The sequence below is a fragment of the Sphingorhabdus sp. genome, assembly GCF_044239045.1.
Taxonomy (GTDB): Bacteria; Pseudomonadota; Alphaproteobacteria; order Sphingomonadales; family Sphingomonadaceae; genus Sphingorhabdus_B.
Map to the genome: position 1 here is coordinate 55,861 of NZ_JBIICD010000007.1, position 54,549 is coordinate 110,409.

Below are 54,549 nucleotides of genomic sequence, written 5' to 3' on the forward strand. Positions count from 1 at the left end.
CCGCCTCCACACGGGCGAGGCCATGGGCGATGGCATAATCAATCGCTTGATAATAACAGAGTTCAAAATGCAAAAAGGGAACTTCATTGGTGCATCCCCAATAGCGGCCATATAGGCAATCGGGCCCGACAAAGTTGAGTGCGCCAGCAATTGGTCGGTCAGCGTCAAACGCCAGAAACAAGACGATGCTGTCACGCATAGTGTCGCCGATGATGTCGAAAAACGCTCGGGTCAGATAGGGCGTGCCCCATTTGCGCGTGCCAGTATCCTGATAGAATATCCAGAACGCATCCCAATGTTCGGGCGCGATATCCGCACCAGAAATTTGTTCTATGCGGACGGCCTCTTGCGCACCTGCACGTTCCTTGCGGATGGCCTTGCGTTTACGCGACGATAAGGCACCCAGAAACCCTTCAAAATCGGTATAGTCCCGGTTCTGCCAATGAAATTGCGCACCGACCCGCGTCAACCATCCTGCCGCGCGAAATTGTGCCAGCTCGGCTTCCTCCACAAAAGTCGCATGTGCGGAAGACAGGCCATTCTGGTCCACCACTGCTTCCGCCGCCCGCAAGATCGGCAAAGCCATCGCCGGATCACGCACTAACAATCGCGGCCCCGGCACGGGCGAAAATGGCGCGGCGATCTGCAACTTGGGATAATATTGCCCGCCAGCCCGATGAAACGCATCCGCCCAATGTTGGTCGAACACATATTCGCCTTGGCTATGTGTCTTGAGATAAGCTGGAAGCGCCGCCACCGGAACGCCACCCGCATCACGAATGACGACTGGCGCTGGCGACCATCCCGTGCCCGGACCAACGCTTCCCGATTGCTCAAGCGCCGACAGAAACGCATGACTGACAAACGGATTGCCGCGCGGGTTCAGCGCATCCCACTGGTCCGCGGAAATCTCGCTGACTTTGCTTAAGAGTTCGGCGGTGACGCCGTCGGTCATTAAGCCGCGCGGACCTTCACAACGCAGTCGATTTCGACCGTTGCATCGCGTGGCAATACAGGCACGGAGACGGCGGCACGTGCATGCTTGCCTGCGTCGCCGAATACTGCTTCCATCAGGTCCGATGCGCCGTTTGCGGCCTCAGGTTGATCGGTGAAATCAGGGGTCGAGGCTACAAATACGCCAAGCTTGACGATCCGTTCCACGCGGTCGAGGTCGCCGCCGAGGGCTGCTTTCATCTGCGCAATGAGCATGACTGCGCACGCTTTGGCAGCTGCCTTTCCATCTTCAAGGCTACGCGTATCGCCGACTTTGCCAGTGACAACCTTGCCATCGACAAACGGTAACTGCCCCGAAATGAACAGCATGCCGTTCGCTTCGACAGCAGGCACATAAGACGCGACCGGCGCGGCAGGCGCAGGGAGAGTAATACCGAGTTCGGCCAATTTTGCTTCTATCATGATGCTACCTTTTCCAATGTGGGCGCTGGCGCATTCGCAACCAGCCGCTCCCTAATCCAAACTTCCGCGTCGGCCCAGCGGTCTAGCCGTGCATGCGCTGATTGCGAAGGTTTCACGCGATCCCACAGCAAAGGCTCACCGACAAAATGCAAACGCCATACATCGGGGTGCTGTTCGCCAACGGACTCATGCTGGTGCCCGAGATCGTCGACGAATACAGCAACGCTTGGCCGATATTCTTCGAGAATCCGTCCAAGCGCCTCACCTTTGCCACCCTGGTTACAATAGACTGGCGCGTCGATGCCTACGGCCTTCAACTGCTCGGTCCGCGGTCCTGCACGGTGATCAAGCAAATTGGTGAGGATAACGACATCGGCATGCTCACGTAAGCGGTTGATACTTTCTACCGCGCCATCAATTGCCTGTTGCCGGTGCATTTCGGTATCGAAAAATCCGTTAAGCAAATCCCAAACCTGACCGCGCTCGACAATATTGCCATCATGCTTGTGGCGCAGTGCCTCACCCCAGTCACCATGGACGAGGTCGAAATGGATATGGTGTGCGTCATCAAGCCAGTCGCGAAAAGGGACGATCATGTGCAACAACACTTCATCGCAATCCGAAATCAGCAATGGCCGAGGACCAATAACGCTCATGCTTCCAACTCCTGCCGTGCGTGCACCAATAAGGAGGGTGAGACACCAATGACCGCCGCGCACGCGATAAGGTCAGGCTCATACGCCTCCAAAAACGACAAGATCGCCGCCTGAGTACTCCGGTCCATAACGCTGCCGCGTAAACCCTCGGGTGTGAGGCCAGTGAGCGACAATAATCGCTCCGCTCGTGATTCTTCCATCAACGCCCAAGCCAATGCCTGGAACGCCATAGCCGATGCGTCTGACGTGTCGTTTGTTTCATGCATGGCCATCGCTTAAGCCAAGGCATGGCTGAACGCAAAGCGGGAAAAGGTCTGTATGGATAAAAAGGTGATGACCTTTAGGGCAGCAGTGTTGCGGTCGATAGCAGAAATCAGGCAATCATGTTGCCAGAATCAAAAAGGGCGCCCGAAGCGCCCTGATCGATCAAAGTTCAAGCAGCGCGTTGGCTTACTTGATTTTGGCTTCCTTGAACTCGACATGCTTGCGCACGACGGGGTCATATTTGCGGAACGTCATCTTTTCCGTGATGTTACGCGGATTTTTCTTGGTCACGTAGAAGAAGCCCGTGTCAGCAGTGCTGAGCAGCTTGATCTTGATCGTGGCTGGCTTCGCCATGGCCCATTCCTTTTGTTCAAATAATTTCGTAAAAAACTGCGGAGCAAAAAGCTGCGCCGTTCACAGACGGCGGCCAATGCGGATTCGCAAGTGAAAAGTCAAGTCCATAAGCTAGAATGCCGCATGGCAGCATTCCGGTAATACACCACAACCTTATGCGGAACGCGTTCAGCTAGCCACAGACCCCATATGTTGGAAATTGACCTCGTCATTCCTATATATAAAGTTCCCCCCAATATAGGAGAAGTGCGATGGAATCTGGCGACAATAGCAAAAAGGCGTTGGCCGAAGCGTTAAACGCCCTACTGGCCGATTATTACGCGCTATATCTGAAAACCAAGAATTTTCACTGGCATATCACTGGACCGAATTTTCGCGAATATCATCTGCTGTTTGACGAACAAGCGACAGAGCTGATCGCGACGACCGATCTTGTGGCCGAACGCGTGCGCAAATTGGGTCAGTATACACTGACCTCGATCGGTTCGATCGCCGCAACACAGCGGATTAAGGACCATGATTCGACGTCGACCGATGCAGCAATGATGCTGAAGGAACTGCACGCGGACAATGAAACGCTGATCACAGCGTTAAAGGCCGCCAAGGATTTTGCCGACGAGGCGGGTGACAATGCCACCGACGGGCTACTTGACGATTGGACCGACCAAGCCGAGCAACGCGCTTGGTTTCTGGCAGCCACGATAGGTAACGCATAAGAACATATAAAAAAGGGCGGGAGAAGCCTATTGCTTCACCCGCCCTTTTTGAAATTCAGAACAGCACTTATTCGGACAGCGCGCTCAAGTTTGTTGCAGAATATTTGCCACGACGGTCGATTTCGATGTCGAAGGACAAACGGTCGCCCTGAGTCACTTGCCCCATGCCCGAACGCTCAAGCGCCGAAATATGTACAAAGACATCTTCGCCGCCATCGTCACGCTGTACGAAACCAAAACCCTTCATGTCATTGAAGAACTTCACGGTACCGTTGGCCCGTTCGCCAGTCGATTCGCGCTGCGGACCACGTGCGGCCGAGTCGCGATCACCGCCACGGAAGCCGCCGCGATCATCACCGCGCGGTCCACGGTCACGGTCAAACGCTGGACGGTCAGGGCGCGGAGCGCGTTCGCTGACGGGCATAGGTTCACCGTCGATCACGAGATCGGTCGCCGACACTTTACCACCACGTTCCACCAGTTGGAATTCTAGCGGCTGGCCCTCGGCAAGGCCGGCCAAGCCAGCTTGCTCGACAGCGCTGATATGCACGAAGACGTCGTCGGGACGATCATCTACCTGAATGAAGCCAAAGCCTTTTTGACCATTGAAAAACTTGACGATTCCTTTGCCGGAACCAATGACTTGCGCGGGCATTGGTGGGCCACCAGGGCCACGGCGCGGGGCACCAAAGCCACCTCCACCTCCACCGCCGCCGCCATTACCGCCGCCGCCAAATCCACCGCCGCCTGAACGGCCGCCACCAAAATCACTTTGATAGGGGGATGGCGCGCGATAGCCATCGTAGCTTTCATCACCGAAACCGTCTCTTTTGTCCCGGCCCTTGCCAGCACGCTTGCGATCAAAACCCATAACTTCTTGCTTGCCTTCTCATCGCCCTAAACCACTATGTTATGCAGTCGAGGGCGACTGTACTGCACGTCACAAGCGTAACCGTTGGTGATTACGCGACACACTTCTATATCGTAATAAAATGTGACGCGATAGCAAATATTGTTGGCGAAATTCGCTGTGTCGTAACTGTACTTTCATTTGCCTTGGACGGCACTGTCAGGCAAGGGGCAAGCATGAGCGTTTATTTGCATGAAGAAGACCTGCCCGCAGGCGTACTGGCCGAGGGTCCTGTGGCCGTTGACACTGAAACCATGGGGTTGATTACCCCACGCGACCGGCTTTGCCTGTTGCAGATTTCCGATGGCCGCGGGGACGAACATCTGATCCGCTTTAGCCGGGACAGCGATTATAAAGCGCCTAATTTGCGTGCCGTTCTTGCCGATCCTGCACGCCTCAAATTGTTTCATTATGCCCGATTCGATCTGGCCGCGATTTCGCATTATTTGAATGTTGTCGCGACGCCGTTGTTCTGTACGAAAATCGCCTCACGCCTGACCCGGACATATACGGATCGCCATGGTTTGAAAGAATTGGTTAAGGAAATACTGTCGACCGACATTTCCAAACAGCAGCAATCCAGTGATTGGGGTGGCCCCGTGCTATCCGAAGCACAAAAGGATTATGCCGCAAGCGATGTTCGCTATCTTCACCGCCTGCATGCCGAATTTGTTATCCGCCTAGAACGCGAAGGCCGCACCGCCTTGGCGCAGGCATGTTTTGACTTTCTGCCGCACCGCGCAGACCTTGATCTTGCGGGCTGGCCAGAAATAGACATATTCGGGCACAGTTAAGGTTCGATCTGGTTAAGCATCGATCATGTCCGCACAAGCCGATCTTGAACGCACACAAAGGCAACGCTGGGCTATGCCAGACGGGCAGCACGATCGCCTGATCCGCGCGCTACGCGTTGTGTTGCCCATCGTCATTGGCCTGTTGGTAGCGCTGCTGGCATTCAGCCCCTTTACCGGCAAACAGGAATTGAGCTTCGTTCTGAACAAGGATGAAGTAGACCTGTCGCGCGAACGGCTGCGCGTCGTCGAGGCATTGTATCGCGGCGATGACAGCAAAGGCCGCCCTTTTTCCTTGCGCGCAGGAAGCGCTGTGCAAAAAACGTCTGCCGACCCTGTGTTGGACATGACATCATTATCGGGCCGGATAATGTTGAATGACGGACCAGCGTCCATCGTTGCGCAGCACGGCGTTTATAACCTTAACAAAGAAACGATGCGCGTGAATGGCCCCTTGGCTTTTGAATCGGCAGGCTATGACATGGTCGCCAGCAATGTGGAGCTATCGTTGAAAGATCGTTCGATGCAAAGCTTTGGTCCTGTTAGCGGCCGGACAAAAGTTGGCACCTTCCACGCGGAACGCCTGCGCGCCGACCTCGACACGCGTATTGTACGACTGGATGGCGGCGTTCGTTTGCGTATCGATCAGAATGCGATTAAGTGAGCGGGCAATGACTATTCGTTCTCTCTCCCTTGGCATGTGCGCCGCGATTGCTGGCATGGGCATGCTGTCCTCGGCTTCGACGGCGCAAAGTATTCGCAATCATGATAGCAACGCCCCTGTCGATTTTTCGGCAGCTTCTATGGAGTTGCAAGACCGCGCAGACCGAGTGGTGTTGTCTGGTGGCGTGACGGCAATGCAGGCAGGGCTTACGCTGAAGGCAAATCGCGTGACCGCAGCCTATTCCAGCAATAACGGCGTTGATGTGAACCGCCTGGATGCCACCGGCGGCGTCATGATCTCTAAGGATGACCTGCGCGCAACCAGCAGCTCTGCCATTTATGATCTGGATTCCAGCCTAATCACGCTGATCGGCAATGTGAACCTTGTGCAAGGCAATAATCGCCTCACTGGCGGACGTTTGATCATTGATCTGAACTCAGGACGCTCAACAATCAACGGAGGCGGGGCGGCTAATACAACACATTCGGGTGGCCGCGTCACTGGCACCTTCAGCGTGCCGCAACGCAAAAAGTAGGTTTGGGCTAACGCTGAAAAAGCTGAAACTGTAAACAATCCAACGAAGCATGAATCATGCCAATTGCAAAATGCTTCGCTATTCAATAGATATTATATATAAATCAAAAGCATCATTGCGGGCGAAGATTGAAAATGGAAAGCATAATGGCAACCCCACCTGCTGCTGATGCAACTACCGATGCGGGTATGCAATCAGGGCTAGGCGTTGTGTCCATCGCCAAAAGCTATGACAAGCGGGCCGTTTTGACCGATGTTTCGCTGTCCGTGGCAAAGGGCGAAGTAGTTGGTCTGCTGGGGCCCAATGGTGCGGGTAAGACGACCTGTTTTTACTCAATCATGGGGCTGGTTAAACCCGATAGCGGCCGCATTACGCTGGATGGCGCGGACATCACCACGCTGCCAATGTATCGCCGTGCCATTTTGGGGCTTGGCTATCTACCCCAGGAAACGTCCATTTTTCGCGGGATGACTGTTGAGCAGAATATCAGCGCGGTTCTCGAAATGTCGGAACCCGACCCAGAATCGCGCGGCGAGCGGTTGGAAAAACTGCTGGACGAATTTGGCCTGACCCGTTTGCGTAGCGCGCCTGCCATGGCCTTGTCCGGCGGCGAGCGGCGGCGGTGCGAAATCGCCCGCGCACTGGCCGCAAACCCGTCGATCATGCTGCTCGACGAACCCTTTGCCGGCATTGACCCGATTTCGATCTCCGACATTCGCGATCTTGTGAAGGAACTCAAGACACGTGGAATTGGTGTGCTGATCACCGACCATAATGTTCGTGAAACACTGGATATCGTTGACCGTGCGTGCATCATTTACGGCGGGCAGGTCCTATTTGCCGGATCACCAGAGGCGTTGGTCGCCGATCCCAATGTCCGCCGCCTATATTTGGGCGAAAGCTTTGCAATGTAATGTGGAGGAAATGACGGAAACCTAACGTCATGACATTAGCTCCGCGCCTCGACCTTCGCCAAAGCCAGTCGCTGGTCATGACGCCGCAGCTTCAACAAGCAATAAAGCTGCTCGCGCTTTCGTCGCTCGAAATAGAGGCCTTCATCGCCGAAGAGGTCGAACGCAACCCGTTGCTTGATGCGGGCGGCAGCGATTCCATATCCGACATCCCGCTTGATGAGTTAACAAGCGCCACGATTGCCGAGAGCAATGAACGTGGCAGTGACGAGATATTAAGCAATGACAGCCATGCCGCTTCCGACGCGCTTGACGTCGATTTCAGCGCAGAGACCTTCCACCATGATGCGCCATCCGACAGCGTGGGCGGCGCAGACGGAATGCTTGGCCTATCGGGCAACGCCATGTCCAGCAGCGGCTTTGACGGCGACGGCCCTGATTTCGAAAGCTTTGCCGCACGCGACGTTAATTTGCGCGAACATTTAATGGCACAGGCGGGTGCAAGCCTTTCGGGTCGCCAGCTTTTTCTCGTTCAACAGATTATCGAACATATTGAACCCACAGGCTATGTGGGTGAGGATTTGCTGGCAATGGCGCAGAGGCTTGGCGTGCGCTTAGCCGAAGCAGAAGCTGCGCTGTCCGAGCTTCAACGCTTTGATCCCACCGGGATTGGCGCACGCAATCTTGCCGAGTGTCTTGCGCTTCAGGCCAAGGATGCGGACCGCTATGACCCATGCATGGCAAGGCTGATCGACAATCTCGATTTGGTGGCCAGGGGTGCTTTTGACCAGCTGAAGCGGATATGCCGCGTCGATGACGAAGATTTACGCGATATGTTAATGGAACTGCGCGGCTATGATCCAAAGCCGGGGTGCCGTTTCGAAAGCGAGGAAAGTATGGCGGTGACACCGGATATCTATGTGACACCAATTGGCGATGGTTGGTCGATTGAATTGAACAGCGCCAACCTGCCCCGCTTGCTAATCAACCGTAACTATGTGGCCGAGCTTGGGCAGGACAAAGCGACCAAGGCGTGGCTCAGCGATTGCATGGCGGATGCCAATTGGTTGATTAAGGCCATGGACCAACGGCAACGTACTATTGTCAAGGTCGCGACCGAAATCGTGAAGCAGCAAGAGGGGTTTTTCCGGCGCGGTGTTGCGCACTTACGGCCCCTGACACTGCGCCAGGTCGCCGATGCGATTGAGATGCATGAATCGACCGTTAGCCGAGTGACGAGTAACAAATATCTGCACTGCGGACGCGGGCTTTTTGACCTCAAATATTTCTTTTCGTCAGGCGTTCAGTCGGCCGATGGCGAAGGCGCATCTGCCGAAGCGGTCAAAAGCCATATCAATTCGCTAATTGAAGCCGAGAGTGATAAAATCCTGTCGGACGATACTCTGGTTGAACTGCTGACGGCAAAGGGCTTTGACATTGCCCGCCGGACAGTCGCCAAATATCGTGAAGCCATGGGCATTGGTTCGTCGGTGCAGCGTCGTCGGCAAAAGAAAATGGGCCGTTAATCAGCCCGCGGCAGTATCGCCGCTCTGCGCTGCGCGTTTCGCCATTATGTTTTCTGCAAGCACATGATCGCTAAGCTTGTCGACATCTATGGCAGCAACGGGGTCGGTTAAGGAAACCAATTTAGCTTTTAGACCAAGCCGTTTCCCAGCCTTCGCCATAGCCTGATTCAAACCGATGGATCGGGTAAGCGCACGCGCCGCCAAAAGCAGACCAAAATGCAGGAACAGCCGCCACGCCTTTTTTCGGTCTTGCTCGGCATCGACCCATAAATCGAGCGCCAGCGATGATTTTTGAGACATCAGCCCAAAAAGATTGGCGCCGGACCAAGCTCCGTCTGAAAAGCGAAGCCAAGTGCGCTGCGCATCCGGAAACTTCTTCAACATATTTTGCCGTTCAACCATCGCGACCGCAAGATCCCCATCCGCATTGCGTATAAATTCGTCGATCATTTCCACGGTCAACAAGGGATGGTCCGCTGTGGTCACCAATAATGGCGCAGAAAACCCCAGTGTCTCGGCCTGCGCTTTGATGCTCAATGAAATGCTGTTCTGGCTTTCCACCAAAATGGCGCCGCCAGCGGCGTCAACGGCAGGGCGCAAATGCTCTATTTCTTGCGACAATATAACGATTTTACCGATGTGCGGTGATACATGGAGCGTGCGGACAACGTGGTAAATCATCGGCGCGCCGCAGACTGGGACTAAGGCCTTGCGTTCAAGGCCAAAATGCTGGGCAAGCATATCAGGGCCGGGCCGCTGTCCAGCAAGAACGATGCAGGTCCATTGCGCTTGCAAACAGCTTCTCCTAAACGCATCAAAATCGGGGCTAACGTCAACTTTCGTGGCGTACCTTCAGGTGGGGCTTGGCGACCAAATATGAATATTGCAATATATGATCTCGACAAAACCATTACGCGCCGTCCGACCTTCACGCGTTTTCTGCTGTATTACGCAAGGCGGACAGCGCCCTTTCGGCTAGCCTTGCTGCCAATTTGGATAATGGCGATGGTCGGGTACAAGCTTCGCCTATATGGACGCAAACCACTGAAACAATTTGGTGTACGTATGTTCATGGGGCGAGAAATCAGCCCTGCAAACTTGTCCGAAATTACCGCATCCTTTGCGGACAATGTGTTCAACCAAGGCCTTCAACCAGGAGCAATCGCGCGCTTGCATGCCGATCGTGCGCGCGGCGCAATGCTTGTTTTGGCAACGGCTGCACCGGAATTTTACGCCAAATTAATCGGCAACCTTGCGGATTTTCACGCCGTAATTGCCACGCGCCATATCCTGACACCAGATGGCGCGCTCACCCACGAAATAGAAGGCGAAAATTGTTATGCTGGCGAAAAATTACGCCGGATCGAAGAATGGCTTTCGCAGCAAGCCATTGACCGCAAGGATGCGCACATCATCTTTTACTCCGACGATATCAGCGACAGCCCGACGCTAAACTTCGCTGATGAAGGTTACGCGGTAAATCCGTCCAAAAAATTTGCAGAAGCTGCGGCAAGGGCGAATTGGGGCCGTCTGGATTTTCGCCATGCAGAAGGCATTTCCAACAGGCCATAGGCCCCGGCCTAAGCAGGAACTATGGTGTTCAAGCCTTCGACAAAATGGCTGATGGCTTCAGCGCCGCGTTCGGACGCGGGCCGTGGGTCGCTTTGATCGGCGGTATACGCCATGCGCTGCTCTTGAGCTGTGCGATATTGCAGCGCAATCTCCGCATGATCCGGCAATAACGGTAGTAACTGCTTGGCAGAGCGCGCAACCGGGCCATTATTCCAGAAATCATATTCTGGCATCGCCCCGGGCGATGGCGCGCTATGCGTATCAATGAAAAAACATGCACGCGGGCGATAAAGAAATTCATAAACCTGGCTTGAAACATCGCCAATATAGACGTCGGCTGATAGCGTGTAGCTCATGTCAAACAAACGCGCGCTGTCGACATCAATCCGGATATTGGGCGCGTCATAATATTTCGGATCGATATCCGGCCTTTTACGCGTCACGCGATATTCAGGCGAGATATGCACTTTTTTGAAAAATAGCATCACATGCGGAGCAAAGATCAGGTTAAACCGGTCCGCATTCTGGTAAAAATATTCCAATATATCGGCACCATGGTCGAACCAGCTCGACATATGCGGGTCAAAATGAGGATTATATAAAAAAGTCGGATTGTCGTTGTCGAAGAATTTTTCTGCTGTACGCCCCTGCAAAATATCGAATTTGGCGTATCCGATAATGCGGCAACGTTCTGGCGTGGAAACGCCTGCTTCCACCATCTGGTCCACGACCTTTTGTCCGCTAACTATCAAGAGATCAAAGTTCCGGAATGCAGGATGGACAGATACATTCCGGTCTCCCGACCCGTGGGGTACACAGACAAAGGCAGGGCAATGATCCTTGCCGTGAAATTTGGTCCAATGGCGCTTTAAGGTAAGGCACGTCCGTTCGGTCGACACGATGGCTAAGGATTTTCTTAAAATCGCATTATGCCAATATAGGCGAAGGATGCGGTGGACGGGTAAGAGCCTGTTCAGGCCTTTAGTAAGCGCCCTGAGCATTTCGGGTAGTGCCAGCGATTGCCACTCCAACGCAGCAATCTGTTCGGGCGACAACAGTTTCTGCACCTCTTTCATGATTGTCTCACTGCCGAATGCAATGACCGCACGCACCCCGTTGGCCTGAAGCGCAAACGCACCTGCAATGCCCGCCAGATGCGCCACCTGATGACCCGCATCATGATTGAACAGGAATATTACAGGGGCGCTACCGGTTACGTCGGGCCGTTTTTGGTGTGGCTTCATAAACATGGAGTGCCGATATCGTTTGCGGCAAATTATGGCAACCAATCTACCAAAGACAAAGCGCATTTAAACGAGCGCACCGCACGAACCGCAAGCGTTTTAGATACGAAAAGCTGAGCAGCTCACATCTGAGTGCGGAGCATCTTTTTTAGCCAGCACTTAATGACATGACTTTGATTAGGAGGCGAAGTGCACTAGTCCCCCATTTGATTGGGAGCGTCCGTTTGATGGCAGAGCAGAAACAGGGAAGTGGACGTCGCATATTGCGATCTGGTGCCTGGCTTTTTCTGCCGAAAACATTGTCGGCTGTTCTCAGCCTCATTTATCTTGCCGTTTCCACACAGACGCTGGGTGCCGCGGACTTCGGCAAATTCATGCTCATTTTCAGCTTTGCCCAGCTTATCGCGGGTTTTACATCATTCCAAACTTGGCAAATCCTTATCCGTTACGGCACAAATTTGGTGCATGACGGGGCGCAAGCAAAATTGGCGGAATTGACGTGGTTCTGTATAATTCTTGATCTGATTGGCGCCGCGTTGGCGCTGGTCTTAGCCATATTCGGCGCGTGGGTGCTTGCCGCCAATCAGGGCTGGGAAGATAAAGAGGCAATCGCCGTCATCGTCTTTACGACATTGCTCGTACTGTCATCGCGCTCAACGCCAACGGGGCTATTGCGGATTAGCGACCGTTTTGGCGATGCGGCGGTACCGGACATGCTTGTCCCCATTATCCGCCTTTTGGGTACCGGCATATTGGTATTGACGCAACCAACGGTATGGGGGTTTCTAGCGATCTGGCTGCTGTCGGAATTTGTACCGACCATCTTCGTTTGGATAAATGTCTTGCGGCGTCTTAAACTGCCGTTGCGGTGGAGCAATTTGCCCCGTCTGAGCAGTTTCCAGAGCCGCTTTCCTGGCATCGGCAAATTCGCTTTGTGGTCAAACGCTGGCTCAAGCTTTAAGCTGACCAGCCAGCAAATGGTTGCGGTCATTGTCGGTGTCTATGTCGGCGCCGCTGCCGCTGGGTTTTTCCGGCTTGGTTATCAATTGGGTCAGGTTTTTGCGCGTATTGGCGATGCCATTTCCATGGCCTTGTTCACTGAATATGCACGGGTCGCCCACATAGGCGGTTCAAAGGATGCAGGCATCTTGTTGAGCAAGATGATGAAGGTTTCAGGCGTGGCGGCAATGCTTGTGCTGGCTATTGTCGGTTTGGCAGGAAAGCCCATCATCGTTTGGCTATTCGGCGTAGAATTTGTCGCCGCTTATCCGCTGGTGATGATTTTGGGTACCGCAGCAGCGGTGCAATTTGCGACATTGGGGTTAGAGCCTGCACTGCTGACTGCTGGAAAGGCTGGCCGCGTTATGTTGTGCAGCTTAGCCGGAGCCATTATCGTTGCAATTCTTCTCGTCTGGCTATTGCCGATATACGGCGAAGTTGGTGCGGCTTTTGCTATGCTTGCCGCGGCCACCGTCAACGCGGGTTTGTTAATCATTTCATATCGCCAAAAGATCCTTGGCCAAAAAATAAACGCCGTACTCTAACCAGGACTATGCGCTTTTATGAAGTTCACAACATCCGATACAACGGGCGCCTTTTGACGGAACGGACGCGCGACAGCCATGATGATATCGGCGTGGTCGACGTCGGGATAAATCCTTAACTGCTGCTGCCCGCCCAGCGCTTGGATTGCCTCGGATAGAATTTTGCTGTTGCGGGGCTTCACGACGGTGTCCTTATCGCCTGTTAACAGCAGCAGTGGCGGCGCATCGCCGCGTGCATAAGTGATCGGCTGCGTTTCCTTCAGATCAGGCCACTGTCCTAAGGCAAATTTTGACGAATCGGTCGTCAGCGGCAGGAAATCATAAGGCCCGGCAAGGCCTATCACGCCTTTGATTACATCCGGCGCGAGATTGTTCGCAGCCAACCATTGCGGGTCAAGCGCCGTCATCATGGCGATATGGGCGCCAGCACTATGCCCCATTACGAAGATACGGTCGGCGTCGCCATCATATTTGACAATATTGGCATGGACCCAAGCAATCGCCGATGCTGTATCTTGAACAAAGGCTGGAAAGCGCACGCTTGGTGCCTTGCGATAATCGGCAATGACCGTGACAAAGCCACGTGCGGCAAAGGCGCGACCCAAAAAGCCGTAGCCCTCGCGCTCGCCATCGTGCCACGAACCGCCATGGAAAAAGATCAGCACCGCAGAACCGCTATCGGCGTTTTGCTTGGGCAGGTAAATATCAAGCTTCTGTCGCGCGCCGTCACCATAGGCAATGCTTGTCAGCGGGGCTTGGCGATACTCCACAAGGCCCGGTGCAACCCGGTCTGCCAAATCGAGCTTTTGTGGATCGGTCTTGCTCCAGAACCATATACCAGAAGCAACCAAGGCGAGGACGAGAACGAAAACGATATATTTGATCATCTAAGATATGTGCCAATGAAATCGCCAGCCCACAATTAAAAAAGGCGGCCCCGTCGGAGCCGCCTTTTCATGTAGGTCGCCTAGTTTATCATGCGCGTCGCCGTAAAGTTTAGCACTACAAAAATCATAATCCCACCAGAGGAGGGATCAAAAAGGACTTAGACCAACATCCTCGCTTGCTTAACCCTTTGGTTCAACGCATTCTAATTCAAGCGTTGATTGATGGGGGTAAAGTGTGTCCGAGATAGTCACAGCAGTCCAACGAGGCAGTCAAGTCTATGTCTATGGCGCCGGACAGCGACAGCTGTGCTCAGTATTTGCGGGCACTGGGCCGAATGACGGACTGAAAGGATATACATCCAGCACAGTTAGCGTTCGAAGAGGCAGCCACATTTACGTTTACGATAATAAGGGTCGCCAGATTTCTAGCGTGTTCGCGGGAAGATAAGTTCAGGTTTTACAAAATCCCGATGCGGGAGGATGGAGGTTTTGTGGACGAATTACCAACCAGATTTATATCGTCATTTGTAGTCGAATTCATAAGTGATTTCATGCAATTCTGCGTTGAAAAATATGGATTTTCAACTGAAGAAATTAGCATTATTTGCGTAGTTACGACCGAAAGCACTCGGGAAATTCGGCATGACGGTTATTTGTTAAAAACCTATGGTGCTGAAGGTCCCGCAATTCCGGATGAGTTCCGATTTCCGGTCAGCGTTCAGTTCGTTTGTCGACGGTTGGGCATGCGGCGAGAAACAACACGGCGAAAACTTGAAGACTTAGCAAATAGAGGTTTTTTGAAAAAAATTAAGGGTGGATACACGCTACCCGCACAAACGGACGCCGCTGATTACACTAAGGATTTGCGGGACTTTTTGGTATCCAAAGTCCGCGGTCTTCAGAATTATATAGAAAAAATACCAACGTAATTTCTCTATCAATCGATTGCCGCCAATTGAACACAATGCCCAAATTGGGCAAAGTGGATTGTTGTGAATTCACATGCTTAATATTTACCCGCCACGACTTGGGGATGTGGGGGCGAGCCTAGTGGCGGATATGGAGCAAAAAGACGCAACAATTGCCTTATTGGCGATCGGTCGGCGCATACAGAGTGCCAGAAAAAAGAGCAGAATGTCAGTTGCTAAGCTGTCGGCAAAGACTGCCATTTCAACGCGATTTATTGAATATATCGAGGCGGGCGAATTCAGCAAGCTTCCGGGGCGGTCGCATGTGCTGGGTTTTACACGATCCATCTGCCGAGAATTAGGATTAGACGCAGAAGAGATTATTCCGGTGATCAAATCAGCGATGTACCCTGCCCCAATGACGGAATTCGAACTAACTATTGCGCAACAGATGAAACGTCCGCTGATAGCGAAGATCGCGAATATGCTAAAATCTGTTCTGGACAGCATTAAACGTTAAAAAACCATTCTCTAGTTTCCGCGCGCATAGTGAACCAAAATTGAGTTAACAGGGTTGCGGTTCATAAAAGGAACATCCAGCGGGAAACACACCGACCTTTGGTACTCTGTTCAAAAGACTATAAAAAAGGGCTCGCGATTTCTCGCAAGCCCTTGATTTTGTTCGGAAAAACGACTGTTCGGTTTAACGTTTCGAGAACTGGAAGCTCTTACGCGCCTTGGCCTTGCCGTATTTCTTACGTTCAACCACACGGCTGTCGCGGGTCAGGAAGCCTTCCGATTTCACGGCGCTACGCAGCATTGGCTCATATTTCGACAGTGCTTGCGCGATACCGTGCTTTACGGCGCCGGCTTGACCTGAAAGACCACCGCCCTTGACGGTCGCGATGACGTCATATTGGCCAGTACGCTCGGTCACACCGAACGGCTGATTAATGACGAGACGCAACGAAGGACGTGCGAAATAGATTTCCTGATCGCGGCCATTGACGACAATCTTGCCAGTACCAGGCTTCAACCAAACGCGTGCGACGGCATCCTTGCGGCGGCCAGTTGCATAAGCGCGGCCTTGCGCATCGATTTCCTGTTCACGAATGACAGCAGCGATCTGTGCAGGTGCTTGAACGTCGGCGCCCAAGGTTTCGAGATCAGCGAGCGAAGTTGCAGTATCGGACATTATGCACCCACCTTATTCTTACGGTTCATGGAAGCGACGTCGAGCGTCTTTGGCTGTTGACCGGCATGCGGATGCTCGGTGCCGTTATACAGATGCAAAGCGCGCATTTGCGCACGACCCAAAGGACCGCGTGGAACCATGCGCTCAACGGCCTTTTCAAGGACGCGCTCAGGGAATTTGCTGTCCAGCACCTTGCCAGCAGTGATACCCTTGATACCGCCGATGTAACCGGTGTGACGATAATAGACCTTGTCGGTCAATTTCTTGCCGGTGAACTTCACCTTGTCCGCATTGATGACGATGACATGGTCGCCGCAATCGACATGTGGGGTGTAGCTTGGCTTGGTCTTACCACGCAGGATGTTGGCAATGAGGCTGGCCACGCGGCCAACAACCAAACCTTCTGCGTCAATGAGGATCCACGATTTCTCGACGTCCTGTGGACGGATCGATTTCGTAACTCTGGATAGCGTTTTCATCGCTAATCGCACCTTTCGAAATTTTGTAGTTATGCAGAATCATCACTGATCCGCATGCGAAGCGGTGCCAATGACGACGAAAGCCCCATTAGTCAAGAAAAAGCAGGCGTTTTACGACGGGTATAATAATACCATCCGCGAAGTTACGCCGTTTCGCGACCCAATATGTGCGCGCCCCAAACGGTGGATGCGACCAGCAAAGCGCCAACTGCCTGATGCGACACTGCTAGCACGATGTTAACGCCAGTCATGACGGTCGCGATTCCCAAGATGATTTGAATGCCATAGGCACTATGGATGGCGATAGAGGCGCTACGTGCGCCCGTTTTTTTGACGCGGCGCGCCAGCAAGATCAAGGCAAGCACCGCGACCCACGCCCACCAGCGATGGATAAAATGCGTGAGATAGGGGTCGTTCACCAACGCATAGAAAACGCCTTTGGCGGTATCCACGCCATCGGGATACACTCGGTCGTTCATCAAAGGCCAAGTGTTAGACACATAGCCCGCGTGCAAGCCCGCGACCCACGCGCCAAATAGCATCTGGATAAACAGGATAGCAAAAACCGACGCGGTAAAGAACGTTATTCTCGCTGGCTTCGCAGCTGGGTTTTTGACCAGCGCCTTTAGATCAAGCGCAGTCCAAACCAGTCCGCCAAGAATGATGAAAGCAGTGAGCAAATGGACAGCAAGGCGGTAATGGCTGACATCGGTGCGTGCCGACAGTCCCGATGACACCATCCACCAGCCAATCGTGCCCTGAAGCCCGCCCAAGGCCAACAATGCGAGCAAACGCGGCTTGTAGCCTGCGGGAATAGCTTGCTTCAGCCAAAACCATGCCAAAGGAAGTGCAAAGGCCAAGCCAATGACGCGCCCAAGTAAGCGATGCACCCATTCCCAGAAATAGATGAATTTGAATTCGGCCATTGTCATACCGGCAGGGCCGTTAATCTCTGTATACTCGGGGATCTTCTTATATTTCTCAAACTCCGACATCCAGGCTGCCTCGCTGAGTGGAGGAAGCGTGCCGGTAATAGGTTTCCATTCAGTGATCGATAAACCCGATTCGGTCAGCCGCGTGATCCCGCCGACAACAACCATCGCAAAGACCAACACAGCGACGCCCATCAGCCAGTTGATCAACGCGGCGGGGCGTGCCGTGTGGGTTTCGGATGCGGGATGGGAGTTGAGCGCAGTATCCATATGCATCGTTATGGCGCTTAATGCCGATTGTCGCAAGCAGAGGAGGTTGCAAAAATTGCCAATCAAGCTGCAATTTTACGATGTAATGTTGTAACGTTCATCGAATCAGTGTAGGGGCCGGTAATGGCACAGGTTTGGCAAAAATGGCGTTGGGACGGGCTTGGCCTCAGCATTGCCGGGCTGTGCCTGTTGCATTGCCTGATCACCACGGTTTTGCTGGCCATCCTGGCGTCTGCGGGCGGCGCGTTATTGAACCCTATGATCCATGAGGCTGGGCTAGGCCTCGCAATCCTCTTGGGTATTTTGGCATTAGGCAAAGGCTTCCGTGCGCACGGTTTGTTCATGCCCGCTTTTATTGGCGCGCTTGGAATTGGCATGATGGGCGGCGCACTGACACTGCCACATGGCGCTATGGAAATCGCTTGGACAGTAATTGGCGTTGTCTTTCTTGGACTTGGCCATTTGCTCAACCATCGGGCCAAAGGCTGAACCACAATCGCGCGGTGATTGACCCGCCGCATACCAGCGCCTACATCACCGGCATGGCAGCACATCACCATCATGAGCATGCAGGCGCGTCGCTTGCGGACGCCGCAGAAGCCGCACTTGTTGAGGCTGGCGAACAATGGACCGATATGCGGTCAGATATTTTCGCGGTACTCGCAACCTTTGAAAAGCCGGCGTCCGCATATGATATTGCTGATCTCGTGTCGCAAAAGCGTGGCAAACGCGTTGCCCCCAACAGCGTGTATCGCATCTTGGACCTTTTTGTGGCGACGAACCTCGCGCGCCGCGTGGAAAGCGCGAATGCCTATATCGCCAACTCGCACCCGGGATGCTTGCATGATTGCATTTTCCTGATTTGCGATAGCTGCGGCACCGCAACGCATATTGACGATGATGCCTTGACTATGAACGTGCGTGCAGCGGCGGAACATGCCGGCTTTGCGCAAGTGCGTCCCGTTATCGAAGTGCGCGGCAAATGTGCCGATTGTGATTGAAATATCCGCAATTACCCGTTCGACAGCCCGATAAAACACCGCTAAGCTTAAAGCATGACTCATTCGCCTGACACGCCGTTACTTGATACGGTTAAAGTGCCCTCGGACCTTCGTAACCTTGCCGCATCGCAGCTTCGTCAGCTTGCTGACGAGTTGCGCGCCGAAACCATTTCTGCCGTATCTGTCACGGGTGGTCATTTGGGTGCGGGGCTTGGGGTTGTGGAGTTGACCACGGCCATCCATTATGTGTTCAACACGCCCGATGACCGGTTAGTCTGGGATGTAGGCCATCAATGCTATCCGCACAAAATCCTCACCGGACGCCGCGACCGTATCCGCACCTTACGCACGGGCGGGGGTCTCTCGGGCTTCACGAAGCGGAGCGAAAGCGAATATGATCCGTTCGGCGCCGCTCATAGCTCAACGTCGATTTCCGCAGCTTTGGGCTTTGCCGTGGCTAACAAGATCGCTGGCAAGCCCGGCAAAGCTATTGCTGTCATTGGCGATGGGTCCATGTCAGCTGGCATGGCTTATGAGGCGATGAATAACGCGCAAGCCGCAGGCAACCGCTTGGTCGTCATCCTGAACGATAATGATATGTCGATTGCACCGCCAGTGGGTGGCCTGTCCGCTTATCTGTCGCGCTTGGTTTCCTCTAGCGAGTATCTAGGCCTGCGCAGCCTCGCGAGCAAACTCGCAAAACGCTTGTCGCGCCGTATCTATACTGCAGCGTCAAAGGCCGAAGAATTCGCCCGTGGCATGGCGATGGGCGGAACCTTGTTTGAAGAGCTTGGCTTTTATTATGTCGGCCCCATTGACGGCCATAATCTAGACCAGCTGATCCCCGTCCTCGAAAATGTCCGCGACAATGCTGAGGGTCCGGTCCTGATCCATGTCGTTACGCAAAAGGGCAAGGGCTATGCCCCTGCTGAAGCCGCTGCTGACAAATATCATGGCGTGGTAAAATTCGACGTTGTCACAGGCAAGCAAGACAAAGGCCCCGGTGGCGGTCCGCCTGCCTATCAGAACGTGTTTGGTGAAACGCTGGCGAAGCTGGCGGAAACCGATCCTAAAATCTGCGCTATCACGGCCGCTATGCCCGGCGGGACAGGCGTCGACAAATTCTCCGCCGCACACCCCGAACGCTCCTTCGATGTGGGCATCGCGGAACAGCATGCCGTGACCTTCGCCGCTGGCCTCGCCGCGCAAGGCATGCGTCCCTTCTGCGCGATTTATTCAACCTTCCTACAACGTGCTTACGATCAAGTAGTGCACGATGTCGCGATCCAGAATCTGCCTGTACGTTTTGCCATCGACCGCGCTGGTTTGGTCGGCGCCGATGGCAGCACCCACGCCGGGTCTTTCGACATCACCTATCTTGCGACCCTGCCAAATATGGTCGTCATGTCACCTGCCGATGAGGCGGAGTTAGTCCATATGACCTACACCGCCGTTTTGCACGACAGCGGTCCAATCGCTTTTCGTTATCCGCGCGGCAATGGCACGGGCGTTCCGTTACCAGAAGTGCCGCAGCAGCTCGAAATCGGGAAAGGCCGCATCGTTCGTGAAGGCAAAAAGGTCGCGATCCTCTCGCTCGGCACCCGTCTGGCCGAGGCCATGAAGGCAGCGGACACGCTGGACGCAAAGGGCCTTAGCACAACCGTTGCGGACTTGCGTTTTGCCAAGCCGCTGGACGAAAAAATGATCCGTCAGATCATCGCCACGCATGAAGTTGTTGTGACGGTCGAAGAAGCGTCCGTTGGTGGTCTTGGCGCGCATGTTTTAACTCTAGCGAGCGACGCCGGCCTGATGGACACGGGCCTAAAAATCCGTACCATGCGCCTGCCCGATATCTTCCAAGAGCATGACAGCCCGCAAAAGCAATATGACGAGGCGGGCCTCAATGCGCCGCAGATCGTCGAAACCGTTTTGAAAGCGCTACGCCACAACAGCGCAGGCGTTGAGGAAGCCAGCGTGAGCGCTTAAGAGCGCGCTGCTGTCACGGCATTACCCTGGAATAATCGCCTGCGCGGTTTGGCCGTCACCTTCGGGGGCGGCGATGATATCGCGCGTGATGCTGCCTTTATTGACGGTGGTAGTCTGCGGATCACCGACCGATGAACGAATGCCCAATTCGGCAGCGCCCGACGTCGTCGAAATCGCGCGTTCAGCAGCGGAACGTGTTGCGGTGCCGCCAAACAAAGCCTCCAGAGCCTGCTCCTGACCAGCTTCCGCAGGGCGAATGGCCGATACCGCGGTCGGTTCAAGCGCAAAGTCAGGCGGAACCACCAAGGGAGCGGCGCGGCTAACAGACGGTGCAGCCGACTGATTGCCGCCCAATAAACTACCCATCGACCCACATCCCGACAACAAAGGAAGCGCCAGCATCGTAAAGGCAAGAAGGACAGGCTTTGTGTTCATATATATATCCATTTTCAGGCCAAATTACGGGCGGGGAGCAGTTGTAGACGCAGCGCCGCCAAACATGGCGTCCAAAACCTGCTGCTGAGTGTCGCCATCCTGCGGACGCGGCGCGTTAGGGGTCGGCGTTGGCAAGGTGAAGGTCTTAGGGACTTCGATTGGCTTTGCCCGGCTTACTGCAAATTCGTCAGGGCGTTCGCGATCATAAATGCTGGTCGTTCCGCAGCCCGCAAGCGCAAGAATAGCAACTGATGCTGCTGCTAAGATATATATCCGCTTCATGACTTCTCCACTATGTCGGCTTTGCTTGCAGGTTCCTGAACATCAGGGCCGCGATCGGTTTCCTTGTCACCTATCAGGAACGAACGGGCAAGCAATATCAATACACCTATGCTGATACAGGCGTCGGCCAGGTTGAATATATAAAAGGGCCGGAACGCACCAAAATGCAGATCGGCATAATCCACAACATAGCCATAACGCGTCCGATCAACGATGTTCCCAAGTGCACCGCCCAAAACCAACGACAAGGCCAGCACGTCGCCGCGCAATTTTTCGCGCCACATCCATACGCCTACGCCGACCGCAATCACCGTAGTAAGCGCAACCAGTGCCCAGCGTTCGCCGTCACTGTCGGCGGTTAGGAAACTCATCGAAACGCCGCGATTTTCGGCGTAGCGCAGGTCGAAAAACGACACGATGTGAATGACGCCCCGCTCTTTCAACTGCAATGGCCCGAGCATCGCGAATTTCACGATTTGATCGGCGATGAACACGAGGCTCGCGAGCAGGAGCCCCTGAAGGCGGAATTTGGGGTTCGGATTCATGAGCGCGTCCTAACTCAATTTCGCGTCATGCTGAACTTGTTTCAGCATGACAAACTGCCGCCGTGCGTTATCCTGAAACAAGTTCAGGATGACGATCAAGGGAGTGCGGTTATTCCCCAACAACATCCGCACACCGACCGCACAATGCCCCGTCGTCTACAACCTCGGGAAGATGCCGCCAGCAACGACCGCATTTGTGGTTGGTGGTTTTGACTGCATCCTCCTCGCGACCATGATGCACCGCAGACACGATGAACACTTCGGCTAGGTCGATTTCGCCGGGATCACCCGGGTAGCTATATTCGACTTCCAGACTTGAGCCGATTTCCTTGTTGCGGCGCATAGGTTCGATCCGCTCGTTTGCCAGCATACGGCTTCCCCTAATGTTCGCCCATTTTACCGCCAATATTTTATCAATCCAACCAGCATCAACATCGGGCCATTCCGAGAAATGCACGCTGTCCGCATCGGGGAGCCGAGACTGCCAGACTTCTTCGCTGGTGAACACAAGCACAGGCGCGGCATATCTCACCAACGCGTGGAACAATATGTCGAGCACCGTTCGATACGCCATCCGCTTCGGATCAGTCGCGGCATCGCAATAGAGGCAATCTTTGCGGATATCGAAGAAGAAGGCCGACAGATCTTCGTTGCAAAACTCGGTCAGCAAGCGGACATAAGTGTTAAAGTCAAAGTCATTGACCGCCGCCTTCAACTTCGCGTCCATGTCGGCGAGCAGATGGAGCATATAACGCTCCAGCTCCGGCATATCTTTGACGGCAACCTTTTCCGCATCGGAAAACCCATCGAGCGCGCCCAGCAAATAACGGAAGGTGTTGCGCAATTTGCGATATTGGTCGGACACACCGGCGAGGATTTCCTTGCCAATGCGATGATCCTCGGTGAAGTCTACGGTTAGCGCCCATAGCCGCAAAATATCCGCGCCATTGTCGCGCATCAGATCCAACGGGTTGATGGTATTGCCCAAGGACTTGGACATTTTCATGCCCTTTTGATCCATGGTAAAACCATGTGTTAGCACGGCGTTATAAGGCGCCCGGCCCCGCGTACCGCAACTTTGCAGCAAGCTTGATTGGAACCAACCACGATGTTGGTCGCTGCCTTCCAGATAGAGATCCGCAGGCCATTGCAGGTCGGGCCAGCGCCCGCTTTCGAGCACAAATGCATGGGTGCAGCCGGAATCGAACCAGACGTCTAGAATGTCAGTGACGCGCTCATAATCGGCCAAGGCATAATCGCTGCCCAAATATGCCTGTGCGCGTTCATCGGACCAGGCATCGACGCCCATCTCACGTACTCCCGCGATGATACGCGCGTTAACACCTGCGTCGCAGAGATACTGGCCGGACTTGCGGTCGACGAACAAAGTGATCGGCACGCCCCAGGCGCGCTGACGCGACAGCACCCAGTCGGGGCGGCCTTCGACCATTGCGGTGATGCGGTTCTGGCCCTTTTCCGGAACCCAGCGGGTTTCCGAAATCGCGGTCATTGCCTTGTCGCGCAGCGTGCCATCGGCGCTGGCTTTGTCCATCGGCACAAACCATTGCGGGGTGCAGCGATAGATGACCTTCGCCTTTGACCGCCATGAGTGCGGATAGCTGTGCTTGTAATCCGCCGACGCCGCGAGCAAGCCGCCAGCATCATGCAGTGCGGTGCAAATCGGGCCATCCGGCGCATTGAATTTGGGGTTGATGACGCTGCCTTCACCGCCCAGCCAGAGCCAGTCGGCGCGATATTTGCCATCGCCCTCAACCGCGAAGACCGGTTCAATGCCATTGGCCTTGCATAGGTCAAAGTCATCCTCACCATGATCAGGTGCCATGTGGACAAGGCCCGTGCCGCTGTCGGTGGTGACGAAATCTCCCGCGAGCATCGGGCGGGGCTTCGCGAAGAAACCATCGAGCTTATGCATCGGGTGGCGGACGGTGGCATCAGCAAGCGCCCCAGCCTTAAGCGTTCCATGGCCCCGATCAACAGACTCGACGCCTAGTCGAGACAAGAATGCATGTTCAAGATCAAGGGCATAAATATAGCGGCGGCCAGCCACCTCAGAAACGACATATTCAACGTCTGGCCCGTAAGCCAAGGCCTGATTGACCGGAATGGTCCAAGGTGTTGTCGTCCAGATCACCGCAAACGCGCCAACTAAAGAAGGCTCGTTCGGCGCGTCGACAATCTCAAACGCCACATCGATTTGCGTCGATGTGATGTCCTCATATTCAATCTCGGCCTCGGCCAAGGCGGTCTTTTCAACCGGCGACCACATGACGGGCTTGGCGCCGCGATAGAGCTGACCGCTTTCGGCAAACTTCAGCAGTTCCGAAACAATCGTTGCCTCAGCCTGAAAATCCATCGTCAGATAGGGATTGTCCCAATCGGCATTGATGCCTAGCCGCTTCAATTGTTCGCGCTGTGTATCGACCCAATGCTGTGCATAAGCGCGGCATTCGGCGCGGAATTCAACTGCGGGGACTTCGTCCTTGTTGAGCTTTTTCTTGCGATATTGCTCCTCGACCTTCCATTCAATGGGCAAGCCATGGCAATCCCATCCGGGGACATAAGGCGCATCTTTGCCAAGTAGAGTCTGCGTGCGGACAACCATGTCTTTCAGAATATGGTTCAGCGCATGACCGATATGCATGTCACCATTGGCATAAGGCGGGCCATCATGCAGGATGAACTTCTCCCGCCCACGGCGACGATTGCGCAATTCGGCGTAGAAATCGGCCGCCTGCCAGCGCGCCAAAATACCCGGTTCCTTCTGCGGAAGGCCAGCCTTCATCGGAAAGTCAGTTTTGGGCAAGAAGACGCTGTCGCGATAATCTTGTTTCGGTGAGTCAGCAGTTTTAGTCATATCGTGCGGGTGCTTAGGGGAGGTTGGCGCTTTAGACAACTATTTGAGCGCAAGGATGCCAAGCCAGCAATGGTTCACACCGTCCCATTGGAGCGTCACGCCAAAATGGCGCGCGCCTGATCACAATCCTTTGCCATCTGCGCCATAAGCGCATCGAGATTGTCAAATTTCGCCTCGCCACGAATGAAGGCGTGAAATTCGATTTCGATACTTTGCCCATATAAATCTTCGGCAAAATCGAAAAAATGCGGTTCAAGCAATTCCTTGGGCGGATCAAAGGTTGGACGGATGCCCAAATTTGCCGCGCCGTTCAAAACCCGGCCATCGGGCAAGCGGCCCTTCACCGCATAAATGCCGTAACGCGGGCGTAAATAATGGCCCATGTCGATATTGGCGGTGGGAAAGCCCAGAAGACGACCATTTTTGTCCCCATGCTGGACAACGCCTTGGACGGTAAAGGGTCGCGTCAGCAAGGCAGTGGCGGTTGCGCAGTCGCCATCTTGCAACGCAGCGCGGATGCGGCTTGAGGAGATGATGCCTGCATCATCGACCACGGGGCCCATGGCCGTCGAGGAAAGATCGTGCGCGCCACCTATTTGCCGCAGCACATCGATATTGCCGCCACGCGCTTTACCAAAGGTAAAATCCTCGCCTGTAACAACAGCCGAAATCCCAAGTCGCTCAATGAGCAATTTTACAATGAAATCTTCCGCGCTGGTAGCCGCCAGTTCAGCATCAAAATCAAACACCATCATGGCATCGGCGCCCGCATCTTCGAAAAGCCGCTGCCTTTGGTCGAGCGTCGTCAGCCGGAACCAGGGCGATTGCGGCGCAAAAAAACGCACGGGGTGCGGGTCAAATGTCGCGATGATGGCTGGACGGCCGGCCGCCTTCGCCTGCGCAATGGCTTCACCCGCGACCGCTTGATGCCCGAGATGAAAGCCGTCAAAATTGCCCAAAGCCACCACGCCGCAGCGTAAGGCATCGGGCATGCGGTCTTTGGCAGAGAGGCGAGGAATCATAGCGCCTTGCCCGCCCTTGGCACCAAGCCAGCGCGGATGACGCGCAGCGCGTTTTCACCCATGACGGCCCGGATTTCGGCTGCTGTGAAGCCTTCTTCCATCAAGGCTTGTGTAACCTGAACCAATTGCGAGGTGTCGAACCGTACGGTGGTCGCGCCATCATAATCGGATCCCAAGGCGACAAATTGGATGCCCACCAAATCGCGGACATGCTTCATAGCTTTGGCTGCCGCGCGCGGGCTTGTGTCGCACAAGGCGCCGTCCCAATAACCGATGCCGATGATGCCGCCCGTTTTGGCCACACCGCGCACTTCATCATCGGTCAAGTTGCGGTTGACCTTGCAGGTCGCCTGCACGCCGCCATGGCTGGATACGACCGGCCGGGTGGCCATGGCCAGCACTTCTGCAACACCTTTATGTGACAAATGGGCGATGTCGATGATCATACCCTTCGCCTCCATCCGCCGAACAATGTCACGGCCAAAAGGGGTTAGCCCCCCTTTTTTCAGGCCATGCATCGAACCCGCAAGTTCATTGTCAAAGAAATGGGTTAGCCCCGCCATACGAAAACCAGCGTCATACAGCCGGTCCAGATTGGCTGCCTTCCCTTCCAGATTTTGAAGACCTTCAATGGTCAGCATCGCCCCGACGGCCCGCTTATCTTTCTGCCGCGCGGCTAGTAAGGCATCTAATTGGCCTGCGGTATCGACAGCGTTGATCGACCCGTTCGATCCCGCAACCGCCGCATCACGTTTTTGTGTATGATATAACGACCGCTCAACCAACGAGCTCCAAGTCTTCACGGGTTGCAGCTGCGCAATGGTCAATAAGGTAATGTTGTCAGTGTCAGCCCCATTGCCATCATAATTCTGGTTCTTCGGCGTCTTTGTCACAGACGAGAATAATTGCAGCGCGACATTGCCTTCTTGCAAACGTGGCAAATCCATATGACCGCGCGACGCGCTCTCATTAAGATCGCGGTTCCACATCAAAGTGTCGCTGTGCAGGTCAACGATGTTCAGCGTCTTGTGCAAGGCCTTGGCTTCGTCGCTGACCGCAATCAGCGGTTTGCCATCAATCTGGTTCATTGCCCCTTCGACATAGCCAGGTGCAATGCCGAAAAAGCCAATAGCCGCCGCGGCAATCAACGTCGCCGGTATCCAGATTTTTTTACGCATAATCCCCCTATGGCGCCGATGTTTAGGTCACGACCCGTCGCACTAATGTTACAAAATCATAAGCGGGCGTGCCGCCTTGCGCAGCATGGCTCTCCCGCGCAATTTCTTGCCAGACTGCCATATCTAACGCGGGCACTATCGCGTCACCGTCTGGGCTGGCAGCGATTTCGGTAAGTTCAACGCGGTCCGCCAGCGGCAGGAATAGACTATAAATTTCTGCGCCACCAATGACGCAGACATGCGGCCCATTGGCCCGCTTCAATGCCTCCTCGACCGAATGTACAACTTCGGCACCATCTTCCTCCCAATCAAGGTCGCGGGTTAACACGATATGGCGGCGGCCATCCAGCAAGCCCGGCAGGCTGTCAAAGGTCTTACGGCCCATGATCATGGGTCGCCCCTTGGTGACTTGTTTGAAATGGCGCAGGTCGGCGGGGATATGCCATGGCATGCCGCCATCCTTTCCGATTGTTCCATTTGCGGCGCGGGCGAGGACAAGAACGATTTCGGGATGATTCATGCCGCCGTCTTGCCGACTTTTTCTCACCTATACAAGCGGGTGACGTGGCCTATTTTTCGGCCAGGTCTTGCTTCGGCCTTGCCATATAGATGCAGATGTGCCGCAGGATCTGCTAAAATTTGTTCAAAATTATCGCCATCTGCGCCAAGCAAATTTTCCATTTCAACCCGCACAGCAATCGTTTCTGTGGCACCTAAGGGCAGTCCGCAAATGGCACGGATATGGTTCTCAAACTGGCTGGTGGCCGCACCTTCGATGGTCCAATGCCCGCTATTATGCACGCGAGGCGCTATTTCGTTGAATAAGGGTCCTTGCGCGCTAGCGAAGAATTCGGCGGTAAACACGCCGACATAATCCAGCGCCGATGCAACAGCCGCTGCCATATCACGCGCCGCTTGTTGCTGGCTTTCAACCAACGGCCCGGACGGCAAAGTCGATGTCGCCAAAATGCCGTCGACATGCACGTTGCGCGAACTGTCCCAAAAACGGATTTCACCGTCTTGGCCGCGGACTAATATCACGGAAAATTCCGCATCAAACGACACCATGGCTTCGGCGATCAGCGGCTGCCCGCCTGTGCTTTGCCACGCACCCTTTATGTCGCCATCACCCATGATCCGCGACTGGCCCTTGCCATCATAGCCCATGCGTATGGTTTTAAGGATGCAGGGTATGCCAACAGCTTCAATCGCGTCGGATACAGCGCCTTCGTCCTGCGCTACTGCAAACTCCGCCGTTTTCCCACCAATGCCGCGGACAAACTGCTTTTCGGCGGCGCGATCCTGCGCCACTTCAAGCGCCTTAAGCGGCGGATACACCGGCACAAGGCCTGCGATCGATTCAAGCGGCGTCACGGGCACATTTTCAAATTCAAAGGTTACCACGTCGCAGGCTGTTGCAAACGCCTTCAGCGCCTCCGGGTCATCATATTCGGATATGGTGTGATCGGCCGCAACATCGCATGCGACATTGTCCCCCGGTGGCGTGTAAATATGGCAGCGATAACCCAATTGCGCAGCAGCAGTCGCCAGCATGCGGCCAAGCTGACCACCGCCCAATATGCCAATAGTCGATCCCGGAGGTAACGCCGCCATAAATGAACCTTATTCGGGCGTTTCGGCGACCGAAGCCGTCTGCGCCGTGCGCCAGGTGTCCAACCGTTCGGCCAGCGCGGCATCTTCATTCGCCAGCATCGCTGCCGCCAAAAGCGCCGCGTTTGTTGCGCCCGCTTTGCCGATTGCCAATGTGCCAACCGGAATTCCAGCGGGCATTTGCACGATGGATAAAAGGCTATCCATGCCGTCTAGCGCCTTGGATTGTACCGGCACGCCCAGCACGGGAAGGCGCGTCATCGACGCTGCCATGCCCGGCAGATGCGCCGCACCGCCTGCGCCCGCGATAATGCATTTCAGACCACGACCTGCGGCAGTTTTGGCATAATCATAAAGACGTTCGGGCGTGCGATGCGCAGACACCACTTTGCATTCATGCGGAATGTGCAGCGCAGTCAGCGTCGCCGAGGCTTCTCGCATCGTCTCCCAGTCCGAACGGCTTCCCATGATGATGCCAATGAGCGGCGCTGCGTCGGTCATGTGTCACTCCCCTGACAAATTCGATGGCAATGGCCTTAGCCTTGTGGTGCAAAAGGCGCAATCCAGCAACACGGCGTTAACCGCCCCAGCACTTAAATGCAGCTTAAAGTGAACCTATCGCGCTGAAAGATAGTGATATTCACCGTTCAGATGGTCGTCCAATTCATACACGATTGGCTGCCCCGTCGGGATTTCCAAGCCGTTAATATCGGCATCGGAGATTCCCGACAGATGCTTGACGAGCGCGCGCAGGCTATTGCCATGCGCCGAAATCAAAACGGTTTTTCCGGCCTGTAACTCCGGCACAATCGCGCTTTCCCAATATGGCAAAACGCGATTAATTGTGTCTTTCAGGCTTTCAGACGCCGGAATATCAATGCCGGCATAACGCGGATCAGATGAAAGGTCATATGGCGACCCTGCCGCAAGCGGCGGCGGCGGAATGTCGAAACTGCGGCGCCAGATCTTCACCTGATCCTCGCCATGCTTCGCCGCTGTCTCTGCCTTATCTAGGCCAGTTAGCCCGCCATAATGCCGTTCGTTCAATTGCCAATTCTTGGTCACCGGAACCCACAAACGCCCCATGGCCTCCAACGCGAGATTCAAGGTCTTGATGGCCCGTGTCTGCACGCTGGTAAAGGCAGTGTCCGGCCATATGCCCTTCGCCTTCATCAGCTCTCCCGCTGCCCAAGCCTCAGCAGCGCCTTTTTCGGTGACATCTACATCCCACCAGCCGGTGAACCGGTTTTCCAGATTCCACTGAGATTGGCCGTGACGGATGAGGATGAGTTTCGGCATATTTGGATTCCTAAATTGTTTGGTCGGGCCCTAACGCAAGTTGGTCATATCGCCAAGGTCATGAAATCGATGAAGAGATTTTAAACGAAGCCACGGTTGCAATGATGTTTACACCATCTCCGCCAAGGTCGCGAGGCATTCGCGGGCGAGCAAGCGGCAACGTTCGGGGGACCAGCCTTGGTCGGGATCATTGCCGTGCACGGTGTCCTTGTAAGGCATTTCAAGCGTCATCGCGACGCATTGGTGCGAAGGTCCAAAACGCTCCGCCAATTGGTTAGTCGACATCGACAGATTGGCTTTGCCCGGACCGGCCTTGGTATAACCCAGCTCTGTCTGGAAATCAGGGGTCCGCGCCGAAAGGCGATTGATGAAGGCATTGTAGCGATCACCCTGATTATCCGTCCATGAAGGAATGCCTTCAAACCCTGCCATAAACGCGGCTGGAATGGCTTCGTCGCCATGCACGTCCATGGCCCAATGCACGCCTAATTCATCCATTGCCTTGCGGATAGCCAACACTTCGGGGCTACGCTCCGCGGACGGTTCGGCCCATTCACGGTTCAGGTTGACGCCCAGATAATTGGTGCGCAAATGCCCGCGACAGCTTCCGTCCGGATTGCAGTTGGGCACGATATGGAAGCGGCATTTTTCTAGCAGAACGCGTGTGTGCGGGTCGCTTAAGTCCGTCAGCATATCGATGGCACCTTCCATCCAATATTCGGCCTGAGTTTCACCGGGATGCTGCCGCGCATAGAGCCAGACCTGCGTGTCACCATCGCCCATTTCAAGGCAATCAATCGGCTGGCCTTCGATGCTGTGGCCGAGGCAGCGATAGGTTACGCCCTCAAGCGACGCAGTCTCGGCGATGAGGTCATGGTGCCGTTCCATGCTGTAGGGTGCGAAATAGGCAAACCATGCAAGATCGCTTGCGGGGGTATAACGGATGGTCAAGGCGCCGCCATCTTTTGCCTTGTCATAGGTCGTATCGGCGCGCCCCCAATAATCCCGGTCTTCGGAAACACAGGCGCGGTAATCGGGCCAGCCACCGGGATAGGCGCTGCTTTCCAGTCCGGTAATCCGCAACTCCAGTTCTTCGCCAGCAGTGCATGCCACGCGGAAGTGGAACCATTGCGCGAACTCCGAATCCTTATCCTGGCGGATGCCAAGCGTTGCAACATTACCATCGACGGCATGAACGATAATATTGCCGCTGTCGAAGGCGGCATTGATGTCAATAATCGGCATTTTGGGTTCGCTCTCGCAATTAAATTTATGGCACGCGGATAGTCTCCCCCGACACGCCGGGGAAGTCCTTAAACAAGGCTTCGGCCAATTTTGATGCGGCAACCCCCGGTTGCGCGGCGGGTGAACCTGCTTTGGCAAGTTGCACGGCCGTGCCCTCCCAAATCACCACCTGGTCGCTGCGCCGGACAATGCGGACCGCCAAGCTGGATTGTAACTGCGCTGATGACCCATTGTCCAGATTGAAACCAAGGCTAACACCAACGCCCGAACCATAGCTACCCGTCGACCCCCCGACGCCAACCGACACAGGCGCGCGGCGGCCGGGACGAACCTCAGTTGCGCCAAAACGCACTTCGGCAATCACGGCGGAATTTCCGCTATTAGCCCGATAGCCGATTCGCTGCATTTCGCGTGCAACAGCGGCCAGATATGGCGACCCAGCAAGAGACCGGTCCGAAGCCGATTCGCCCACAAGCGTGACTGCAAAACTTCCCGTGCCATAAGGGACGCCTTCGGCCGCGCGGTTGTAGCGCGTCACCTCAACAGGTCCCGTTGGCACGACGCAAGCGGTCAACGCAGAAAATGTCAAAAGCGGCAAAAATCGAGCAATTTTCATCATGCAATTATCCTTAGGCCCGTCCTTTACCATATCAAGCGATGTGTGGAGGCTGAATCCGCAAAGATGCGCCAATCGCGCTTGACTTTCCGCAGCCCGACCCATAGGAGCGCGCCTTCAATTCAAGCTTTATGCATTTATTAGACGGGTAAATCCGATGAAAGTCGTTAATTCTCTGAAGTCGCTCAAGGGCCGCCATCGCGATAACCGCGTGATTCGTCGCCGTGGCCGCACTTATGTCATCAACAAGACCCAGCCACGCTTCAAGGCGCGCCAGGGTTAATTTGGTCCTGCCTGCGCTATGCGGGCAGTTAGAACAGGCAAAATGCCGCTCCGAATCTGATTCGCGGGCGGTTTTTTTGCGCCTTGATTCCACTTAAGTCCATCCCTTGAAGAGGCGAAATGCATGACTAAAATAAGCAATGTGGTCTTTGATGTCGGCAAAGTACTATTCGAATGGGATCTCAGGCATCTTTTTGCAAAGCTGATCACGGACAAGGACGAGCTGGAATATTTCGTTGCGCATGTTGTAACCCCCGAATGGCATTTTCAGCATGATGCAGGTCGCGCTTTGGACGATATGGTTGCCGAGCGGGTCGCTGAATTTCCAAAATATGCAGCTTGGATTGCGGCTTACGCCAGCCGTTTCAATGAAACCATTCCCGGGCCCATCACAGGGTCGCTGGAGATTGTAGAGGAACTCGCCGAACGCGATGTGCCGTTATTTGCGATCACCAATTTCGGCGCAGAATTCTGGGATAGTTTCCGTCCGACACAGCCGATATTCGACCGTTTTCAGGACATAATTGTATCAGGAGTCGAAAAATTGGTGAAGCCGGACCCAGCCATTTACGCGCTGGCGTTGCAGCGTTTCGGACTAAAGCCGGGCGAGGCCATTTTTATCGATGATAATCATGACAATGTCATCAGCGCGCGCCAAAACGGTTTTGTTGCCCATCACTTTATGGACGCCAATTCACTTCGTCGTGAATTGCTTGCCCTCGATTTATTACATTGAATTTTTGCACGCAGATGCGTGAATGACGCAAAAATTAGTATAGATTCTCCGCACGCTCTGCCCCTGTGCGTGAACCAAAAAACATGAGCGCAAGCCCTTCCATTCAATGCCCTTCTGTGCTTAAGCGACCGGCGATACTTTCCATTTGCAAGGATGCAATCTCCCATGAATATCCATGAATATCAGGCCAAAGAACTGCTCGCAAAATTCGGTGTGGCTGTGCCTGCCGGCATTGCGGCGTTGAGCGTGGAGGAGGCGGTTGCCGCCGCGAAACAACTTCCTGGCCCGCTTTATGTGGTGAAATCCCAGATTCATGCCGGTGGACGCGGCAAGGGCAAGTTCAAGGAGCTTGGACCCGATGCAAAGGGCGGCGTGCGCTTGGCCTTCAATCTGGATGAGGTTGAGGCCCATGCAAAAGACATGCTCGGCAACACGCTGGTGACAATCCAGACTGGCCCCGAAGGCAAGCAGGTCAATCGCCTCTACATCACTGATGGCGCCGACATTAAGCAGGAATTCTACCTCGCTTTGCTCGTCGACCGCGCGACGAGCCGTATTGCCGTCGTGGCGTCGACCGAAGGCGGCATGAATATCGAAGACGTGGCACATGACAGCCCCGAGAAGATCCACACCATCGTCATTGATCCGGCCGCTGGCCTGCAACCCCATCATGGCCGCAGCGTTGCCAAGGCGCTTGGCCTGACGGGTGATCTGGCCAAGCAAGCGCAAACAGTGCTTGCCGGCCTTTACAACGCGTTCATCGGCACCGATGCCGAACAGATCGAAATCAATCCGTTGGCGGTTTGCGAAGGCAAGAATGGCGATGAACTTCTTGTGCTCGATGCCAAGGTCGGTTTTGACGGCAATGCGATGTTCCGGCACAAGGACCTCGCCGAACTGCGCGATTTGACCGAGGAAGACCCTGCCGAGGTTGAAGCTTCGGAATATGATCTTGCTTATATTAAACTCGACGGCAACATTGGCTGCATGGTCAATGGCGCAGGTCTTGCCATGGCAACGATGGACATCATCAAGCTAAACGGTGAATTCCCTGCCAACTTCCTCGACGTCGGCGGCGGCGCATCGAAGGAAAAGGTAACGGCCGCGTTCAAGATCATTCTGAAGGACCCCGCCGTAAAGGGTATTCTGGTCAACATCTTCGGCGGCATCATGAAATGCGACATCATCGCCGACGGCATCGTTGCGGCAGCTAAAGAAGTGAACCTGTCAGTGCCGCTCGTGGTGCGCTTGGAAGGCACCAATGTGCAGCAGGGCAAGGATATCCTCGCCAATAGCGGTCTGCCTATCGTGTCGGCCAACGACTTGGGCGATGCGGCGGAGAAAATTGTCGCGGAAGTTCGCAAGGCGGCATAAATTCATGGCTGACGGTTCTTGCAAGATGCGAGAACCCTCAGCCTATTTAAAGCTTGGCAGGATGCATAGATCAGGCACTTGACGTTCACGTAACCGGTAAGCATAGGCGCATCAGATTAAGCAGGCATCCAATTGCCTTTTTGAGTCGGTATGGAAGGATGAGCACATGAAGATCATCGTCCCCGTTAAGCGGGTCATCGATTATAACGTAAAACCGCGGGTTAAGCCGGATGGTTCGGGTGTTGATTTGGCAAATGTCAAAATGAGCATGAACCCGTTTGACGAAATCGCCGTCGAAGAAGCGTTGCGTTTGCGTGAAAAGGGCATTGCGACCGAAGTGATCGCGGTGTCGATTGGACCGGACAAGGCGCAAGAAACGCTGCGCACCGCATTGGCCATGGGCGCGGATCGCGCAATCTTGGTGATTGCTGAAGATGTCGAGCCATTGGGCGTTGCGAAGATCCTTGCAAAGATTGTCGAAGAAGAACAGCCTGGCCTCGTCATTGTTGGCAAGCAAGCCATTGACGATGATAGCAACCAGACCGGCCAAATGCTCGCCGCACTGACCGGTCGTCCGCAGGGCACTTTTGCCAATACGGTAAATATATCGGGCGATGAAGTGCATGTCGCACGCGAAGTCGATGGCGGTCTGCAAACCGTAGCGTTGAAGATGCCAGCGATCATTACGACCGACCTGCGCTTGAATGAGCCACGTTACGCGTCCTTGCCGAACATCATGAAGGCAAAGTCAAAGCCGCTCGCTCAGAAATCACCTGCCGATTATGGCGTTGACGTCAGCCCGCGCCTCAAAACGTTGAAGGTTGTAGAGCCACCCGTGCGCAGCGCGGGTATCAAGGTTGCCGACGTTGATGCGTTGGTTGCAAAGCTCAAGGAAATGGGAGTGGCCGCATGAAGACCCTCGTTTATGCCGAACATGACAATGCATCGTTAAAGGATGCAACATTGGCCGTCGTCACCGCTGCATCGCAATTGGGCGAAGTACATATCCTCGTTGCGGGCGCAGGCTGCGGCGCGGTCGCCGAACAGGCTGCAAAGATTGCTGGCGTTAGCACCGTGCATGTTGCCGATGACGCTATATATGCGCAGCAATTGGCGGAGAATGTCGCACCCTTGGTTGCGTCTTTGATGGCAACCCATGACGCATTCCTCGCGCCAGCCACATCAAATGGTAAGAATATCGCGCCACGCGTGGCTGCCTTGCTCGATGTCATGCAAATCTCCGACATTCTGTCGGTTGAGAGCGCAGATACGTTCACGCGTCCGATCTATGCCGGTAACGCAATTGCCACGGTGCAATCGTCGGATGCCAAGAAGGTCATCACCGTGCGCGGCACGGCCTTTGCCAAGGCACAAGAAACCGGTGGTTCGGCGACGATTGACGCGGTTGCAAGCACAGGCGATGCCGGTACGTCATCATTTCTGTCGGCAGAAATCGCCAAGCAAGAACGCCCTGAACTCACCTCTGCCAAGATCATCGTATCGGGCGGCCGTGCGTTGAAGGATGCGGAAACCTTCGCGGCAACCATCTTGCCATTGGCTGACAAGCTAGGTGCAGGCGTTGGCGCAAGCCGTGCCGCCGTGGACGCCGGCTTTGTGCCTAATGACTATCAAGTTGGCCAAACGGGTAAGATCGTTGCTCCCGAAATATATGTCGCGGTCGGTATCTCCGGCGCGATCCAGCATTTGGCGGGTATGAAAGACTCCAAGGTAATCATCGCGATCAACAAAGACGAAGACGCGCCGATATTCCAAGTTGCCGATATCGGCTTGGTCGGAGACCTGTTTACGGTCGTGCCGGAATTAGTTGGCAAGCTGTAATAGCTTTTAACTGAGCGTAAATTTTAAGGGTGGGCAGAAATGTCCACCCTTTTTGCTTATAGCGCCGACATCGTGTTGCCTAATTTTCTGGCTATGACAAAATCATGCGGCGCAACGCCCTTGCTCAGCCTCGCCTTGCCTGCGCGCAACGCAAATGGCCTGCCCGCTGGGTTCGGCAAACATTTGGACTAAGGCAGCAAGTCCGCTGGCACGGTGGGCTCGCTCAATATTTTCTCCATCCGGAGCCAACGTTCGGTCGCATCTGGATTTCCCCGTTCAATATATGCGCGGACCAGATCTTTGCCCCAGCCATAGTTGATCACATAGCTGCGATAATGGTCTGTGAACTTCACCGATTGTTCCGCGCGCGCGGGGGAGAGCAAGAGATATTTCTGCGTTAAATCGAGTGCCTGCGGCCGCGTAATTTCACGATCGAGATACATTTTAGCAATGGTCAACCGCGCACCCGACAGCGCTTCCGTCATTTGCTGCATTTGCCAAAAGGCTTGCGCAGATTTGGGATCAAGGCCAGCCATAGGATATAGAATATCGCGTTCAAATGCCAAGCGTTCCGACGCAGGAAAGGCCAGATCAATACCATAATTGGCGCTGCCCTCGGATAATACGCTGGTAGGGCTGTAGAGGGGATTAACTTCATATTCCTTCCACCCATTTTTGCGCGCCATTTGTTCTTCAACCATCAAGTTGAGAACATGGTGACCTGGATAGCCTTCATGACAGCCCAGATCGACCGCGCGACTAATACGGATCGGCAAGTCGGTGTTGATCTGGATCAGGCTTTTATAATTGCCCTTATAATAATTATAACCTGACCAAGGCTTGCCTGTGACAAACTCCATCACGAATGTCTCGCCCGCGGGCAAATTGATATATTGCGCCGTGCGACGCTTACATTCGGCAATGGCCGCATCGAAAACGGGCTGCAGCCGGTCTTTGGGAATGATGTAACGCTCATTAAAGGCATCGACGCGTGCGGAGAGTGGGCCATCGCCCGGAATCAGCGTTTCAAGATTAGCCAAGATGGCGTCATAATACGCCAGCGGTTTTAATTCCGGCACCGTCGCAAACTGACCCCGCGCTTCATCATTAAACGCAAACTTCCGGCCCTGAAGCATCTGCAACCTTGTATCTGCCGCAATGAGCATTCCACGCAGCGCAACTGCGCGACGGCGCTCCGATACCACCTTAATCGAAGGTAAGGCCACATCAATAGCTGCGGTCAGCACGCGGGTTTCGATAATCAATTGTGCCAGTGACCGCGGATTTTCCTTTGCCGCTGCTTGCAACGCAGGCGGGCCATAATATGCATCGACATACTCCGCTTCATGGGTGCCAGCCTCAAGCGTCAACCGGATATATGCGTCCGAGATATCGGTAATCGAGATCGCCGGTGCAGCGACACTTGCAGGGGCCGCTGGAGCAACGGTGGCGCTAGCTGACGCCAGCAAAGCGAAAGGAAGGATGATGGTGCGAAGGTTCATATCGTGCTTTCAATTATATCTTTTTGCGGCGCGGCAAAGCGAAGGATTAGATACCCAATTATCGCCGACAGTATAGAGCCCATGAGAACCCCAATTTTGACATCATCGGCCTGATCCGGGCCAGTGAAGGCAAGGCCACCGATAAATAAGCTCATTGTAAAGCCGATACCGCACAGCAATGCGACACCATAGACTTGCGTCCAGCTTGCATGTGACGGACGCGCAGCAATGCCTAGTTTGACCACGATCCAAACGCTGGTGAAAATTCCAAGCTGTTTGCCCAAAAAAAGGCCCATCGCGATACCAAGTGGCAGCGGCGCAACGAGCGTAGCAAGGCTGATGCCGGCCAACGACACACCCGCATTGGCAAAGCCAAAGACCGGTACGATGAGAAATGCAACAGGCTTTACCAGCGCATGCTCTAGCCGGTGGAGGGCGGAATCTTCTGCGTCAGGCGCAGCAAGCGTTCGGCGAAAGGGAATGGCAAATGCCGCCATCACGCCGGCAATGGTGGCGTGCACGCCGGATAACAATGTCGCATACCATAACAGGACCGCAAGGATGAGATATGGCCAAAGGGCATTTACCCGAAAGCGGTTAAGCATCATCATAGCGAGCCAAATGCCGCCAGCTGCGGCCAGCGCGGTGATGTTCAACTCGGCCGTGTAAAATAAAGCTATAATCGCCACTGCGCCCATGTCGTCAACAATGGCAACCGTCGTCAGAAACAGTTTCAGAGAAGCGGGAGCTCGGCTGCCCAACAGCGCAAGCACGCCAATGGCAAATGCAATGTCGGTAGCAGCCGGTATAGCCCAGCCACGCTGTAATGCAGGATCACCGCCCACCACTGTGAGATAAATAATCGCCGGAACAATCATCCCCGCCGCAGCGGCAAGCATTGGAAGCGTGCGGTCGGCCCAAGTCGACAAATGCCCGTCGACAAATTCGCGCTTAATCTCCAGCCCGACGAGCAAAAAGAAAATCGCCATCAGACCGTCATTTATCCAAAGATGGACGGTCATCGGGCCAAGCTTTGGTGTTAACTCCGGCCCGATTACCAAATGTAGAAAATCATTATAGTTTTCAGCAATAGCCGAATTGGCAATAATCATGGCCAATGCGGCGGCCGCCATTAACAAAATACCGCCCGCGGCTTCACTCGACAAAAATGCCCGCAATGCAGAGTTTTTGGCGGGTTGTTTTATAGTTTCAATCATCGCCATCCCTTATGGCGAAGCGGCCAAAAGATGGCAAGCAAAGGGGACAAATAGAGCGATTGCGTTGTTGTGGCATCTTATCTTAGTTTATAATCCTAGGTAAGGGTGGCGTCGCTCGGCATAGCGGTGGTCCCACGATCACCTTGTCCACCAGTTTCTAAAACCCCGCCTTTATCCTGCCGTCAAATGCCGTTAGAGTGCGATAGTCGATCATGGATATTTATCTTCCTATAGCCAATCTGTCGGTCAATGCGCTGGTGATCATCCTTCTGGGTGGCGGCGTCGGCGTGTTGTCGGGCATGTTCGGCGTGGGTGGTGGGTTCCTAACAACGCCGTTGCTCATATTCTACGGTATCCCGCCAGCGGTAGCTGCGGCGTCTGCATCTACGCAGGTGACAGGGGCAAGCGTCTCGGGCGTGTTCGCACATATGAAACGCGGCGGAGTTGATTTCCAGATGGGCGGCGTGCTCGTGGTCGGTGGAATATTCGGCACAGGCGCGGGCGCCGCGATCTTTGAGATATTGGAAGCGCTTGGCCAGATCGATACCGTCATCAACATCCTTTATGTGCTGATGTTGGGTAGCATCGGTGGCTTGATGGCCAAGGAAAGCTTAACCAACGTCCTTGCCGTGCGCGCGGGAAAGCCGGTCGCTGCGGCCAAACGCCGACACCATCCGTTGGTGGCCAATTTGCCAATGCGCTGGCGTTTCTATCGTTCCGGTCTTTATATCTCGCCTATCGCGCCTTTGATATTGGGCTTTATCACGGGTATCATGACCATGCTGCTTGGCGTCGGCGGCGGCTTCATCATGGTGCCCGCCATGCTCTATCTTTTGGGGATGGGCGCGCAGGTTGTGGTCGGGACATCCTTATTCCAGATTTTGTTCGTCACAATAGCGTCAACGATGATGCACAGCTTGACCACTAAAGCCGTCGATATCGTGCTGGCTGTGTTCTTGCTTATTGGCAGTGTGACAGGTGCGCAAATCGGCGCGCGTCTGGCGCAACGTATGCGGCCAGAATATCTGCGCCTCTTTCTCGCTGCGATCGTGCTGCTGGTCGCGATCCGCATGGCGCTTGGCCTGGGCTGGCGTCCCGACGAAATCTACACGTTGCAGGCGTTATGATCCGTTTATTCGCCCTGATATTGTTTTTGCTGCCGATATCGGCAAGCGCGCAAAATGTGCCCAAATTGGTGCCTGATGTCTCGCAACGGGAAATCAATATTCAATCGGGATTCACCGGCGCGGAAATGCTTTTATTCGGGGCCATCATCTATCCACGTGGCGTGGCGCCAGACGGGCAAGTCGATGTCGCAGTTGTTCTGCGCGGGCCAACCCGGTCCGTTACTTTACGGGAAAAGCAGAAAATTGCCGGCATCTGGATCAACGCCGATAGCACCGATTTCCGGTCCGTTCCCGCATATTATGCCATCGCGTCATCACGGCCATTAGATCAAATCATCAACAGCAAAACGGCAGCGATTTACGAGCTTGGCCTTGACCGCCTGCAATTGTCGCCCAGCGGGGAGGTCAATGCCACCGAACAGCGCCGCTTTGTCGATGGACTGGTGGACTTAAATCGCCGCAACGGTCTTTTCCGGCAAGAGGCGGGCACGGTCGAAATCACCGATCAAGTGCTATATCGCGCACGCCTCAACATTCCGTCTAGTGTGCCCGTCGGTATCTACACTGCGGAAACTTTGCTCATTCGTGATGGCCGGGTGATTGTTGCCGACGACAATGTCGAAGTCCGGATACGCAAAACCGGCTTCGAACAATTGGTCACCGTTTTGGCGCAGGATTATGCGTTATTTTATGGCGCAATAGCGGTGCTTGTCTCGTTGCTGCTCGGTTGGTTTGCCGGATTTATATTCAACCGGCTATAGGCCATTCCCGATGTGCGCTTAGGGTCAAGAACTCTTGACTTCTCACTCGTTGAGATTGGGCCGCAAATATTGCCGCGCGCGGTCAAGGTCCAACCCACGCCGCGCTGCATAATCCGACACCTGATCATCGCCAATACGCGCGACGCCAAAATATTCAGATTGCGGGTGGCCGAAATATAGGCCGCTCACGGCTGCGGTTGGTAACATGGCAAAGCTTTCGGTCAAAGTGATACCCGTTTGCTGCGTCGCATCCAGCAGGTCGAACAATGTCGGCTTTAGGCTATGGTCTGGACAGGCGGGATAGCCGGGGGCGGGCCGAATGCCACGATACTCTTCGCGGTTCAGGGCCTCGGGCGTGAATTGTTCATCGGGGGCATAGCCCCATAATTCCTTGCGGACATGTTCGTGCATCCGTTCGGCAAAGGCCTCCGCCAAGCGGTCCGCCAGCGCCTTCAGCATGATGTCTGAATAATCGTCCATATTGGCTTTGAACCCGGCCAAATGCGTCTCAATGCCGTGGCCCGTGGTCACTGCAAATCCGCCAATCCAGTCGCCATCGCGGCTAATAAAATCGGCCAAGCACATGTTCGCTTTGCCTTCGCGCTTGGCGATTTGCTGGCGCAAGAACGGTAAGCGGACATGCGCCTCCGTCTTGTCGCAATAGACAAGCACATCATCGCCATCGCGCGAACAGGGCCACAGGCCGGCAACGCCCTTGGCGCGAAGCCATTTTTCTTTGATGATCTTGTCGAGCATCGCATTGGCATCGGCAAATAAGCTGGTCGCGCTTTCGCCGACGATTTCATCAGTCAAAATCGCTGGATAATTGCCGTGCAATTCCCATGCCCGGAAAAATGGGGTCCAGTCGATATAATTGCGCAAGTCGGCCAAGTCCCAATCATCATAGACATGGACACCCGGCTTTTGCGGTGCGGCTGGCTTTAGGCTTTCGTCGATTTCAAAGGCATTGGCGCGCGCTTCTTCCAACGTGGCGAGCGGCTTTGCCGTTTTGCCAGCACGGGCATCGCGTATATGGCTATATTCAGCGCGGGTGTCCGCAACGAACTTGTCCGCCATAGTGTCGCTGACCAATGTGCCCGCAACACCGACCGCGCGCGAGGCGTCAAGCACATGGATGACAGGACCGGAATAGACGGGTTCAATGCGTAATGCCGTATGCGTTTTCGACGTGGTTGCGCCGCCGATCATCAGTGGCATCGACATGCCCGATTTTTCCATTTCCTCGGCAACGGTCACCATTTCATCGAGCGAAGGGGTGATAAGGCCCGAAAGGCCGATCATATCGGCATCATGTTCGACCGCCGCTTGCAAGATTGTCGGCCATGGCACCATGACGCCGAGATCTACAATTTCAAAGCCATTGCACTGAAGCACCACGCCAACGATGTTCTTGCCAATATCATGCACATCGCCCTTCACGGTCGCCATGATGATCTTGCCCTTGCCCTTGGCCCCAGCTTCTTTTTCCGCTTCAATATACGGAAAGAGATGCGCGACTGCTTTCTTCATCACGCGCGCCGATTTTACCACTTGCGGCAGGAACATGCGACCTGATCCGAACAGGTCACCCACAACATTCATGCCGTCCATCAACGGCCCTTCAATAACCTCAATTGGGCGACCGCCAGCCGCTTTGATGGCAAGCCGCGCTTCTTCGGTGTCTTCGACGATATGCGCATCGATACCTTTGACCAAGGCATGCTCCAACCTTTTGGTCACAGGCCAGCCGCGCCATTCGGCCTCCGCCTTTTCCTGCGCCACATCGGTCCCCCGATATTTCTCGGCCAGCGCGATCAGGCGCTCAGTCGCATCAGGATCGCGGTTGAGGATCACGTCTTCGCAAGCAACGCGCAGTTCAGGATCAATGTCATCATAAATATCAAGCTGCCCCGCGTTAACGATGGCCATATCAAGCCCGGCAGGGATGGCGTGATAGAGAAAGATGGAATGCATCGCCCGGCGGACGGGTTCGTTGCCACGGAAGCTGAACGACAGGTTCGAAAGCCCGCCCGAATAATGCGCATAAGGGCAAAGGATGCGGAGTTCCTTTATCGCCTCGATAAAATCGACGCCGTAATTATTATGCTCCTCAATCCCCGTTGCCACCGCAAAAATATTGGGATCGAAAATGATGTCCTCCGGCGGAAAGCCGATGCCAATAAGTAGGTCGTAAGCGCGTTTGCAAATCTCGACCTTACGGGCTTGCGTGTCAGCTTGGCCGGTTTCATCGAACGCCATGACCACGACCGCTGCACCATAAGCCATGCACAAGCGCGCATGGCACAGGAACGCCTCTTCGCCCTCTTTCATCGAGATCGAATTGACGATTGGTTTACCCGAAACGCATTTCAGCCCGGCCTCAATCACGCTCCATTTGGAACTGTCGATCATTAACGGCACGCGGGCGATATCAGGTTCTGCAGCGATACGCTTGATGAAGGTGGTCATCGCTTCATGCGCGTCCAGCAGGCCTTCATCCATGTTAATATCGATTATCTGCGCACCATTTTCGACCTGGTCGCGCGCCACTTCGACCGCAGCTTCATAATCGCCTGCGAGGATCAGCTTTTTGAACTTGGCACTGCCAGTAACATTGGTGCGCTCGCCGATATTGACGAAGCGGGAAGAGGACATGGTGGGGGACATTTTTGTTCTGCTTTATAAGGTTCAGGCGGCCATGACGAAGGGTTCGAGCCCGGCCAGTCGGGTCATAATATCCGCCTTGGGAATGGAACGTGGCGCACGGTCCGCAACTGCCTTGGCGATTGCGGCGATATGCGCTGGGGTTGTGCCACAGCAACCGCCGATAACATTTACCAGGCCATCGTCGAGCCATTGCCCAATCAATTGTGCCGTGGTTTCGGGCAGTTCATCATATTCGGCCAAATCATTGGGCAGACCTGCATTGGGATAGGCCATCACGAGCGTGTCAGCTTGCTTGGATAATGCGGCCAGATGCGGACGCAGCAGATCCGCGCCGAACGAACAATTCAACCCGATGGTCAGTGGTTTGACATGCCGGATCGCAGCCCAGAATGCTTCTACTGTATGGCCTGACAAATTTCGGCCAGCCATGTCCGTGATGGTCATGGATATCATCAACGGTACATCGCGGCCACAGGCCGCAGCAGCTTCTTGCGCGGCCATCGCCGCGCATTTGGCGTTGAGGGTGTCGAAGATAGTTTCAATCAACAAGAAATCGACACCACCTTCGATCAGCGCATCGCATTGTTCGCGATAGACATCCTTCAAATAGTCAAAATCTATCTCACGATAGCCAGGGTCGTTGACGTCAGGCGACAAGGACAGGGTTTTGTTGGTCGGACCAATCGAACCGGCGACAAACCGTTTTATGCCGTCCTTCGCCTCAGCAGCTTCGCAGCAGGCCCGCGCCAGCTTGGCAGATTCCATGTTTAACTGCCGCACCAGATGCTCACATCCATAATCGGCCATGCTGATTTTTGTCGCGCTGAACGTGTTGGTCTCGATCATATCGGCACCCGCATCCAAATAAGCACTGTGGATGGCGCCCACGACATCGGGCCGCGTGATCGACAATAGGTCATTATTGCCCTTTTGATCGTGCGTCAGTTCAAGCGCGCCGCGATAATCGGCCTCAGACAATTTATAACCTTGAATCGCGGTGCCATAGCCACCGTCGAAAACCAAAATCTGTTGCGCTGCACGGGCGACAAAGGCTTCACGCGCGCTCATGCTGCGGCCTTTTGCGCTGCAGCGGCGGGCCGTTTGCCCAGTAAATGGCAAATCGCGTACGATAGCTCGGCGCGGTTCAGGGTGTAGAAGTGAAATTCTCGAACGCCGCCCGCATATAATTTCCGGCACATTTCTGCCGAAACAGTGGCAGCCACCAATTGCCGTGCGGACGGATGATCATCCAATCCATTAAACACATCCGCCATCCAATCAGGTATCGCGGTCCCCGTCATGTGCGACATGCGGGTGATCGCGGCGAAGTTCGACACGGGCATGATGCCCGGCACAATCTCCGCATCAATCCCCGCCGACGCAACCGCATCGCGGAAACGGAAGAATGTTTCGGGTTCAAAAAAGAATTGCGTTATCGCGCGGCTCGCGCCGGAGTCTAGCTTGCGCTTGAGAAAGTCAATGTCTGCCGCAGCCGACAAAGCCTCTGGATGAGTTTCTGGATAAGCGCTGACCGAAATTTCAAACGGGTGCAACTTACGTAAACCTTCCACCAGCTCCGCCGCGCTGGCATAGCCTTCGGGATGCGGAACAAATTGGCCATCAGAATTAGGGGCGTCCCCGCGCAACGCAACGATATGGCGAACCCCCGCCTCCCAATAAGCGTTGGCGACATCGGCAATTTCACCCTTGGATGCCTCAACGCAGGTCAAATGTGCGGCTGCCGGAATAGCGGTCTCGCGGGCGATGCGCGCCACGGTGTTATGCGTGCGTTCGCGGGTTGTGCCGCCTGCACCATAAGTAACCGAGACAAAGCGTGGACCAAGCGGCGCGAGTGTCACGACCGAATCCCATAACTGCTCTTCCATCTTCTCCGTTTTGGGGGGGAAAAATTCGAAACTAATTTCACAATCGCCGGGAAGCCCAGCAAAAAGAGGCGAGGCAACAGCCCGACTGGCCTCCTGCATCTGAGCAAGTGGGAGAATCATGCGACGATCCTTAAATTGTTTTTTGGGTTGAAGTTATTTGTAGGATGCGGCTGCTGCCCCGAGAGCTTCTCGCCCATCCAGATTTTGACCACCAAAGAGCCTGCCTCAAGCGCGGTTTGATGCACCATCTGCAGACCGTGACTATTAAATGCCTTTTTCATGAAGTCATCCGAGAAGCCAAGCCGGGCGTGGGCATGTACTGTGCGCAATTCTTCCAGATCGTGCGCGGCAAAATCAACGATGACCAGACGGCCACCCGGCGCAAGCGTGCGGATCGCTTCGGCAATGACAGCTTCAGGGTGCTGCGCATAATGCAAGACCTGGTGAAAGATGACCGTTTCAAATTCACCATCCGCCACCGGTAGCATGTTGAAGTCACCAAGCTTGATATCGACCTTATTTGCGATTTCGGGACTTAAGTTCGCAATTTTCGCGCGGGCAAGCCGCAGCATTTCGGGGCTGCTATCTATCGCAACAAGCCGACTGGAATCGGCCGCAAACAATTCGACAATGCGCCCAGTGCCAGTTCCCACATCAAGCACTTGGCCTAAGGGGGCGCTATGCAGAACTTGCGCTAAACGCGCCTCAACTTCCGAATCGGCAATGTGCAATGATCTGAGTGAATCCCACTCATCGGCATGCGCCGCAAAATATTGCGCTGCCATGTCGGTGCGCGCGTTGCGGACTTCATCCAGCCGAAGTAGGTCCCGCTGGAACGCTTTTGCCTGCGACACATCGGCCTCTGCCAATAAAGATGCGAGCGAGCCGTCGGTTAACATCCCACTAGGCCTTAAGAATACCCAGCTTCCCTCTTTGCGACGCTCCAAAAGGCCGGCCTCATCCAGGATCCGGATATGCCGGGAAACGCGAGGCTGGCTCTGATCGAGTATTTGGACCAATTCACCTACAGATAGCTCAAGCCGACGCACTAGAAACACGATTCGTAACCGTGTAGGGTCAGCTAGAGCCCGCATGATGTTTAACAAATTGATCATTTCAGATAGATATAAAGAATTCTTTATATCAAGTCAATCCGCACAAATTCGCCATATTTTCTACCGTTATAGTAGACATAAGCCCAAAACAGCCATGTAACATTCTGCCGAAATGAAAAAGCGCATTGCCAGCGAATTATGAACGGGCTAGAGGGCTTTTCGCAGGCAAGCTGCAATTCTTGCAACGTGCCTGTCAGGTTTTCATAAGTTTTGCTAGGGGGTTTCCCATATGAAGAAAATTGCTGTATCTCTCGTTCTTGCCGCTTCGCTCGGTTTGGCTGCTTGCTCAGGTGCTGAAGAAGCAACAACAGAAGCAACAACAGAAGCAACAACAGAAGCTGCTGACGCCGCTGTTGAAGGCGCTGAAGTAGCTACCGATGCTGCTGCAACTGACGCTGCTGCTCCTGCTGCAGACGCTGCTGCACCTGCTGCTGACGCTGCTGCAGAAGCTGGCGCCGCTGCAGACGCTGCGAAAGAAGCTGCGAAGTAATATTCGCGCTTTCTAAGCGAAAGCATTTTGAAAAGGGCTGTCCTGTTTACAGGGCGGCCCTTTTCTTTGCCTGAGACAATGCTGGACTATGTCTTGGGCAACCCGAATTTCTATCTGCGATTATTGTCCGTGATATGTGGCGACGGTGCGCGACACAAACTGCATGAATGACATGCGCTGCGGAATGGACGCGGTCGTGCTGCCCATCATTATGGCCACGGCATAACGTGTACCGTCAGGCGCCGTCATTATGCCAATATCATTATAGCCCGTTGAGACCGGCGGCAGAATTTGTCCAGTCCCCGTCTTATGCAGAAAACGCCACCCCACAGGCACGCCTGCCTTCAACCGGTTCGGTCCGCTTGATGTACGTGACATTATCTCCAAGATTAGGCGCGTCGATGCAGGTGAAAGCAGCTCGCCTTTAGCCAATTTCGCAAGCGCGCGGACAAGCGCCTCCGGACTTGCTCCGTCGACGGGATCGGCAAGATAACGATCCAACGCTGCTTTTCGCGTCGCCAGGGGCACTTCTGCGCGCGCCGCATAAAAGCGCTGTCCAATGGCATATTCTTGACGCCATTCCAGCCCGGCTATCGCGCTTTGCATCGCACGCTCACCCGGACCAAAGCGGATGGCACCTAGTTTTTTACGCAAAAGAAAATTCTGCACGGCCTGCGGACCACCCGCCGTACGCAGCAGAGAATCATTGGCGGTGTTGTCGCTGCTGATAATCGCTTGTTCGAGAAGCGACAATACGGTCACCTCTATCTGGCCATTGGCGATAACGCGGTCGCGAATGGGTTGATGAAAGACCGCAAGGTCGTCGCGCGTAATGCGTATTTTTTGGTCCAGCCGGATCTTACCTTGGTCGACCAAGTCCAAAATCGTCAGTGCCACCCATGTTTTGGATACGCTTTGCTGTGGAAATAGCTCGTCAACGCGTTGACCAGTTATCCATTCTCCGCCGTCGATACGCATGATTGCTACGCCCGTGCGACCCGGAAAATTGCGCCATTGGTCGTTCAGCAGATTTTCCAGCCCTGCAGGTGCGCGGACAGCCGCTGGGCGAACTGGAATTGCGGGCGCCACTGGCTTTTTCACGGCTGGCGCTGGCTGTGGCCGTGATGGCGCGCGTTCTGCGGCAACGCATGCCGACAACATGCCCATAATCGCCAATGCGGCGATGCCTTTTCGGCTTATGCCCTGCATGCGAATTTCGTGAACTCTTAATTTATTGGCCATGCAGAAATGCTAAAGCAGGCTTTTCGTCGAGAACAGCTTTTACCCATATTTTGCGACGAACGATTCTTGAGCGTCGACGAGATGAGAAATTAGCACGCAGCGGCCTTGATGTTCGCGGCTACTGACAGAATATTGTGCGGGCAGGTTTAATACCCTAGCCCCGGCCGCGGTAGGGCTGCACACCTTGATCGGGGATCCACAAACCCTTAGGCGGCTCGCCCGATTGCCAGAACACATCAATCGGAATACCGCCGCGTGGATACCAATAGCCGCCGATACGCAGCCAATGCGGCTTCATCTCCGAAAAAAGTCGCTCGCCAATGCCAACGGTGCAGTCTTCATGAAAGGCGGCGTGATTGCGGAATGAACCTAGAAACAGCTTTAACGATTTTGATTCGACTATTGTCGCATCTGGCGCATAATCGATCACCAAATGCGCAAAGTCTGGCTGCGCCGTGACGGGGCACAGCGAGGTAAATTCAGGCACCGCAAAGCGCGCGAGATACAGGGTGCCTGGCCGCGGATTGGGAACATAATCCAGCTGCGCTTCTTCGGGCGTTTGGGGAAGCGCGCTTTGTGCACCGAGAAATTTGGGCTTTAGTGTGTCAGTCATGATCGCGCATTTAGCCGTTTTGTAGCGCGAAGCAAACGGCTCAAGCATAAATATAGCGGCATCCATCCAAACAGCCTGACCCTCGTCTTTCTGGAAACCCTGTATCGCCCTTGCATGCGCCCCGCGTTATGTCGCAAACATGACAATTTTGATTCCGATATTTGGCGACCAGCTAAGCCACGGTCTGTCTTCTTTGGCAGAGCAGGACAAAAAAGCATGCGTCATCTTGATGGCGGAGGTCGACGAAGAAACCGAATATGTGCCGCACCATAAATCCAAAATGGCGTATATCCTGTCCGCCATGCGCCATCACGCAGAGGATCTGCGCGCAGCAGGTTGGGCCGTAGATTACGTAAAACTCACCGATGCCAACAACAGCGGCAGCTTCACCGGCGAAATTGCGCGCGCAATCGAGCGGCACACAGTCTCCGCACTGCGCGTGACCGAGGCGGGCGAATGGCGCGTAAAGGCCATGCTCGATAGCTGGCCCGACCGTTTTGATATTCCAGTGACCATCCTTCCAGACGACCGATTTTTGTGCACCCATGCTGAGTTTGAAAGCTGGGCCCAGGACCGTAAGCAATTGCGCATGGAATTTTTTTATCGCGATATGCGCCGCAAATCCGGCCTGCTCATGAACGGAGGTGCGCCCGAAGGCGGGCAATGGAATTTTGACGCCGAGAACCGCAAACCCGCCAAGCGCGATCTGACGATGCCTAAGCCACTGCATTTTACACCCAATGCTGTGACGCAAGAGGTTATCCAGATGGTTGAGGCCCGTTATGGTGACAATATCGGACAGACAGAAAAATTTGGCTTTGCCGTGACCCGTGAAGACGCATTGCAACAGCAAAAGCATTTTCTGGCGCATGCCTTGCCCCATTTTGGTGATTATCAGGACGCAATGCTCACGGACGAACCGTTTTTATGGCACGCGATCCTCTCACCTTATATCAATTCGGGCCTGATTGACCCGCTTGAGCTGTGCCGCGCAGTTGAGGAGCAATATCGGGCGGGAAAGGTTCCGATTAACGCCGCCGAAGGCTTTATTCGGCAAGTCATTGGCTGGCGCGAATATGTACGCGGTATTTACTGGCACGCTGGCCCCGAATATGTGGAGAGCAACGCACTTGACGCCACGCGATCCCTGCCTGCATTTTACTGGACGGGTAATACCGACATGCATTGCCTGTCGCAGGCCATTGGCCAGACAATCGCGCATAGCTACGCACATCATATCCAGCGGCTGATGATCACCGGCAATTTTGCTTTGCTGGCAGGGCTGGACCCGAAACAGGTACATTTATGGTATCTGGCCGTTTATGCCGATGCATATGAATGGGTGGAATTGCCCAACAGCCTTGGCATGAGCCAGTTCGCCGATGGCGGCATGCTCGCGTCCAAACCATATGCGGCGAGCGGTGCCTATATTAACCGCATGTCCGATTATTGCACAAATTGCCGTTATGACGTCAAACAACGCATTGGCGCAAAAGCCTGCCCTTTCAATGCATTATATTGGGACTTCATTGCCCGGAATGAAAGCAAGCTGCGCAAAAATCCCCGTATGGCAATGCCGTATAAAAATTGGGCGCGCATGACGGACGCAGATAAAGTAAAGCTTCGGGCGCATGCGCAGCAGTTTCTGGAAACGCTTGGATAGTTTGTAAAAGCGTCTTATCCTACTCCCCATAAGAATCATATAAGCGGGCAAGGACGACATCATGGAATTGTTAGTAAGCACCGATTGGTTGGCGAACGAAATCGGCGCGTCCGACCTTCGCGTAGTCGATGCCACATGGTTCATGCCCGATGCGGGTCGCAATGCGCAGGCAGAATATGAAGGCGGGCATATTCCATCCGCCGTGTTCATGGATTTGGAAGAATTGGCCGATGCCAATAGCAGTCTGCCGAACACATTGCCGCCACCCGAAAAATTCGCGAGCCGTATGCAATCGCTAGGGCTTGGCGACGGCAGTCGTATCGTGGTCTATGATGACAGCCCGTTCAAGTCTGCTACCCGCGCTTGGTGGATGCTGACCTTGTTTGGTGCACATGCTGTGGCAATACTTGATGGTGGTATCGCCAAATGGAAAGCCGAAGGCCGCCCGCTAGAAACCGGCAAACCCACATTGCGCCATCGTCATTTTACCGTGTGGAAAGATGACAAGGCCGTACGCAACAAGGCCGACATGCTCGCCAATTTGCACAGCAAGGACGCCGATGTCGTCGATGCCCGCGGTGCTGGCCGTTTTACGGGCGAAGAGGCCGAGCCACGGCCTGAAATGGCATCAGGGCATATTCCGGGCAGCCGTAACTTACCATTTGGGCAGCTTTTCAGTGCAGACGGAACATGGAAGCGCGGCGCAGAATTAACGCAAGCCTTTACCGACGTTGGCGTAGATCTGAACAAGCCCATGATTACCACTTGCGGGTCAGGCATGACCGCTGCAGTTGTCCTTTTTGGCGCACGCATGACCGGCAAGACCGATGTGGCGTTATATGATGGAAGCTGGTCCGAATGGGGCCTCGATGCAGACACTCCAAAAGCGCTGGGTGCGGCTTGAGTTCTGACAAGCCCCAAAAGCCCTCCACTAAAATAGTCACTGCAGGGCGAAGCAGCGCACTCACTGGCCCCGTCGTCAACGTGCCTGTCTGGCGCGCCAGCACACATTTATATGACAATGTTGCGGCTTTGGAGGCAGGTAAATCGAGCAATGCGGACGGCCACTTTTTCTACGGTCGCCGCGGTTCACCGACACAATGGTCGTTGGCCGAGGCGTTGACCAATATGGAACCCGGCGCGCACGGGACGATGCTCTATCCATCAGGTGTCGCCGCTATTGCGTGCGCGTTGCTGTCCGTTTTAAAGTCCGGTGACGTCTTGTTAATGACGGACAACGCTTATGACCCAAGCCGGTCCTTGGCCGACGGATTTCTGAAGCGTTTTGGGGTTGAGACACGCTATTTCGATCCGCTTACCACTGATTATGACACGCTGTTTTGCGATCGCACTAAAGCGATATTGTTGGAATCGCCCGGAAGCCTGACCTTTGAGGTGCAAGATATTCCGGCCATTTGCGCAGCGGCCAAAAAACATAATGTGGTCACTTTGCTCGATAACACTTGGGCGACATCTTTTTATCACACGGCGCTCGACAAGGGCATCGATATGGCGATCTTATCGTGCACCAAATATATTGTCGGCCATAGCGACGTCATGATGGGCAGCGTCACCACGCATGTGAAATATTGGACGCGATTGCGCCAAACCGCGCAACAACTAGGCCAGACAGTGTCACCCGACGATGCCTATCTCGCCAGCCGCGGCCTACGGACCTTATCCGTCCGGATGAAGGCACATGAGGCCTCGGCACTGCAGATCGCCAAATGGTTACAAACACAGCCAGATGTTGCGAGCGTATTCCATCCCGCGTTGCCGGAATGCCCAGGGCACGCAATTTGGAAGCGTGACTTTACGGGCGCGTCGGGCTTATTCTCGTTCATCCATAAGGGTGACGCCGCAACCGCCGCTGCCTTTGTAGATGCACTCGACCTGTTTGGCATCGGCTATAGCTGGGGCGGCTTTGAAAGCTTGGCTTTGCCGGTCCAACCTGAAAAATACCGGTCGGCCGTAGCTTGGGAAAAGGATGGCACGCTCATTCGGCTACAGATTGGCTTGGAAGGCACCGACGATTTGATCGCTGATCTAAGCCAAGCTTTTATGAAGGCGCGCAGCGCTTAAGCCTCAGCGCGTTGGAACTGGAACGTCACCCGAATAATCATAAAATCCGCGCTTCACTTTGCGGCCATACCATCCGGCCTCAACATATTTTTGTAGCAATGGGGCGGGACGGAATTTTGGGTCACCCGTCGATTGAAGCAGCACATTGGTGATTTCAAGACAGGTATCGAGCCCTATAAAATCTGCTAAGGTCAGCGGTCCCATGGGGTGATTAAGGCCGAGCTGGCACGCGGTATCGATGTCGCGGATGCTGGCCACGCCTTCGCCAAGCGCAAAGATGGCCTCATTGATCATCGGCATCAACACACGGTTGACTATAAAGCCCGGCGCATCATTGGCAAAAACCAATTGCTTGCCAAGCGCCTCGCCATATTGGCGCACGACGTCGACGGTGGCGTCGGTCGTGGCAAGCCCACGAATGATTTCAATCAGGCCCATGACCGGCACGGGATTAAAGAAATGGACGCCGATGAAGCGTTTGGGGTCGGACGACGCCTGCGCCAAACGGGTAATCGGGATGGACGATGTGTTCGATGCGAGTACCGCCTGTTGGCCAAGGACCTTGCCCACGGCCTCAAAAATCTTGCGCTTAATGTCCTCGCGCTCTGTTGCGGCTTCTATGATCAGCCCAGCATCCGCCATGGGCTCATAGCTGGCGACGGGTTCAATGCGTGTCAACAATGTGGCGGCCTCGCCCTGCCCCATTTTCTCTTTGGTAACCAAGCGGGCCAAGGCGTTGGCAATGTTCGCTTTGCCTGCTTCGGCCTTGGCCAAATCAATGTCGGACAGATAGACATGATAGCCAGCAGCGGCGCTCACTTGCGCGATGCCTGCACCCATTTGACCTGCCCCGATAACACCAACTGCACGCATTTTTTTACCCCGATTTCGTATTTATCTCGGCTCTAGCGAACGCCATGGGCAAGCGCCAGCCTTGCGATTGTTTTAACACGCGCAAGTGCATCGCAAGCTTGGGCTGGCGTTTCCATCAAATTCCACTTAAGCGCGGCTTAAATCCATCAGATTCTAGGCAGAAAGTCATTTAGCCATGTCTACAGCAGTTCGTCATGCACCCCTTAACGTGGGCCTCGCGGGACTTGGAACCGTGGGCAGTGGCGTCATTCGCCTGATTGAAGAAAATGCGGCTTTGATTGGGCGCAGGGCCGGCCGCGAGATCAAAATTGTCGCTATTACCGCGCGTGACCGGACAAAGGATCGCGGCGTTGACCTATCGCCTTATCGTTGGGTCGATGACATGGGACAGCTTGCGACCGCTAATGACATTGACGTCGTCGTAGAGCTCGTGGGTGGATCAGACGGCCCCGCGCTAACGCTCGCGCGTGAGACTTTGGCCAACGGGCGCGCTTTGGTTACCGCCAACAAGGCGATGATCGCGCATCATGGTTTTGAACTTGCAGCTTTGGCAGAAAGCAAGCAGGCCGCGCTCAAATTTGAAGCGGCGGTGGCAGGCGGCATTCCGGTCATTCAGGGCCTGCGGGATGGTGCCGCGGCGAACCGCATTGACCGAGTCTATGGTATCCTTAACGGTACCTGCAATTTCATCCTGTCCACCATGGAGCGCGACGGGTTAGATTTTGCGCAGGTTCTTTCCGATGCCCAAGCCAAAGGCTTTGCCGAAGCCGATCCGTCATTCGACATTGACGGCATTGATGCCGCACATAAGCTCTCAATTCTTGCGTCACTCAGCTTTGGCTCTGTCATTGATTTTGGCGGCGTCGAAGCACGCGGCGTCCGGAAAATCCTGGCGGCGGACATCGCACAGGCTAAAACATTGGGCTATCGCATCCGGCTCATCGGTCTTGCCGAAATTGACGGTGACAATGGATCGTCGACTATTTTCCAACGCGTTCAACCTTGCCTCGTGCCTTTAAGCCACCCGCTGGCACATGTCACAGGCGCAACCAATGCCGTTGTTGCCGAAGGCAATTTCTCTGGCCGCTTGCTGTTCCAAGGCGCAGGCGCAGGTGACAAACCAACCGCATCAGCGGTTGTCGCCGATTTAGTTGATATCGCGCGCAAGGAAACCGGCCCTGCATTCTCCATGCCGTCGGCTGAGCTTGAAA

59 protein-coding genes (1 of these 59 only partly in view) are annotated in these 54,549 nt (G+C 54.5%); 26 read left to right on the forward strand and 33 right to left on the reverse strand.

The features are described 5' to 3' along the window. The 5 genes from ACILP4_RS04310 to rpmG all read right to left on the reverse strand — a co-directional run. Positions 1–955: the 5' portion of a GNAT family N-acetyltransferase gene (locus ACILP4_RS04310; protein WP_395619517.1), read on the reverse strand. The gene continues 179 nt to the left of window position 1, outside the view; only the first 955 of its 1,134 coding nucleotides appear in the window; it begins with the start codon at positions 953–955; its stop codon lies off the left edge, out of view. Beyond that, positions 955–1,419 (reverse strand): RidA family protein, encoded by a 465-nt coding sequence (locus ACILP4_RS04315; RefSeq protein WP_395619574.1) that lies wholly within the window; start codon positions 1,417–1,419, stop codon positions 955–957. Before ACILP4_RS04315 ends, ACILP4_RS04310 begins: the two co-directional genes overlap by 1 nt. Beyond that, positions 1,413–2,072: an HAD family hydrolase gene (locus ACILP4_RS04320; protein WP_395619518.1), complete on the reverse strand. Its 660-nt coding sequence runs from the start codon at positions 2,070–2,072 to the stop codon at positions 1,413–1,415. Before ACILP4_RS04320 ends, ACILP4_RS04315 begins: the two co-directional genes overlap by 7 nt. Then, entirely contained in the window at positions 2,069–2,338 is a 270-nt protein-coding gene (locus ACILP4_RS04325) for a DUF3572 family protein (protein ID WP_395619519.1), read from the reverse strand. The genes ACILP4_RS04320 and ACILP4_RS04325 overlap by 4 nt, the downstream gene beginning before the upstream one ends. A 184-nt stretch (positions 2,339–2,522) precedes the next feature. Next, complete coding sequence (rpmG, locus tag ACILP4_RS04330) at positions 2,523–2,690, reverse strand: 50S ribosomal protein L33 (protein ID WP_125229418.1); 168 nt, start codon at positions 2,688–2,690, stop codon at positions 2,523–2,525. 251 nt (positions 2,691–2,941) lie between these two features. Here rpmG and ACILP4_RS04335 point away from each other — a divergent pair, with 251 nt between their 5' ends. Next, complete coding sequence (locus ACILP4_RS04335; RefSeq protein ID WP_395619520.1) at positions 2,942–3,406, forward strand: Dps family protein; 465 nt, start codon at positions 2,942–2,944, stop codon at positions 3,404–3,406. A gap of 67 nt (positions 3,407–3,473) precedes the next feature. Here the strand turns inward: ACILP4_RS04335 and ACILP4_RS04340 are convergent, their stop codons facing one another. Further along, entirely contained in the window at positions 3,474–4,277 is an 804-nt protein-coding gene (locus tag ACILP4_RS04340) for a cold-shock protein (protein ID WP_395619521.1), read from the reverse strand. Positions 4,278–4,492: 215 nt separating this feature from the next. Between ACILP4_RS04340 and ACILP4_RS04345 the strand changes: the two genes are divergently transcribed. From ACILP4_RS04345 to rpoN, 5 genes are all read left to right on the forward strand, one after another. Then, positions 4,493–5,110 carry a ribonuclease D gene (locus ACILP4_RS04345; protein WP_395619522.1) on the forward strand — a complete coding sequence of 206 codons (618 nt, stop codon included), beginning with the start codon at positions 4,493–4,495 and terminating at the stop codon, positions 5,108–5,110. Positions 5,111–5,135: 25 nt separating this feature from the next. After that, the gene (locus ACILP4_RS04350; RefSeq protein WP_395619523.1) at positions 5,136–5,771 is read left to right on the forward strand and encodes an LPS export ABC transporter periplasmic protein LptC; all 636 of its coding nucleotides are present in this window, start codon (positions 5,136–5,138) and stop codon (positions 5,769–5,771) included. A gap of 7 nt (positions 5,772–5,778) precedes the next feature. Continuing rightward, positions 5,779–6,306, forward strand: coding sequence for an LptA/OstA family protein (locus tag ACILP4_RS04355; protein WP_395619524.1), 528 nt, complete (start codon positions 5,779–5,781; stop codon positions 6,304–6,306). Positions 6,307–6,452: 146 nt separating this feature from the next. Further along, positions 6,453–7,220 carry an LPS export ABC transporter ATP-binding protein gene (gene lptB, locus ACILP4_RS04360; RefSeq protein WP_395619525.1) on the forward strand — a complete coding sequence of 256 codons (768 nt, stop codon included), beginning with the start codon at positions 6,453–6,455 and terminating at the stop codon, positions 7,218–7,220. A 29-nt stretch (positions 7,221–7,249) separates the two neighbouring features. Then, complete coding sequence (gene rpoN / locus ACILP4_RS04365) at positions 7,250–8,743, forward strand: RNA polymerase factor sigma-54 (protein ID WP_395619526.1); 1,494 nt, start codon at positions 7,250–7,252, stop codon at positions 8,741–8,743. On the opposite strand, the gene ACILP4_RS04370 is transcribed toward rpoN, so the two are convergent. Further along, entirely contained in the window at positions 8,744–9,538 is a 795-nt protein-coding gene (locus ACILP4_RS04370) for an NTP transferase domain-containing protein (RefSeq protein ID WP_395619527.1), read from the reverse strand. An 81-nt stretch (positions 9,539–9,619) separates the two neighbouring features. On the opposite strand from ACILP4_RS04370, the gene ACILP4_RS04375 reads away from it, so the two are divergent. Continuing rightward, positions 9,620–10,315, forward strand: coding sequence for an HAD family hydrolase (locus ACILP4_RS04375; protein WP_395619528.1), 696 nt, complete (start codon positions 9,620–9,622; stop codon positions 10,313–10,315). An 8-nt stretch (positions 10,316–10,323) separates the two neighbouring features. On the opposite strand, the gene ACILP4_RS04380 is transcribed toward ACILP4_RS04375, so the two are convergent. Then, positions 10,324–11,559 (reverse strand): hypothetical protein, encoded by a 1,236-nt coding sequence (locus tag ACILP4_RS04380; RefSeq protein WP_395619529.1) that lies wholly within the window; start codon positions 11,557–11,559, stop codon positions 10,324–10,326. Positions 11,560–11,786: 227 nt separating this feature from the next. Between ACILP4_RS04380 and ACILP4_RS04385 the strand changes: the two genes are divergently transcribed. Continuing rightward, positions 11,787–13,103 (forward strand): lipopolysaccharide biosynthesis protein, encoded by a 1,317-nt coding sequence (locus ACILP4_RS04385; protein ID WP_395619530.1) that lies wholly within the window; start codon positions 11,787–11,789, stop codon positions 13,101–13,103. Here the strand turns inward: ACILP4_RS04385 and ACILP4_RS04390 are convergent. Then, positions 13,100–13,990: an alpha/beta hydrolase gene (locus ACILP4_RS04390; RefSeq protein ID WP_395619531.1), complete on the reverse strand. Its 891-nt coding sequence runs from the start codon at positions 13,988–13,990 to the stop codon at positions 13,100–13,102. The two genes, ACILP4_RS04385 and ACILP4_RS04390, sit on opposite strands and share 4 nt — an antisense overlap. Positions 13,991–14,481: 491 nt before the next feature. Between ACILP4_RS04390 and ACILP4_RS04395 the strand changes: the two genes are divergently transcribed. Both ACILP4_RS04395 and ACILP4_RS04400 read left to right on the forward strand, forming a co-directional pair. Then, complete coding sequence (locus tag ACILP4_RS04395; RefSeq protein WP_395619532.1) at positions 14,482–14,919, forward strand: DeoR family transcriptional regulator; 438 nt, start codon at positions 14,482–14,484, stop codon at positions 14,917–14,919. A 73-nt stretch (positions 14,920–14,992) separates the two neighbouring features. Then, entirely contained in the window at positions 14,993–15,418 is a 426-nt protein-coding gene (locus tag ACILP4_RS04400; RefSeq protein ID WP_395619533.1) for a helix-turn-helix domain-containing protein, read from the forward strand. 183 nt (positions 15,419–15,601) lie between these two features. Here ACILP4_RS04400 and rpsI read toward each other — a convergent pair whose 3' ends face one another. The 3 genes from rpsI to ACILP4_RS04415 all read right to left on the reverse strand — a co-directional run bounded on the left by rpsI (position 15,602) and on the right by ACILP4_RS04415 (position 17,774). Then, a complete protein-coding gene (gene rpsI, locus ACILP4_RS04405) occupies positions 15,602–16,093 on the reverse strand; it encodes a 30S ribosomal protein S9 (protein ID WP_295496862.1) in 492 nt (163 codons plus the stop codon). Further along, the gene (gene rplM, locus ACILP4_RS04410; protein WP_395619534.1) at positions 16,093–16,572 is read right to left on the reverse strand and encodes a 50S ribosomal protein L13; all 480 of its coding nucleotides are present in this window, start codon (positions 16,570–16,572) and stop codon (positions 16,093–16,095) included. Before rplM ends, rpsI begins: the two co-directional genes overlap by 1 nt. Before the next feature lie 143 nt (positions 16,573–16,715). Then, the gene (locus ACILP4_RS04415; RefSeq protein WP_395619575.1) at positions 16,716–17,774 is read right to left on the reverse strand and encodes a COX15/CtaA family protein; all 1,059 of its coding nucleotides are present in this window, start codon (positions 17,772–17,774) and stop codon (positions 16,716–16,718) included. A gap of 123 nt (positions 17,775–17,897) precedes the next feature. On the opposite strand from ACILP4_RS04415, the gene ACILP4_RS04420 reads away from it, so the two are divergent. From ACILP4_RS04420 to dxs, 3 genes are read left to right on the forward strand one after another with little or no spacing between them, the layout of a single operon-like run. After that, positions 17,898–18,263 (forward strand): MerC domain-containing protein, encoded by a 366-nt coding sequence (locus ACILP4_RS04420; protein WP_395619535.1) that lies wholly within the window; start codon positions 17,898–17,900, stop codon positions 18,261–18,263. 53 nt (positions 18,264–18,316) lie between these two features. After that, positions 18,317–18,775, forward strand: coding sequence for a Fur family transcriptional regulator (locus tag ACILP4_RS04425; RefSeq protein ID WP_395619536.1), 459 nt, complete (start codon positions 18,317–18,319; stop codon positions 18,773–18,775). Between the two features lie 54 nt (positions 18,776–18,829). Further along, positions 18,830–20,761, forward strand: a complete 1,932-nt coding sequence (gene dxs, locus ACILP4_RS04430) for a 1-deoxy-D-xylulose-5-phosphate synthase (RefSeq protein WP_395619537.1) — start codon at positions 18,830–18,832, stop codon at positions 20,759–20,761. Between the two features lie 21 nt (positions 20,762–20,782). On the opposite strand, the gene ACILP4_RS04435 is transcribed toward dxs, so the two are convergent. From ACILP4_RS04435 to ACILP4_RS04490, 12 genes are all read right to left on the reverse strand, one after another. Further along, complete coding sequence (locus ACILP4_RS04435) at positions 20,783–21,196, reverse strand: DUF3035 domain-containing protein (protein ID WP_395619538.1); 414 nt, start codon at positions 21,194–21,196, stop codon at positions 20,783–20,785. Between the two features lie 24 nt (positions 21,197–21,220). After that, the gene (locus tag ACILP4_RS04440) at positions 21,221–21,478 is read right to left on the reverse strand and encodes a DUF3035 domain-containing protein (RefSeq protein ID WP_395619539.1); all 258 of its coding nucleotides are present in this window, start codon (positions 21,476–21,478) and stop codon (positions 21,221–21,223) included. Continuing rightward, positions 21,475–22,023 (reverse strand): signal peptidase II, encoded by a 549-nt coding sequence (gene lspA / locus ACILP4_RS04445; RefSeq protein WP_395619540.1) that lies wholly within the window; start codon positions 22,021–22,023, stop codon positions 21,475–21,477. The genes ACILP4_RS04440 and lspA overlap by 4 nt, the downstream gene beginning before the upstream one ends. 109 nt (positions 22,024–22,132) lie before the next feature. Then, positions 22,133–24,898, reverse strand: coding sequence for an isoleucine--tRNA ligase (gene ileS / locus ACILP4_RS04450; RefSeq protein ID WP_395619541.1), 2,766 nt, complete (start codon positions 24,896–24,898; stop codon positions 22,133–22,135). A 95-nt stretch (positions 24,899–24,993) separates the two neighbouring features. Further along, positions 24,994–25,920 carry a bifunctional riboflavin kinase/FAD synthetase gene (locus ACILP4_RS04455; RefSeq protein ID WP_395619542.1) on the reverse strand — a complete coding sequence of 309 codons (927 nt, stop codon included), beginning with the start codon at positions 25,918–25,920 and terminating at the stop codon, positions 24,994–24,996. Next, a complete protein-coding gene (locus ACILP4_RS04460; RefSeq protein WP_395619543.1) occupies positions 25,917–27,098 on the reverse strand; it encodes a dipeptidase in 1,182 nt (393 codons plus the stop codon). Before ACILP4_RS04460 ends, ACILP4_RS04455 begins: the two co-directional genes overlap by 4 nt. A 22-nt stretch (positions 27,099–27,120) precedes the next feature. After that, entirely contained in the window at positions 27,121–27,618 is a 498-nt protein-coding gene (locus ACILP4_RS04465) for a dihydrofolate reductase (protein WP_395619544.1), read from the reverse strand. Positions 27,619–27,641: 23 nt separating this feature from the next. After that, complete coding sequence (locus ACILP4_RS04470; protein ID WP_395619545.1) at positions 27,642–28,712, reverse strand: 5-(carboxyamino)imidazole ribonucleotide synthase; 1,071 nt, start codon at positions 28,710–28,712, stop codon at positions 27,642–27,644. Between the two features lie 9 nt (positions 28,713–28,721). Next, the gene (purE, locus tag ACILP4_RS04475; protein ID WP_395619546.1) at positions 28,722–29,210 is read right to left on the reverse strand and encodes a 5-(carboxyamino)imidazole ribonucleotide mutase; all 489 of its coding nucleotides are present in this window, start codon (positions 29,208–29,210) and stop codon (positions 28,722–28,724) included. Between the two features lie 114 nt (positions 29,211–29,324). Continuing rightward, complete coding sequence (gene gpmA, locus ACILP4_RS04480; protein ID WP_395619547.1) at positions 29,325–30,008, reverse strand: 2,3-diphosphoglycerate-dependent phosphoglycerate mutase; 684 nt, start codon at positions 30,006–30,008, stop codon at positions 29,325–29,327. 108 nt (positions 30,009–30,116) lie between these two features. After that, the gene (locus tag ACILP4_RS04485; RefSeq protein WP_395619548.1) at positions 30,117–31,253 is read right to left on the reverse strand and encodes a M14-type cytosolic carboxypeptidase; all 1,137 of its coding nucleotides are present in this window, start codon (positions 31,251–31,253) and stop codon (positions 30,117–30,119) included. Positions 31,254–31,278: 25 nt separating this feature from the next. After that, entirely contained in the window at positions 31,279–31,872 is a 594-nt protein-coding gene (locus tag ACILP4_RS04490; protein WP_395619549.1) for a DUF4136 domain-containing protein, read from the reverse strand. A gap of 154 nt (positions 31,873–32,026) precedes the next feature. Between ACILP4_RS04490 and ykgO the strand changes: the two genes are divergently transcribed. From ykgO to ACILP4_RS04520, 6 genes are all read left to right on the forward strand, one after another. Beyond that, positions 32,027–32,152, forward strand: a complete 126-nt coding sequence (ykgO, locus tag ACILP4_RS04495) for a type B 50S ribosomal protein L36 (RefSeq protein ID WP_125229386.1) — start codon at positions 32,027–32,029, stop codon at positions 32,150–32,152. Between the two features lie 123 nt (positions 32,153–32,275). Beyond that, a complete protein-coding gene (locus ACILP4_RS04500) occupies positions 32,276–32,887 on the forward strand; it encodes an HAD family hydrolase (protein ID WP_395619550.1) in 612 nt (203 codons plus the stop codon). A gap of 165 nt (positions 32,888–33,052) precedes the next feature. Then, positions 33,053–34,261 carry an ADP-forming succinate--CoA ligase subunit beta gene (gene sucC, locus ACILP4_RS04505; RefSeq protein WP_125229384.1) on the forward strand — a complete coding sequence of 403 codons (1,209 nt, stop codon included), beginning with the start codon at positions 33,053–33,055 and terminating at the stop codon, positions 34,259–34,261. A 166-nt stretch (positions 34,262–34,427) separates the two neighbouring features. Continuing rightward, the gene (locus ACILP4_RS04510; RefSeq protein WP_395619551.1) at positions 34,428–35,174 is read left to right on the forward strand and encodes an electron transfer flavoprotein subunit beta/FixA family protein; all 747 of its coding nucleotides are present in this window, start codon (positions 34,428–34,430) and stop codon (positions 35,172–35,174) included. Continuing rightward, a complete protein-coding gene (locus tag ACILP4_RS04515; protein ID WP_395619552.1) occupies positions 35,171–36,100 on the forward strand; it encodes an electron transfer flavoprotein subunit alpha/FixB family protein in 930 nt (309 codons plus the stop codon). Before ACILP4_RS04510 ends, ACILP4_RS04515 begins: the two co-directional genes overlap by 4 nt. Before the next feature lie 39 nt (positions 36,101–36,139). Continuing rightward, positions 36,140–36,292, forward strand: coding sequence for a hypothetical protein (locus ACILP4_RS04520; RefSeq protein ID WP_395619553.1), 153 nt, complete (start codon positions 36,140–36,142; stop codon positions 36,290–36,292). Here ACILP4_RS04520 and ACILP4_RS04525 read toward each other — a convergent pair. Continuing rightward, positions 36,289–37,602 carry a hypothetical protein gene (locus ACILP4_RS04525; protein ID WP_395619554.1) on the reverse strand — a complete coding sequence of 438 codons (1,314 nt, stop codon included), beginning with the start codon at positions 37,600–37,602 and terminating at the stop codon, positions 36,289–36,291. The two genes, ACILP4_RS04520 and ACILP4_RS04525, sit on opposite strands and share 4 nt — an antisense overlap. Beyond that, complete coding sequence (nhaA, locus tag ACILP4_RS04530) at positions 37,599–38,819, reverse strand: Na+/H+ antiporter NhaA (protein ID WP_395619555.1); 1,221 nt, start codon at positions 38,817–38,819, stop codon at positions 37,599–37,601. The genes ACILP4_RS04525 and nhaA overlap by 4 nt, the downstream gene beginning before the upstream one ends. Positions 38,820–39,031: 212 nt before the next feature. On the opposite strand from nhaA, the gene ACILP4_RS04535 reads away from it, so the two are divergent. After that, positions 39,032–39,946: a sulfite exporter TauE/SafE family protein gene (locus ACILP4_RS04535; protein ID WP_395619556.1), complete on the forward strand. Its 915-nt coding sequence runs from the start codon at positions 39,032–39,034 to the stop codon at positions 39,944–39,946. Further along, a complete protein-coding gene (locus tag ACILP4_RS04540; protein WP_395619557.1) occupies positions 39,943–40,707 on the forward strand; it encodes a TIGR02186 family protein in 765 nt (254 codons plus the stop codon). The genes ACILP4_RS04535 and ACILP4_RS04540 overlap by 4 nt, the downstream gene beginning before the upstream one ends. A 42-nt stretch (positions 40,708–40,749) precedes the next feature. Here ACILP4_RS04540 and metH read toward each other — a convergent pair whose 3' ends face one another. The 4 genes from metH to ACILP4_RS04560 are packed head-to-tail and all read right to left on the reverse strand — an operon-like array spanning position 40,750 to position 46,375. Then, entirely contained in the window at positions 40,750–43,374 is a 2,625-nt protein-coding gene (gene metH / locus ACILP4_RS04545) for a methionine synthase (RefSeq protein WP_395619558.1), read from the reverse strand. Between the two features lie 21 nt (positions 43,375–43,395). Next, positions 43,396–44,442 carry a homocysteine S-methyltransferase family protein gene (locus ACILP4_RS04550; protein WP_395619559.1) on the reverse strand — a complete coding sequence of 349 codons (1,047 nt, stop codon included), beginning with the start codon at positions 44,440–44,442 and terminating at the stop codon, positions 43,396–43,398. Continuing rightward, entirely contained in the window at positions 44,439–45,380 is a 942-nt protein-coding gene (gene metF, locus ACILP4_RS04555; RefSeq protein ID WP_395619560.1) for a methylenetetrahydrofolate reductase [NAD(P)H], read from the reverse strand. Before metF ends, ACILP4_RS04550 begins: the two co-directional genes overlap by 4 nt. After that, positions 45,377–46,375 (reverse strand): ArsR/SmtB family transcription factor, encoded by a 999-nt coding sequence (locus tag ACILP4_RS04560; protein ID WP_395619561.1) that lies wholly within the window; start codon positions 46,373–46,375, stop codon positions 45,377–45,379. The genes metF and ACILP4_RS04560 overlap by 4 nt, the downstream gene beginning before the upstream one ends. Before the next feature lie 229 nt (positions 46,376–46,604). Between ACILP4_RS04560 and ACILP4_RS04565 the strand changes: the two genes are divergently transcribed. After that, on the forward strand, positions 46,605–46,865 hold the full coding sequence (locus ACILP4_RS04565; RefSeq protein WP_395619562.1) for a hypothetical protein: 261 nt from the start codon (positions 46,605–46,607) through the stop codon (positions 46,863–46,865). Positions 46,866–46,985: 120 nt separating this feature from the next. Here the strand turns inward: ACILP4_RS04565 and ACILP4_RS04570 are convergent, their stop codons facing one another. Continuing rightward, complete coding sequence (locus tag ACILP4_RS04570) at positions 46,986–48,107, reverse strand: serine hydrolase (RefSeq protein WP_395619563.1); 1,122 nt, start codon at positions 48,105–48,107, stop codon at positions 46,986–46,988. A 154-nt stretch (positions 48,108–48,261) separates the two neighbouring features. After that, positions 48,262–48,720 (reverse strand): preQ(1) synthase, encoded by a 459-nt coding sequence (queF, locus tag ACILP4_RS04575; protein ID WP_395619564.1) that lies wholly within the window; start codon positions 48,718–48,720, stop codon positions 48,262–48,264. A 139-nt stretch (positions 48,721–48,859) separates the two neighbouring features. Here queF and ACILP4_RS04580 point away from each other — a divergent pair, with 139 nt between their 5' ends. The 3 genes from ACILP4_RS04580 (at position 48,860) to metC (ending at position 52,465) form a co-directional block, all read left to right on the forward strand. Next, entirely contained in the window at positions 48,860–50,383 is a 1,524-nt protein-coding gene (locus ACILP4_RS04580) for a cryptochrome/photolyase family protein (RefSeq protein WP_395619565.1), read from the forward strand. A gap of 61 nt (positions 50,384–50,444) precedes the next feature. Next, the gene (gene sseA / locus ACILP4_RS04585; RefSeq protein ID WP_395619566.1) at positions 50,445–51,287 is read left to right on the forward strand and encodes a 3-mercaptopyruvate sulfurtransferase; all 843 of its coding nucleotides are present in this window, start codon (positions 50,445–50,447) and stop codon (positions 51,285–51,287) included. Further along, positions 51,242–52,465, forward strand: coding sequence for a cystathionine beta-lyase (gene metC / locus ACILP4_RS04590; RefSeq protein ID WP_395619567.1), 1,224 nt, complete (start codon positions 51,242–51,244; stop codon positions 52,463–52,465). Before sseA ends, metC begins: the two co-directional genes overlap by 46 nt. Positions 52,466–52,468: 3 nt before the next feature. On the opposite strand, the gene ACILP4_RS04595 is transcribed toward metC, so the two are convergent. Continuing rightward, complete coding sequence (locus ACILP4_RS04595) at positions 52,469–53,338, reverse strand: 3-hydroxyacyl-CoA dehydrogenase NAD-binding domain-containing protein (protein WP_395619568.1); 870 nt, start codon at positions 53,336–53,338, stop codon at positions 52,469–52,471. A gap of 175 nt (positions 53,339–53,513) precedes the next feature. On the opposite strand from ACILP4_RS04595, the gene ACILP4_RS04600 reads away from it, so the two are divergent. Continuing rightward, a partial coding sequence (locus ACILP4_RS04600) for a homoserine dehydrogenase (protein WP_395619569.1) occupies positions 53,514–54,549 on the forward strand: 1,036 nt, incomplete at its 3' end.

Bases quoted from the DNA above. Each gene is read 5' to 3' on its own strand.
- ykgO (WP_125229386.1), top strand. From the start codon at position 32,027: ATGAAAGTCGTTAATTCTCTGAAGTCGCTCAAGGGCCGCCATCGCGAT.
- ACILP4_RS04525 (WP_395619554.1), bottom strand. From the start codon at position 37,602: ATGAACCTTCGCACCATCATCCTTCCTTTCGCTTTGCTGGCGTCAGCT.
- ACILP4_RS04465 (WP_395619544.1), bottom strand. From the start codon at position 27,618: ATGAATCATCCCGAAATCGTTCTTGTCCTCGCCCGCGCCGCAAATGGA.
- rpmG (WP_125229418.1), bottom strand. From the start codon at position 2,690: ATGGCGAAGCCAGCCACGATCAAGATCAAGCTGCTCAGCACTGCTGAC.
- ACILP4_RS04565 (WP_395619562.1), top strand. From the start codon at position 46,605: ATGAAGAAAATTGCTGTATCTCTCGTTCTTGCCGCTTCGCTCGGTTTG.
- ACILP4_RS04400 (WP_395619533.1), top strand. From the start codon at position 14,993: ATGCTTAATATTTACCCGCCACGACTTGGGGATGTGGGGGCGAGCCTA.
- ACILP4_RS04320 (WP_395619518.1), bottom strand. From the start codon at position 2,072: ATGAGCGTTATTGGTCCTCGGCCATTGCTGATTTCGGATTGCGATGAA.
- ACILP4_RS04345 (WP_395619522.1), top strand. From the start codon at position 4,493: ATGAGCGTTTATTTGCATGAAGAAGACCTGCCCGCAGGCGTACTGGCC.
- ACILP4_RS04335 (WP_395619520.1), top strand. From the start codon at position 2,942: ATGGAATCTGGCGACAATAGCAAAAAGGCGTTGGCCGAAGCGTTAAAC.
- ACILP4_RS04385 (WP_395619530.1), top strand. From the start codon at position 11,787: ATGGCAGAGCAGAAACAGGGAAGTGGACGTCGCATATTGCGATCTGGT.
- ACILP4_RS04470 (WP_395619545.1), bottom strand. From the start codon at position 28,712: ATGGCGGCGTTACCTCCGGGATCGACTATTGGCATATTGGGCGGTGGT.
- ACILP4_RS04500 (WP_395619550.1), top strand. From the start codon at position 32,276: ATGACTAAAATAAGCAATGTGGTCTTTGATGTCGGCAAAGTACTATTC.
- ACILP4_RS04380 (WP_395619529.1), bottom strand. From the start codon at position 11,559: ATGAAGCCACACCAAAAACGGCCCGACGTAACCGGTAGCGCCCCTGTA.
- metH (WP_395619558.1), bottom strand. From the start codon at position 43,374: ATGTCCCCCACCATGTCCTCTTCCCGCTTCGTCAATATCGGCGAGCGC.
- ACILP4_RS04420 (WP_395619535.1), top strand. From the start codon at position 17,898: ATGGCACAGGTTTGGCAAAAATGGCGTTGGGACGGGCTTGGCCTCAGC.
- ACILP4_RS04520 (WP_395619553.1), top strand. From the start codon at position 36,140: ATGTCCACCCTTTTTGCTTATAGCGCCGACATCGTGTTGCCTAATTTT.
- ACILP4_RS04355 (WP_395619524.1), top strand. From the start codon at position 5,779: ATGACTATTCGTTCTCTCTCCCTTGGCATGTGCGCCGCGATTGCTGGC.
- metF (WP_395619560.1), bottom strand. From the start codon at position 45,380: ATGATTCTCCCACTTGCTCAGATGCAGGAGGCCAGTCGGGCTGTTGCC.
- ACILP4_RS04580 (WP_395619565.1), top strand. From the start codon at position 48,860: ATGACAATTTTGATTCCGATATTTGGCGACCAGCTAAGCCACGGTCTG.
- sseA (WP_395619566.1), top strand. From the start codon at position 50,445: ATGGAATTGTTAGTAAGCACCGATTGGTTGGCGAACGAAATCGGCGCG.
- metC (WP_395619567.1), top strand. From the start codon at position 51,242: ATGGGGCCTCGATGCAGACACTCCAAAAGCGCTGGGTGCGGCTTGAGT.
- ACILP4_RS04570 (WP_395619563.1), bottom strand. From the start codon at position 48,107: ATGGCCAATAAATTAAGAGTTCACGAAATTCGCATGCAGGGCATAAGC.
- rplM (WP_395619534.1), bottom strand. From the start codon at position 16,572: ATGAAAACGCTATCCAGAGTTACGAAATCGATCCGTCCACAGGACGTC.
- ileS (WP_395619541.1), bottom strand. From the start codon at position 24,898: ATGACTAAAACTGCTGACTCACCGAAACAAGATTATCGCGACAGCGTC.
- sucC (WP_125229384.1), top strand. From the start codon at position 33,053: ATGAATATCCATGAATATCAGGCCAAAGAACTGCTCGCAAAATTCGGT.
- nhaA (WP_395619555.1), bottom strand. From the start codon at position 38,819: ATGATTGAAACTATAAAACAACCCGCCAAAAACTCTGCATTGCGGGCA.
- lptB (WP_395619525.1), top strand. From the start codon at position 6,453: ATGGCAACCCCACCTGCTGCTGATGCAACTACCGATGCGGGTATGCAA.
- ACILP4_RS04325 (WP_395619519.1), bottom strand. From the start codon at position 2,338: ATGCATGAAACAAACGACACGTCAGACGCATCGGCTATGGCGTTCCAG.
- lspA (WP_395619540.1), bottom strand. From the start codon at position 22,023: ATGAATCCGAACCCCAAATTCCGCCTTCAGGGGCTCCTGCTCGCGAGC.
- ACILP4_RS04455 (WP_395619542.1), bottom strand. From the start codon at position 25,920: ATGATTCCTCGCCTCTCTGCCAAAGACCGCATGCCCGATGCCTTACGC.
- rpoN (WP_395619526.1), top strand. From the start codon at position 7,250: ATGACATTAGCTCCGCGCCTCGACCTTCGCCAAAGCCAGTCGCTGGTC.
- ACILP4_RS04415 (WP_395619575.1), bottom strand. From the start codon at position 17,774: ATGGATACTGCGCTCAACTCCCATCCCGCATCCGAAACCCACACGGCA.
- ACILP4_RS04595 (WP_395619568.1), bottom strand. From the start codon at position 53,338: ATGCGTGCAGTTGGTGTTATCGGGGCAGGTCAAATGGGTGCAGGCATC.
- queF (WP_395619564.1), bottom strand. From the start codon at position 48,720: ATGACTGACACACTAAAGCCCAAATTTCTCGGTGCACAAAGCGCGCTT.
- ACILP4_RS04560 (WP_395619561.1), bottom strand. From the start codon at position 46,375: ATGATCAATTTGTTAAACATCATGCGGGCTCTAGCTGACCCTACACGG.
- ACILP4_RS04435 (WP_395619538.1), bottom strand. From the start codon at position 21,196: ATGAACACAAAGCCTGTCCTTCTTGCCTTTACGATGCTGGCGCTTCCT.
- ACILP4_RS04510 (WP_395619551.1), top strand. From the start codon at position 34,428: ATGAAGATCATCGTCCCCGTTAAGCGGGTCATCGATTATAACGTAAAA.
- ACILP4_RS04540 (WP_395619557.1), top strand. From the start codon at position 39,943: ATGATCCGTTTATTCGCCCTGATATTGTTTTTGCTGCCGATATCGGCA.
- ACILP4_RS04535 (WP_395619556.1), top strand. From the start codon at position 39,032: ATGGATATTTATCTTCCTATAGCCAATCTGTCGGTCAATGCGCTGGTG.
- ACILP4_RS04485 (WP_395619548.1), bottom strand. From the start codon at position 31,253: ATGCCGATTATTGACATCAATGCCGCCTTCGACAGCGGCAATATTATC.
- ACILP4_RS04550 (WP_395619559.1), bottom strand. From the start codon at position 44,442: ATGAGCGCGCGTGAAGCCTTTGTCGCCCGTGCAGCGCAACAGATTTTG.
- dxs (WP_395619537.1), top strand. From the start codon at position 18,830: ATGACTCATTCGCCTGACACGCCGTTACTTGATACGGTTAAAGTGCCC.
- rpsI (WP_295496862.1), bottom strand. From the start codon at position 16,093: ATGTCCGATACTGCAACTTCGCTCGCTGATCTCGAAACCTTGGGCGCC.
- ACILP4_RS04390 (WP_395619531.1), bottom strand. From the start codon at position 13,990: ATGATCAAATATATCGTTTTCGTTCTCGTCCTCGCCTTGGTTGCTTCT.
- ACILP4_RS04340 (WP_395619521.1), bottom strand. From the start codon at position 4,277: ATGGGTTTTGATCGCAAGCGTGCTGGCAAGGGCCGGGACAAAAGAGAC.
- ACILP4_RS04425 (WP_395619536.1), top strand. From the start codon at position 18,317: ATGGCAGCACATCACCATCATGAGCATGCAGGCGCGTCGCTTGCGGAC.
- gpmA (WP_395619547.1), bottom strand. From the start codon at position 30,008: ATGCCGAAACTCATCCTCATCCGTCACGGCCAATCTCAGTGGAATCTG.
- ACILP4_RS04350 (WP_395619523.1), top strand. From the start codon at position 5,136: ATGTCCGCACAAGCCGATCTTGAACGCACACAAAGGCAACGCTGGGCT.
- ACILP4_RS04440 (WP_395619539.1), bottom strand. From the start codon at position 21,478: ATGAAGCGGATATATATCTTAGCAGCAGCATCAGTTGCTATTCTTGCG.
- ACILP4_RS04515 (WP_395619552.1), top strand. From the start codon at position 35,171: ATGAAGACCCTCGTTTATGCCGAACATGACAATGCATCGTTAAAGGAT.
- purE (WP_395619546.1), bottom strand. From the start codon at position 29,210: ATGACCGACGCAGCGCCGCTCATTGGCATCATCATGGGAAGCCGTTCG.
- ACILP4_RS04460 (WP_395619543.1), bottom strand. From the start codon at position 27,098: ATGCGTAAAAAAATCTGGATACCGGCGACGTTGATTGCCGCGGCGGCT.
- ACILP4_RS04375 (WP_395619528.1), top strand. From the start codon at position 9,620: ATGAATATTGCAATATATGATCTCGACAAAACCATTACGCGCCGTCCG.
- ACILP4_RS04490 (WP_395619549.1), bottom strand. From the start codon at position 31,872: ATGATGAAAATTGCTCGATTTTTGCCGCTTTTGACATTTTCTGCGTTG.